A 46,108-nucleotide genomic window follows, 5' to 3' on the forward strand; every position below is an offset into this window, starting at 1 on the left:
CGGCGGGGGAGTGCGATCCCCTCCCGTCTTGTAGGGGCGACCCTTGTGGTCGCCCGCATCCATGCAGGCATTTTGACGTTTCCTGCAACACGTTCCACTTTTTCGACAGACTGACCGGCTCTCCAAAAGGGAGAGCCGGTTTTGCTGAAAGGAACCGAAAGAAACGAATCAGGCCACCAGGGTAAAGCCGGACAGCGTCACCAGGCCGCAGAAGATGGCGGCCGGAATGGTGCCAATCCAGATGTTGCCGTATTTGCGGTAGAGGTAGGTCACCACGCCGGTGGTGCCGCCCATCATGTAGCAGTAGCCAAAGGCAAAGTCCAAGGCGCCGCAGCTGGTGTTCTGGCCGGTGCCGTAGATGTCGATCTGGGGAATGAGGGTCTCGCCGGTGCCGATAATCATGCTGCCGCCATACTGGATGATGAGCAGAATGGCCAGGGCGGCGGCAGTCATCACGGTGTTGACCGCCACGGCAATCCACATATCCTTCCGCGCATTGCCGGTGGAGGGGAGCACACGCTGCCCCATATTGCCCAGGAACATGACGGTAAAGATGATGAGGATGTAGGGAATGGCCCGCACGATGCGCATGGGGCTGATCTTCAGATAGGTGGACAGGTTCCACACCTGGTAGTTGATGCCCAGGAAGCCCTCGGCGGCCCACAGCCAGCTGAAGAGGAACACCACGCAGATGAGACCGATCAGCAGGCCCTTGGCCGGCTTGGTCCAGTCAATCTTGGTCTCGCCGGGGCCGCCCAGCGCATAATCGGCCAGGGTCAGCGTCGTACCGGCGGCTTTGGCCTTGCGGGCCCGGAACACCATCCGCACCACGCCGATGGCGGCCAGACACAGCAGCCAGCCCATGATACCGTTGAGGTTGGTGGAGGTCAGGACCTTGGAAATGGGGGTGCCCGCACCAGTCCACAGCATCACATAGGCGGAGACATAGACAAAGATCAGCGCGGGAATGACAATGCTGAAGAGCACATCCAGCACCCAGGCCTTGGCGCCCTTCTGGGGCTTCTTCTGGGGCACGGCATTGGCGGCGGAGGCAAAGAAGCCGTTCTGCATCAGCAGGTTGATGAGTGCGGCCAGGAGGAACATCATGTCCACGCAGGCGATGCCGGAGAAGAGCTGCTGGGGCACCCACTGGGTCTCGTTGGCCGGGATGTCGATGGGGCTCTCATTGACGGCCTGCACGAAGGAGATGATCTCCTCGATGGTGGCGCCGCTGATGTTGCCGGTCTGATGGAGGGTTTCGTCAATCTCGGAGTAGCGGAAGAGATAGCCGTTCCGGTCATAATCCTGGCCGGGCTCAATGTCCACGCCCAGGCCGGCCATCTCACTGACGGCGTCGGTACAGGCGGCGGGATCGCCGATCATAAAGTAGTCGTACTGGTCAGCGGTGGATTTGATGATGCTGAAATTGGCGTTGACTTGCTCAAAGCCGCCGCCCATCTGCACCATGAAGGGGCCAAACACCTCACATACGCTGTGAATGATGTCTGGTTCCGCGTCGTAGACACGGAGGCAGGTCTCGGTACCGGCGGAATAGCCGATGAGGTTGACCTGGTCGGGGATCACATAGGACAGGCTGTTGGCATAGCGGGTCACGGTAACCGCCTGGCTGGCGCGGTCCACCGAGGGGTCCGATTCGCCGCCGCCCTGCAGGTCGGGAGACAGGACCACATAGCCGCGCCGGGCCAGCTCCATGCTCCAGGTGTCGTTGGAGTGGGCGTGGTTGGAGCGGCCGTGCATGATGACCGCCACCGGGGCGGGGGTCTCATCCGTGGCGTTATCGGGGATGTAGATCAAGGTGCTGATGGTGCTGCCGTCTTGTCCGGTGAGATAGAGGCGCTGGATGGACACCTGTCCCCAGTTGCTCTGGAACCCCCAAATAAACACGGTGCAGACAAGCAAGATCGCCAGTGATAGGGCAAAAAATCGTACCGCATGGTTGTTTTTTTCCTTCACGACTGTTCCTCTCCTTTTCACACAAATCTTCCGGGAAAATAACATGTTATTTTATGTACATAAGATATCATGTTATTTTATAGTGGTCAAGTAAAAATGAGCCGCCCGTGAAAATTGGTGAACTTCGTGCAGAAAAAAGTACAGCCTGCCTGTTTTGAGCATTTTTCTCAAACAGGCAGGCCGCTTTCTCTTTGATTTTTCAGTTTTTCAAATGTTTGTCAAACAAATCACAATCCGCTGCTCCGCGCTTTTCTCAAAGGCCGTTGGCCGTGAGAACCATGGACACCATTTCCGCTACCTTGGTGTGGAGATCGTAGCTGGCGCGATGGATGCACCAGTCGTACTCCACCCCCCGGGTCACCAGCATAAGGTCCTTGGCCAGCTCCTCCGCCGTACGTTCCGGCTTGCACCGGGCGGCGGCCATGGCCTCCTCCACAAAGGTGCACAGCAGGTCCATCAGCTCATCGCTCTCCCGCTTTTTGTAGTTTTTGGCAAACATGCGGTCCTCACTCAGGGCCCAGCCATCCTCCTCGATGACGTCGCAGAGATAACCGCCCAGCAGCCGGATGATCTTCTCTCTGGGCCGCAGCCCAGCCAGCATACCGGGCACCTCCTGGGAAAGCCAGAGCTCCTTTTCCCGGGCACGGTAATTGAGGATATCCGCCTTGCTTTTGAAGTGATAGTAAAAGGAGCCGGTGGTCAGTCCCAGTTCCCCCACGATCTCCCGTATTCCCACGTTTTCAAAGCCCTTTTCCCGAAACAGGCGGTTGGCCGTCTCAGCCAGCGCCCGCTTGGCCTCCTCTGCTTTGGGCATGGATGTAAGATGGACCAGCTTCGGCATGGTCATGTGCCTCCTGTCGCCGGACTGTCCGCCTGCGCGCACAGCTCCAGTATCATTACCTCCGGCGGATTGCGGAACCGGGGCAGCCGCTCCAGCTGTGTTCCTAAACCGCTTGTTATCGCCAGAGTGATAGTATCCTTTTTGTAAATTCCATGGATATATTGGGGAAAAAAGCCCTGGTCGCCGCCGTACAGTCCGCCCAGGAAGGGAAGCACCACCTGGCCCCCGTGGTTGTGGCCGCTGATAACCAGGTCCACATCCCAGGTCACCGACGCCGCGCCGAAGATAAAACTGTCCGGCCGGTGGGACAACAGGATCTTACAGGCGTCTGTGTCCTGAAACTCCGTCAGAAAGCCGTAGACCGCCGGGTCCATGCGGTCCGGGTCGCAGCTGTTTTTTGCATCCAGGGCAAAGGCATATTCATAGAGTCCACCCAGCCGGACATGGGTCTCTCCCACCGTCAGATCTACATATTCCTTTTCCAACACCACGGCCCCCGCCGCTTCCAACTCGGCCCGCAGCGCGGAGGTCCCAGCCTCCAGATACATCAGCTCATGATTGCCCCAGGCGTAGTACACCGGCGCCACAGCGGACAGCTCCTCCACCAGAGCGCAGACCCGCCCGCTGCCGTCTGAATAGCCGTTGAGCATATCTCCGTCCAGTAAAATGAGGTCGGGGGCCGCACCGGCCACCAGGTCGGTGAGCTGGCTGTTTGCCTCTCCGTACGTCATATCGTGGAGGTCGGACAGCACCGCCAGCCGGACCGGCGACGTCACACCGTCCAGAGCCACGGTGAACCGGTTGACCACGGGATTGTGGTAAGAGCGCCACACCTCCCAGGATCCCCGGACCGCCAGCAAAAGAAAGAGCAATGGTAATACAAACCGTATTTTTTTCATCCAATAACCCGATATTTTTTCAAAAGTTCCACGCGCCGCTCGCCGATTTCCACGCTCTCCTGAGAGGCGCCGGGCTGTCCCCTGTTCTCGGCGGTGTAGCGGGCGATGCGCTGTACCCAGGCGGCCGGCAGCAGCCATGGATTTTCCCGCAGATAGGGATAGGCGCCTTGCAGCTCTCTGGCGCTGGGAAAGACGGTATGGAGCAGCCGGGAGGAGCGATGGGACCCCTCCCCCTCCTCCACGGCGTGGAGGGTCATCAGGCTGCTGTGCTTGCGCTGTTCGGTGCTGCCGCCGTAAATACCGCCGTCCAGCAGATCCTCCAGCAAAGGCTGGCAGTCCAGCGTACCGTCAAAGCCCGCCATCCAGTCCGCCGCGCCCTGGGGATAGGGGCCGAGACCCAGATAGTTCCGGCCGATCTCCAGAAGATTGGCGGTAAAAAGGTCCGCCCGGGTCTCCTCCAGGGCGGCTATCAGCTCCGGCCAGCACAGCGCCTCCCCGTGGGCCATGGTAAAAAGGCAGATGTCGCACACCTGCCGCACCCCGAACCCGGAGTGGAGAAAATGCTTCAAGCTGTGGAGAATCAGGTAGAGCAAATGGTCCTGGTGGCAGAGGGTTCGGTATTCCATCCCCTCCGCCGTTACTTTCACGGCCCGTTGGGCGCTGGCGTCAAAGTAGCGGTTCCAGCCGCCGTAGGCGGCCGAAGCGGCGGAAAACAGGGTACGGTGGAGCTCCAGATAAAGTCCCGTCTCCCGGCTGAAGCAGGAGACCACCTGCTCCTCATCTGCCTTTCCGATGGTGAGCCCGCACTGCTCCAGCACCTGAAGGGCTCTGGGCATCTCCTCCGGCGGGAGGAGCAGGTCCTCGTCGGCGGACACCCGCAGATCCGGTTTGGGGTACAGCGCCCGGCAAATAAGTCCCTTGACCACCAGCGGATGTACATTTGCCTCCTCCAACCGGCGGTATACCGTCTGAAAGGCCTTGGTTTTGCGCACCTGGGCGCTTACCGTCTGGAACACCACGCCCCGCAGCCGGGAAAGCATTTCCGGGTCCCGCTGCCGCAGCGCCGGCGCCAGGGCGTCCATGGCCAGGGGAATCACCTTCTGCTCTCCCGCCAGCCGCCATAACGCCTGCCAATCCTCCGGACGCTCCAACGTCACCGGACAGGGCTGCCCGGTCAGCGCCCCCTTTATTCCCTCCAACAGTTGGAGCTGATATGCTTCCATGCTCTTCCCTCCCCGCCATTCCGTTTGGAATTTATTGTACCACGAAGGCCCCCGCCTGTCCACCGCTCCTCTTGACAACGGTTGACATTTGTACGAAAGATTGCTAAATTATAGAGGAAACCTGACGCTTGTTGGGCAATTTATTTTCGGAGGCGTTTATGGACCATTCCCCCAGGATCGTGGACAACCAGACCTTTCTGCCCGTCCTCATCGAACTCATCGACCAGGGCCACACCGTGGCCCTTACCATTACCGGCCACAGTATGACCCCCTTTCTGGTCCACGGTCGGGACCAGATCCGCTTTTGCCGGCCTGACCGTCCCCTCAGGCGGGGCGACATGGCCTTTTTCCGCCGAAAAAACGGCGCTTACGTCATGCACCGGGTTTGCCGGGTGGATGAAAACGGCTGCTACTATCTGGTGGGAGACGAGCAGATCCTGCTGGAGGGCCCCATCGCACCGGAGCAGGTGTTCGGCCTGGTGGTGCAGGTGTGCCGCAAGGGAACGTGGATCGGCCCGGGGGATTTCTGGTGGGATTTCTTTGCCGGTCCCTGGCTGAATTTGCTCCCCCTTCGTCCCGTCCTGCGGCGCGTCTATGCGTTGGCGTTCCGGCTCTGGAAAGGAGGGCGCGCCCATGAAACACAGGCATAAAAAAAGGACCGTGCTGGGCTCCGCCGCACTGGGCGCCCTGCTGGAGCGCATCCAGACAGGCACCTTTGGAGAATTGCTGGAGGACTGGCGGTGGATCTTCCACTATACGAAGCGCTATAAATGGGCGGTGCTTCTTTACGTAATTTTGGGCGTGCTCAGTTCCTCTTTGGGGCTGGTGTCTGCGGTGGCCAGCAAGTATACCATCGACATTATCACCGGCTATCAAACCTCCAGACTGGCCTTGATGCTGGTACTGATGATCGGTTCCGCTCTGTTCAGTCTGGCTTTGCGCAGCATCATCTCCCGGGTGTCCACCAAAATCAGCCTGGTGGTCAACAACGACATCCAGGCCGCTGTCTTTGAAACGGTGCTGGATGCCGACTGGCTGTCTCTCAGCCGCTACGCCAACGGCGACGTCCTCAACCGCTTCAACAGCGATGTGAGTACCGTGGCCTCCAACGCCGTCAGCTGGCTGCCCAATCTGCTCATTGCCTTCTATACCTTCCTGGCCACCTTCTGCGTCATCCTCCACTATGACGTGACCATGGGCTTTCTGGCCCTGGCCAGCGCGCCGGTGCTGCTCCTCTCCTCCCGCTTTCTGCTCAGGCGGATGCGCACCCATAACGAGGCCGTCAAGGAAATGAACAGCACTCTTATGACCTTTGAGTCGGAGACCTTTTACAATCTGGACACCATCAAGAGCTTTGGCCTGATGAAGCGCTATGGCATCCGGCTGCGGCGCTGGCAAAATAAATTCAAGCGGCTCAGCTTGGAGTATAACCTTTTTACCATTCAGACCGAGGCGCTCCTTTCCCTTTTGGGCTTGGGGGTACAGATGGCCGTCTTTGGCTACTGCCTCTATCTCCTCTGGTCGGGTCAGATCGTCTACGGCACCATGACCCTTTTTATCTCCCAGAGCGCCAGCCTCTCGGCTACCTTCAGCAGTCTGGTGGAGGTGGTGCCCTCCTTTTTGTCCAGCGCGGTGTCGGCCCGGCGCATCCGGGAGCTGACCCAGCTGGAGCCGGAGCCCCACATCTCCGCCAGCAGTCAGCTGGACCCCTTGGCGGTGGACGGCTTTCAGGTGTGTATGTCCGGGCTGACCTTTTCCTACGGTCAGGGACCGGTGATCCGGCAGTCGGACTTCATCGCCCGGCCGGGAGAGATCGTGGCCCTGGTGGGCCCCTCCGGCGAGGGTAAGACCACCATGATCCGCCTCATGCTGGGCCTGGTCCGCCCGCAGCAGGGCCGGGTGTATTTGAAAGCCCACCAGGGCTTCGAGGTGGAGATGAATGCCGAGACCCGGCACCTCTTCTCCTATGTACCCCAGGGAAACACCCTCCTTTCGGGCACGGTGGCGGAAAACCTGCGCATGGTGCGGGAGGACGCCACCGACGAGGAGCTGGAGGAAGTCCTGAAACTCTCCTGTGCCTGGGAGTTTGTCTCCCTGATGCCGGAGGGACTATACAGCCGCCTGGGCGAACGGGGTCGGGGCCTTTCGGAGGGCCAGGCCCAACGCCTGGCCATCGCCCGGGCCCTCCTCAAGGACGCCCCGGTCCTGCTGCTGGACGAGGCCACCTCCGCCCTGGACGTGACCACCGAGCGGCAGGTGCTGCGCAACATCATCCGCCAGCGGCCCAACAAAACCTGTATCGTCACCACCCACCGCCCCAGCGTACTCAATCTCTGCCAGCGGGTCTACCGGGTGATGGACGGCCAGGTCACCCAGCTGTCCGAGGCCCAGTCCAGCCAAATGGTTATGGATTTTTGATACATTCTATTTTGGGGATAAGGGAGGATATGCTATGTATTGTATTCGATGCGGTATAAAATTAAAGGACGATGCGAATTTTTGTCCGATCTGCGGGGCACGGGCAGAGCGGTCATCCGCTCCTCCGCCTTCCGAACCCGCTCCTGCGTCCACCGGCCAGCCCCCTTCCAAACCAAAACGGTGGATTCTCCCTGTTATCCTCACAGCGCTGGTTTTGAGCGCCGGTATCATTGCTGCGGTATTTTTTCTGGGCCGCGCTTCAGAAGAAACCGCAGATTCCACGGTTTCCCCGCCGTTCTCCTCTGATCCGTCCGGTGATGCTGTGACATTGGTCTTGCAGCAAGCCCAGTCAGCTGTAAATCTGGGGGATCTGGAAACCGCTTGGCAGCTGATCCAGGACGGCTACCGGCAGACCGGAGACAGTCGGCTGGAAACGGTTACCCTGTACGGCCAGCCCTCTCCATGGCTCTGGTATCTGCTGATTCATCAGGGGCCTGACAGCCTCAGCGGGCTGCGATATACTTTTTACCAGGACCGTATCCTGGCTGACTTAAGCGAAATTACCTCCACCTACATCTGCTTCCTTTTGGATGACCATGGACGCATTACCTCCCATCTCGTATTGGACTCCGACCTATCGCCCTTCTACTCCCTTCTCCCGGACTACGTCTATTTTTCCCTGGAAGAAGATGTGTTCAGCCAGAAGCTCTCCCTTTTTCAATATGAGCGGGATGAAAACGGTTTGGTCTCCGAGATGCGTTTTTCCGGCCAAATGGGGGAGGGGTGTCTTGTCCTTGCCTACGACGAAAGTGGCTGCTGCCAAACCATTGCCCTGAAGGAGTCCTACGCCGTCAGCGATGCCATGTCCCTCTTTTACGATGAAGCAGGCCGTGTGTCTCTTCTGAGCTGCAGCAGCGTGGAGGACGACTGGGTGTTCTCTTACTCGGACCATGGTCTTTCCATCGACATGGGAGAGACGACCTACCGCAGTATGCTGGATGACGCCTTCCGGCCTATGCAGGAGCGCATTTCCGGCGCCTCGGGAGACATCACCAAGCGAATGTTCACCTTTGAGGACGGCCTGCTGACCGGCCAGGAGTTTTCCCAATCTCCTTTTTCCACCAGCACCAGCTATACCTATACGGCAGACGGCATCCTGTCCGGCTGCGACCTTTTCCTCTTTTACGGTCCCAATTCGGGGGGAGACAGTATCAGCCTTTCGGCGATGTATGACGCCTCCGGACAGATGTCCTCCCTTTCGTACGAGGATGGGACGTACAGCCGGGAGATCACACTGATCTATACAGACGAAAAACCTCAACAGGCCTCTGTGCGCACTTATGGCGATTCTTCTATGACCAGTGGCGCCAACGTAAGCATTACCTATTTTTACGACGATCAAAACCGCTGCACCGGCTACTCCCGTCTATATTCCGATACCGGGGACTCCACTTCCTACACCTACCGGTACGACGCCGACGGACACATCATCGGCCAGGAGGCGGAGGGGACGCCGGCCGGCAGCGGTACGGCTGCGCCGGCAGAAGGTGAGATCTTCCGTGGCATTATGGGCGTCTCCTTTACCGTTCCGGACGGATTTGTGATCCTGGAAAATGAAGCCGCCGCCTTGGGCCTTCACAATTACAGCTTTTATAACGCCTCCCTCGATATGTCGTTCAGCGTGATGGAAGCCACCCAATTTGCCTTTGACGATTCGTTTTATGAGGATCAGTATGACATCTGGATGGCAGGGGAAAACGTCACCTATCACTATTATACCGATTCTTTCTTTGTTGTAAGTGGGTATTATGGCAATGGCAATATCTATTACAACAAATTGATCACCACCGGCGGCTTCTTTTATCAGGTCTATCTGACCTATCCCCAGGAAACCCGCACATCCTGCGACGCAGTACTGCAGCAGATTCTGGACAGCCTCTCCTACTAAAAAACCGCCGCCCCCCGTTCTCCCGCGCCGGGAGGACAGGGGGCGGTATTCTGTCTGCCGCCGGTAAAAGGGCGGCTATTTTCGTCAGGCAATCACATTTAATGCCCGCAGCTGATCCAAAAATTCCGCTACGTCGGCCTGGATGGTCTCCCGGGGGGCGTCGTACTCCTGGGCCAGCGTGTCCACGATCTCCTCCGCCGTCTCCGCCTGGGGCAGCAGCTCCCAGATGCGGGCCCCGGTCTCGCTCAACGAAAAGAGGCCGTTGTGCGCCAGCACCGACTCCCCCACAGGAATGAGGGCGTAATCTCCCGCGATCTCCCGCAGGACCAGTTCCGCTTTGATTTCCATTTTACCTCTCCTCCGGTCCGTACTTCCGCCACATCTGGTGGATCATGGACTTGGTCATGGTGCAAAGATACTCCGGCTTTTTGTCATAGGCGCCGGTCTCCGCGGCGCAGGAGGCCGCGCAGGAGGCGCACTGCTGGTGCATGGGACAGCCCGTACACTCCTTGGGCAAACGGATGGCCGCCGTCTCCGCCCGGATGGTCTCCCAGGCTTTTTGAAAACCCTCCTCCACCACGGAGACGCCCTGGGTGGTCATCATGCCGCAGGGCACCATACGGCCGTCCCAGGTCATCCAGAAGGAGCTGCGCCCCGCCCGGCAGAAAAGAGGCTCCCCTTCCGCGCCGCCGGTACATTCCAGCCCGTCCGGCGGAAGCCCGCCGTTGGCCACGGCCTCCCGCAGCTCCTGGGCCGTCATGGTCTCCTCCCGGCAGGCGATCTCATAATAGGCCGCGTCCTCCGCCGAAAAACGGTGCTCCGCCTCGCCGGCGTGGCCGCCGTTGATGCGCACCGGCGGGAACATGTAAGTCGTGGATTTCACATAAACCCCCAGCTCCCGGCTGACCTGGTAAATCGCCGGGATGTCATCCTTGTTGTAGGGGGTAATGGAGGCGTTGAGACGCACCGGAATGCCCGCCGCCCGCAGGGCCTTGATGTTGTCCACCACTTGCTGGAACATGGGCCGGCCGCACAGCCGCTCATAGGTGGCGTCGCTGCCGCCGTAGAGGGTGATATTAAAGCGCAGCGGCGGGTCTTGTTTCAAAAACTCCAGCATCTCGCCCCGGAGCAGAGAGCCGTTGGAGTTGATGGACACCAGCAGCCCCATTTTCTTCAGCTCATGGAGCAGCCGGGGAAAGTCCGGGTACACCAGCGGCTCCCCGCCGGTGAGGAGCAAAAAGACCATGCCGGCGTCCTTGGCCTGGCGGGCGATGTCCAGCCACTGGCCGGCGGTCAGCTCCTTCCGGCCGGATGCGGCGATCTGCTCGGGGGTCTGGTGGACGTAGCACATCTTGCAGTCAAAATTACACCGGGGGGTCAGCTCAAAGCTGCCGCTCACCGGCAGCCCCAGCCGGCTGCCTTTGTCATGGATATAGCTGGACCAGAGAGGCTCCACCTCCCGGCCCGGCTGCTTTGTATTCTCGCTCATAACAGATTCTCCAATGTCTCCACCGCGCCCTCGTCCGGCCGGCAATCCAGCCGGAACACCGGTACGCCGGACAACACGCGGGATAAAATTTCCGTCACGCCGGCCACGTCCCACTTATCCCAGGTGCGGTAGGCGCACTGCCCCAGCAAAAACCGGAAGGCCTCCAGCCCCCGCACCGGACGGATGCGGTTTTCCGGCGCCTGTCCCAGCAGGACCAGCGCCTTGAGGGGCGCACTGACGTTTTTCGAGATGTGAGAGGTGCCGCTGTAACAAATGCCGTGGACCGCCACCCCCGCCGCCGTGGGCCGGAGCAAACAGCGGTCCCCGTTGACCACCTCCGCGCCCCGGAATTGTTCCCACAGGGCCGCCTGGGTGGACTTGCCTGTCCCGCAGGGGGCGGAAAAGACGATGCCCGCCCCGTTGTGGACGATGTACGACCCGTGGAGCACCAGTCCGCCCTCCAGCAGCAGCAGATGGAACAAATCCACCCGTTCCAGAATCTGAAAAGCGGACAGCGTGTCCCGGTACTCCGGCCGCCAGGTCATGAAAATCTCTTTCCCCCGCCGCCTCCACAGGCAGTAAGGCCACGGCGGACCCTGCCGGTCACGCTGGCAGCGGTGCAGCCCGGCCTCCATTCCCGGCTCCCACCGCCACAGGGTCTCGTAGGGCGCTGTGTAGAGAGGCGGTTGGTCCGGACAAGCCAAATCTTCGGAAAAATCGCAGCTGACCGTAAAACCGTCCACCGGCGGGGCGGCAAAGGGGGCCAATTCCGCCTTTTCGCTCATATCCGCCGAGGCGCGGAGGGTCACCCCCACCCCGCCGAACATGTATCCCCGTTCCAAATCCGTCCCTCCTCTCCATTTTGGCAAAAGAAAGCCCCGCCCCGCAGGGGGGCAGGGCTTTCCTGTGTGTGCTATGGCAGATTACGAGGTGAAAATCGTACGGCTGTCGATGGGCACATGGTAGCAGATGCCGGACGCACCGTCCTGCCACTTGTAGACGCACGCGTTGGCATCCTGTACGAACACCTTAAAGCCGCCGGCGATGGTATAAGCGCAGGTATGTCTCCAGTGGTTGGTCGGGAACGCGCAGCCGGCGGCGATGTTGGCGCACAGCTCGAAGTTCTCGAACGCCACCTGGGGCTTGCAATATGTTTTCTTCATGATGCAGTCCCCCTTTCTCACTGTTTCACATCGAAGAACTTGAACATGGTCAGCGCAATCGTGGCAGAGCTGACGTTGGTAATTTTTACCTTACTGTTCACATTGTTACTGAGCTCGTAGTACATATCCACGGTGCTCTTGACCGTAACAGTCTGTCCACCAATGTCCAACTTAGCCGGACCGGCGCCGCTGATGATACGGGCGGCGATCTGGCCCTTGCCGGCCTTGTCCGCGTCCTTAAACTCCAGCGTCACGCTCTGGCCGGGCGCCAGGTAGACCTCGTTGTTGGGGCCGACCACCTTGAACTGATCCAAAGTCGCGTTCAGCAGACCGTCCACCAGGGTGCCAGTAGTGCCAAACCCGGTCACCCGCTCATGGACCGGTACAAAGATGGGATTGGCCTCGCCGTCCGTCGCATATACACTGCTGTTCTCCAGCGTGTTGTACACCCGGATGGCGTCCAGGTAGAAGTCGAAGCTGCCCTTGTTTGCCACATCAAAGAGGCTATCATAGGCCACGGTGATGGTGACGTTGTAGTTGCCGTGGTTCAGACCCCGGACGGCGATGACGGGCACCTGATAGATGCTGTCGATGCCGTTGCCGTTGGTGCCGGAAACCGTCCAGCCAGTCTCTTGGCTGTAAGTATAGCCGTAGTAGTTGTTGACAATGTACTGCTTGACGGGCTTATTGGAGCCGTCCTTCACATCCACCAGGATGGCGCCGGCCTTGACGTCGGTCTGGCTGATGATATCCACACCGGTGCCGGTGAAGCTGAAGCTGGCGGTGGGCCATGCGCTGTTGCTGTTGAAGGTTGCGGCGCTGACGGTCACCTTGTCGGCATTCCCGTTGCTCCAGCCATTGGCGTTGTTATCGTAGGCAGCGTCATAGCCGTAGTTGTTGGTCTCCGCACCCAGCTTGGTGGCCGCCTGCGTTCTGCTGCCGGAGGTGCCGGCCTCGCTCCAGGCCCCCTTGGTGCTCACAAAATCCTCGGCCTCATAGTACACGGTGGAGGCGGGGACAAAGTCCACTGCGACGCGCTGCTGCTGTCCATCGCCGAAGGTGATGGTAAGCTGAGCGGTGGCCGTGGTTTTCAGGATCGAATTGGGCGTATAGGTGATGGCTTGATTGGTCCCGCTAATGGCGCCGTAAGACGCGGTTCCGCGGACCGAAGTAACGCCCTGGGGATTGATGCCCAGCTCGGTCAGAGGCACCGTCACAGGCAGGCCGAAGTCCACCACATACTGATACTGGCTGGCGGCATTCTTCCTGTAAGTCAGGGTCAAAGTCTTGCCGTCGGCAGAGATGCTGGCCCCGGTGTAGGTAAAGAGGCCGCTGCCGTAGATGGTATTCACCAGCGCGGGCACCGTGGTCAGGTCCTTGTTGAATTTCTGCTGAACCCCGGAGCTGTTCACCACATAGGCGGCGTCATCCAGGGTGATAGAACCGACATTCACGGGATGGCCGCCATTGACCAGGCTGTTCAGGAAGGTCTTTTCCTCCTGGCCGGTGGTGTTGGTGACCTTGACGTCGAAGCTGTAGAAGGGCGTTCCGCTGTCTTCCACTTCATAGTTGACGGTCAGGTTGTCCTCGCTCTGGGTGGGCTCCAGATAGATGAGGATCAGGGTCGCCTGGTTCTTGGCGGTCCACTCATAGCCGTTGCCGTACACGGTGGGCACGCCGCCCTGGCTCTTCTCCCAGGCCACGGCCTCGTCATACCAGTAAGAACCGCTGTCCAGCTGCTTCTTCTCCCAAGTGATGGTGTCGTCGGGATACCACACATTTCTCCGAGTATTCTGGGTACGCTTACCGTCTGTGACGGTGATCTTGCTGACGTTATAGTCGGAGTTGTTCTGCACCGAGATGATACCGAAGTTACGGCCCCCCCAGTAGTTGAAGATGGTGGCCTTGTCGTAGATCAGATCCTCGGTGGCGGGGCTCAGGGTGCCGTCGGGGTAGACCACCGCGAAGGCCAGGGCCACCTGGCCCTGCCCACTGGAGGTATCAGGCGTAGTGCTGTCGGTGGAATAGCCCCAGTCCTTGGTGAGGGTGGTCACCTCGGTGGTGACGTCGGTCACCTGCAGGTAGTAGGCCACCACCTGATCGCCATAATAACCGCTGGTATTGATGGTCTGCCAGCTGTTGTTGTAGTAATACTGCCAGCTGTCGTCCCAGTAGCGGATCAGGGTGAAGTCGTCGCCGTCGGCGGTCTCGTCGTCGCCGGAATCACCGCTCTGATGGTTGTTGTAGTCCAGAACAGTGGTCTTCCACAGCACCACCTGCTGCTCACCCCACATGCCGGTCTGGTCCACCAGGGTGGAGAGGTCCACACCGTTCTCACCGTAGACGGCCTCCGCCTCGATCTGGATGGACTGGCTGTCGGTGCTGCTGCCGTTGACCCCCGCGTTGGTGATCCAGTACTCCACGGTGAGGGGCTCGGCGTTCAGCTCTCTGGTGACGGTGATGTTGTACTTCACATCGCCGATGATGACGGAGGTCTCACCCGCGCTCAGGCCGTTAAAGGTGATGACGCTCTCGTCCCGGGCCGCGGTGGACTCGGTGTTCCGCGTACCCACCTGGTTGGAGCCATCAGTGGAAGCCGTCCAGCGGCCGTTGGAGCAGGTGATGTAGTAGTTAGTCGTCCACCACCACACTTGCTCTGCATAGTGAAGTCCTTTCGATCCATCAAAGCTCCAACTGGTGGCATTACGGGAACTGGTAGTAGTAGTCAGACCGTCATTATACCGCAGATAGTAGCCGTTGGAATACAGATAACCGCCGCCGCTGCTGCCAGCCGTCCACAAAGCGGCCTCCTCCACGTTGGTGGTGGCGCCCAGGCTGCCGTTGTTCAGCGTCAGGTAGTAGCCCTTGCTCTTGATGACGTACTGCCCGTCGCGGGAAATGCTGCCGACAGGCGCAAAGGTATAGCTGGTACCGGCCTCCTGGTTGTAGTACTGCACGCTGACGGAGGCCACGTCGGGATCGTCCGCCGTATAGGTGCCGCTCAGATCCACATTGGGCACCTTGACCTCGGTGGAAGCGCCCTCCTTCACAGACACATTCTGCTCGGAGGTGTAGCCCAGGTCAACCTCGGCGTTGATGCCGTACTCCTTAAAGAGTTCATAGGTCAGGCCGGTGCCGGTTTCGCCGCCCTGCATCTGGTAGGCCATAGCCGCCAGAGGGGCCGAAATCTCATTCATGACCTGCTCCTGGGTGGTACCGTCGGGATAGTCGCACCAGATGCAGAACATGGAGCCGGCCGCTCCGGTTACGGTGTCCGTGCCATAGTTCGCAATAAAGCTCTCGTTGGTAAAATTGGCAAGGATATCATTTTCCGCAGGGATCGAGTTGCGATTATTGGGCTCCCGCAGCACATAGTAATAGGTGCTGTTGGTGTTGATGAGGGAGTAACCGGCGTCAGCCAGGTCACGGGCGGCGGCCAGGTCGTAGCCCGACCAGCCGCAGGACCAGTAGCAGACCTCAATGCCGCTGGGGATTTCACTGGTGTGAGAGCCGTAGTTCACGCTGTCGTTGAACATGCGGACGGTGTCGTAACCGATGTCCGTCAGCATGTTGTACAGATCGGTGATGTACGTGTCGAAGTTGGTCCACTCGCTGGGAGTCAACTTTGCAAACCCCATGCCATAATCGTTGGCGAACTCGTCGGCGCCGATGTTGAAGGTGGTGCAGCCCCGGTCATGGAACCACTTGGCGTACTTCTCCACCACGGCGAGGCCGAAGGCGGTGGCGTCGGGATTGGTGATGTCCAGGGAGCTGTTGCTGCCGGCATAACGGAAATCAACGGTCTCGCCGGTCTCCGCATCCTTCACGCCGGCCAGCACCGCGCCGAAGTGGCCGGGGCTGTTCAGCAGGGGGACGATCTCGATGCCGTTCTGGTTGGCATGCGCGATAATATCGGCCATCTCAGTCTCGGTGAGGTACTTGCCTTCCTCAAAGGCGCTGTCCAGGTTGACAGTCTTTTCCACCGTGATGTTCCGGGCCTCAAACTCCATCACATCGCTGCCGGTCACGCCGACGGTCTCGTTCTGGAGCGCGACCTCTTCCACCAGAGCCTTCACCTCGTCGGTGGGCTGCTCAGTGGCGTCAGCGGGCTGCTCGGTGGCGTCGGTGGGCTGCTCAGTGGCGTCAGCGGGCTGCTCGGTGGCGTCGGTGGGCTGCTCAGTGGCGTCAGCGGGCTGCTCGGTGGCGTCGGTGGGCTGCTCGGTGGTATCAGCAGGCTGCTCGATGGCGTCAGTGGGCTGCTCGGCGTCGGCGGGCTCCTCCAGCGTCTCCTGCTGCACGGGCATCATTTCGGTTACCGTGGCATTATAGGTGACGTCCATGTTGTCCAGCTTGAACCGGAGCTGACCGGCCCCACTGTTGCCGAAGTCCAGTTCCAGCTGGTTGTAACCATACAGGGCCATCTTGTCGATCAGGTCCATGATCCAGTCAGGGGTGAAATACTTCCGCCCCATGTCCAGATGGACGATCCGGGCCTGGGTGTCGCCGCTGCTGCCTGTATCCTCTGCCGCCGCCATGCTGGCCGGGACCATGCCCAGGAGCATTGTCAGGCAGAGGAGCAGAGAGAGCACGCGCGCGGCGCCCTTTTTCATGACAGTTCTCATCACGATTCCTCCTCTTCTTCGTTTGTGATGTGGGGTTTTTCTCTTGCGCGAGAAGCGTTTTCCTCACGCGGAGAGAAGAAACGCCGTCCGTGCAAATCGCTATTTTAGGATAGTATATCATGTCTTGCGCTTGAATTCAAGAATTATCCAACCACATTTCAGCTGAATTGGATATTTCTACGTTGTCAAGGGTTTATTTGGAAAAGTAGTTGCGCTTTTTGTATAACTTCTGTAACTCAAACTCTTTTTTTAAGAAACGTCCGCCGTCCCTCGGCAGATTACTTGGTAATCTGGAAGGACCGGGTGATGGGGGCGGGCAGGTAGTTGCCGCCCAGGGTAACCACGGTCACCACATAGCTGCCGGGCTCGGTGGGCGGCGTGGTGGTGCTGGAGTAGACCCGCCATTTGCTGGTCAGGCCGGAGTAGAGGTAGTGGACGCTGCTTTGGTCCACGCTGGGGTCGCCGTTATAGCTCAGAGTGACGCCGAAATCGAAGCTCTGGGCCTCCGCGGCGGTAAGCTTGCCGCCCTCGATCTCCTGGTTCCAGGTGAGCTGAGCGCCGGACAGGCGCATCTTGACCAGCAGGAAGCCCATGCCCACGCCGGTCTCATAGTTCTGGTTGTCGGTGACCGCCGCCACGGTGTAGAGCCCGGCCCGGTTGGTGGGCACGCCGAAGGAGACGCTCACGCTGTCCATAACGGAGGGCAGGTTGTTGATGACGGTCAGGACCTGGCCGAAGGTACCGGTGTCGATGTTCAGCTTATCCAGCAGGTCCAGCAGCTCCTGGGTGCTCAAAAGGGCCCGCAGCTCGCCCACGGTCATGCCGTCGTTGAGCATCTGGCGAAAGCTCTTTCCGTAAATGGCCTCCACCACCGGGTCCAGCAGCTTGAGGAAGGCGCTGTCGGTGTAGCGGTCGGGCAGGTCCAGATAGAGCGCGGTGGTCACGTTGCTGGTGACGCCGGCGTAGATGGTGTACACGTCGAAGGTATCGGCCGGGTCGGTGGTGATGAAGTCGGCGGGCAGGGTCTCATTCACATAGAGGTTGGTGGAGTGGACCTTGACGCTGACCTTGGCCTTCTCCACGGTGACGGCGCCCTCCGCGCTCTCGCTGGGGCGGTAGTCGGCGTTGCCGTTGAATTTGACGCGGATCTGCTGCTCACCCGCGCCCATCTGGGGATAGGCGCCCAGGTTCAGGCTGCCCAGGTCGTAGCGCTTGCCCTCCACGGGGGCCCAGTCCCAAATGCCGGAATCGACGCCGCCGTCAAAGAGGACGGCCTCGCCGTAGTACTCCATGACGAAGTTGTCGGGGGTAAGGGTCTCCTTGGCGGGCAGGTTGGAGTTCTCCCAGTCGATGACGCTGTCAAAGATGGCCTGCTCCATAACCCCGGCGTCCATGTCGTAGGTAAAGGACGCTCCCTCCTTGAGAACCACACCGCTGGCGGCGCGGCTGTCGGTAGTGGTCACGTCCACGGTGACGGACCAGCCCTTGTACTGGTCGTCGCCCGCCCAGGAGAGCCTAATTTTCCAGTCGCCGGTGCCGAAGGAGACGCCCATGTTCTTTTCGTCCAGGGGCTGATAGGAAATGCCGCTCTTGCTGAACTCCACCTTCACGTCGTCGGCAGTGAGGGCGGGCTCGGTGGAGGCCACCACGGCCTCATAGAGAGCGGCGGCGGTGGCGGTATAGTCGTAGCTGCCGTCGGCGGCGTAGACCATACCCACCTCGTAGGGATCATCCTTCAGGGTGTAGGAGGAGTCCAGCTTGTAGACCCGCTTCAGGGTAACTTCGGTGTCCGTACCGGCCAGGCGGACCGGATAGCTGTCCTCGCCGTTGTCCCCCAGGGAGGGGTGGTTGTAGGTAGCCGTCACAAACATGACCTTTTTCGTGCTGGTAAAGCCCCTGATGGAACCCCAGGACTCGTTGCCCCAGACCAGACCGGTGGAGAGCTCACCCTCGCACTTGTACTCCCACTCCAGGCTCTGGGCGTCCACCTGGTCGGCGTTGACCACCAGAGCCTCGCACAGGGCCTCCTTCACGGTGGCCAGGTCGGCGTTTTCAGGGATGATGGCGGTACCGTTTTGGAGCACCGGCTCCACCCGGACCTCCGCCTGCACGGCGGGGATTTCCGTATACGCGGCGGCAAAGGCCGTCAGGGAGGCGCTCTGGGTCAGCATCAGGGCAGCCAGCACGCCGGCGGCTGCTTTGCACACAAATCCGTTCTTTTTCACTACCGTTCCTCGCTTTCTTTCCCAAACCATCCGAACCGCTTGGAAGAGGCTTCCTGCCGGTTCGGATTACATGAGTATAGCAACCACTCGGCCTGCCGTCAAGCATTTTGGCAGATTATCTGAAAATCTTTTTCAGCAAACAGATTGTCATAGCTTTCTGTACAAAAAACGGGACGCTATCTGTGTTTTTTCCGCAGGCCGATGACCGCCATCGCCGCCGCGATACCCAAAAGCGCGCCGGCCAGGTCCACCCACAGATCAGAGATCTGGCCGGACCGGCCCTCCACGAAGAGCTGGATGGTCTCGTCGATCACCGCCGCCGCCAGGCAGCCGGAGAGGGCGCCCCACAGCCGCGCCGGCCAGACGGCCTTCCAGCCGCCGCAGGCGCCGGCCAGCAGCAGACCCAGCACGGCATATTCGATCCCGTGGGCCAGCTTGCGCACCAGGTGCATATCCAGCACGTCCGGCAGGTGGAGGGCGGAAAACAGAGCCGTCAGTTCCTCCAGCACCGCGCCGCTCTGCTGGGAGGACACCGACGCAGGCTGCAGGGAATGCCACCAGATAAAGCCCAGCCAGGCCGCCGCGGCAATGATCCAAAGCCAGGGTACTTTTTTCATTTCTGCTCCTTTCTTGACAAAAAGCGCCGGTCCCGGCAAGAAAACCACCGGTCCCGGCGCTGGATTCAGCTTTCTTCTTTCTTTCTCCGATAGCTGTACTTACCGTACCGGCTGCCGTAGCCGTAGCCCTGGCCGTAGCCGTAGCCCGACCAGGCCTCCTGCACCCCGTTGAGCACGCAGCCCATCATAGGGCAGCCGCTGGCGCCCAAAAATTGCAGGCTGTCCAGAATATGGGACACCTGTGCGCCGCCGGACCGCAGCACATACAGCGAGACGTCCGCCTTTCTGGCCACTATGGCGCTGTCCCCCACCAGACCGCAGGGCGGCGTATCCAAAATGATATAATCCGCCTCGCTTCGCAGGGCGTTGAACACCTTCTCCAGCCGCTGGGACTCGATCTGTCGTCTGGCGTTGGCGGCGGGGACGTCGCCGGCCAGCAGACACAGGTGCTCCACGTCCTTCAGGGGGGTGAGGTAGTCCTTGACCTGCTCTCCCTTCCCCTCCAGCAGCTCCGGCATCCCCTTGGAGGCCTCGGTCACGCCCAGGGCCTTTTTCACCGACGGCTTGCGCAGGTCCATATCCACCAAAATCACCCGCGACCCGTTCTGGGCCAGGCTCAGGGCCAGATTGACCGCCACGGTGGTCTTGCCCTCGCCGGGCATGGTGCTGGTGACCATGACCACCTGGCTCTTCCGCTGGGCGGCGGTACGCAGGAATTTGATGCGCAGACTGCGCACGCTCTCCTGAAAGGCGCTGGACACCAGCTGATTTTGGATGCTGACCGTCTTGTCAATGGCTTTTTCTCTCCGTTTGAAGCGGACCCGGGGCAGCGTGGCCAGACAGGTCTGGTTCAAGCGGCGGCGGACGTCCTCGCTGGTACGAACCGCCCGCCGGGTGGCGGCATAGGCCAGCACCAGCAGCAGACCCAGAAACGCGCCGGCCGCAGCGCCTTTTACGATGCTTCCCCGCAGGGACAGGGCGTTGTACGGCTCGGTGGCCAGGCTGGGCGGGGTCAGCATATTCATCTCGGTGGTGCCGATGACGTAGTCGGCCAGCTGGGGATAGACCTCAATGACCGTGTTGAGGATGTCGTAGGCCTCCTGCGCGCTGGTGCTGGTGACCCGAATAGAGAAAATATTGGTGTTGGGCACCGCCTGGGCGGTGATGCTCCCTCCCAGGTAGCTCACTCCCATCTCCTGCTGGAGCATGGAGCGCATCAGATCCGACTGGATCAGGTAAGGAAAGGTTTTGGCCAGCTGTTCGGCGGTGGCTTTGTCATAATAATTGCTGCTGCCGCTGATGTCGGACAGGCTGTCCGAAATGGTCTCGATGGTAAAGGTGGCCTCAGAGGCGTATTGGGGGGTATAGCTCAGCCAGGTCCGGGTGCCCCAGCCGGCCGCCAGCAGCACCGCCAGCAGCACAGGCGCCCAGAACATCCGGCGCAGCGCCTTGCCGAACTCCTGGAGCAGCTGGATCAGGTCGATTTTTTCCGGTTCCCTCCGGTCTTTTTTAACTTCTTCCATTGGTATCCTCCGCTTGCCGCTCGGTGGAACGGCTGTCCGTGCCGTAGCCGTAACCCTTTCCGTAGCCATAGCCGTAGCCCTCATAGCCGTAGCTGTAATGGTCGTTGGAGAAGGGCAGGCTGCGCACGTCGTTGAAAATGCAGCCCAGGAGCTTGGCCTTGCCCTGGTTGAGCCGGTCCACCGTGTCGTTGATGTGGCGGGCGGACACGCCGTCCTGACGCACCACCAGAAGGGTGGCGTCGGCCAGGTCGGTCAGCTGCTCCACCTCGGCGAACAGACCGGCGGGCGCCGCGTCGATGATGATGTAATCCATCTCTTTTCTGGCCCAGTCCAGCACCTTTTCCATCCCGTCGCCGTCCAGGAGACCGGCGGCGTCGCAGTCCTCTTGGGTGCCGAACATGGCGTAGAGATCCCAGGACGCCAGATACTCCGCCGCCACGGGCGCCTCGCCCTGTATGATGCGGCTGAGCTCCTGCTTGGGAGTGTGGCCAAAGAGCTTATACTGGGCGGGTTTGTGCAGATCGCCGTCGATCAAAAGCACTTTTTTCTTCCGTTCCGCCAAAGAAATGGCGATATTGGCCGCCACGGTGGATTTTCCCTCGTTTTCCGCCACACTGGTCACCAGAAAGACCTTTCGCCGGCCCTCGCTGGCGGCGTAGGCCACTTTGGTGCCCAGCTTGTAGATCTCCTCGGTAAAGTGGAAGCTGGCCACCGGCATGGTCACCAGAAGGCCCTTGTTGGCCCGTTTGAGCTTGGTGCGCAGGGTCTTGTTTTTCTCCTCGTGGTGGATGGTGGCGAACAGATGGGCGTCCACCTTGCGGCGCAGGCCGGAGGTGGTCTGGACGGTGTCGCTTCCCACCGCCACCAGAAGCAGGATTCCCACCATCACTGCCGCGCCGGCCAGAAAGGCCATTTTGAGGATTTTACTCTCATTCACCGGATTGGAGGGGCTTTGAGGGACCGAGGGGCTGTCCAGCTCCCGGAGGACAATGTTTTGGAACACATGCTCGGAGACGGTATCATAATTTTCCAGCATAATCTTGAGGGTGCGGAAAGCGTCCTCCGGGTCGTCGGCCGTCACCTGGAGCACCAGCAGGTTGGTGTCGGGCAGTACGCTGGCGGTGAGGGTGCCCGGCAGGCTGGACACCCCCAGCTGGTTGGCGGCGATAGCGCCGAACATATTGCTCTCGAAGAGCTGGGTAAAGGTATCGGCGATCTCGGAGGACATATTCAGGTTGGAGATCACCGAGGAGTAGCTGCTGCTTTTGACGCTGACAGCCAGGGTGGCGCTGGCGGTATACTGGGGCTGGTAGAGATTTTGAATCCCGATGAGGGCCGCCATGGCGGCGATGAGTCCGGCGGCCAGGATGAGCAGGAAATCCCGCCCCAGCCGCTGGAGCAGACAGAGCGGATTGAGGCCCGCCCATTCAAAGATACGCTGTTCTTCCATGCTTCCTCCTTATTCGGTCACCACATAGAGGGTGGCGGAGCCCTGGACGCCGCCCAGACCGGCGCAGGTATAGAGCACCCGCTGCACGCCCTGGGTAAAGGCGCCGTCAGGATAGCTCACCACCACGTCCTCCACATTTCCGCCGGAAACCGACTCCAGGTAGGACATGGGACTAAAGGGCTGATCGGCGGTACGGTAAATGAGATATTGGCTCAGGTAAATAACGGGCTCACCCACCGCATAGTTGCGCACCACCACGTCCAGGGTGATGGATGCGGTATCCCCCAGGCTGTTGGTGACCTCAAAGGTCATGGGATAGGTGCCCTCCACGCCCGCCACCATGGTGGAGTTGTTGGCCACCTTGATGCGGTCACTGATGTCCCCGTCCACCACGTCATAGGCGGTGAGCCGATCCTTGACCCGGATGAGGTTGCCCACCGAATAGCGCAGCTCGCTGTTGAGGGAAAAGCGGGGCGGGGTATAGTCGCTGTACCGCACCACCCGGCTGGCGGTGGCCACGTGGTCGTCGCTGTCCACCACGGCATAGGTGATGGTGGTCTCATTGCCCTGGATGGAGCCGGACATCCCCTGGATAAAGAGCTGTTCGGTGAGATCGCCGTCCTTATCGTCCCAGGCGGTGACGCCCTCCAGCAGTTTTTCGGTGCTGTTCTCCCCCACCGACAAAACCAGCGCCTCTTCCGGACACTCGATGACCGGGATGGTCTTGTCGTCGTTCCAGAGGTGATAGAGGGTGGAGAGACCCAGCCCCAGCGACACCAGGAGGAGCAGAACCAGCACCAGAATACGGAATACCTTCATATAATCTCCTTCTACATCTTAAAATTGGGCCAGCAGCGGCGGGACGGTCTCGTCGGCCAGCACCCGGGCGGGATTGTCCCGCAGCAGCAGGTCGGCCGTCTCGGGGCAGTCGTACTCGGCCACATAGCCCCACACGTCGGACAGGCGGGTGGTGCGGCGGTAGGGGCTGTGGGCGTCGCTGCCGATGAGATGGACGCAGCCCTCATCCAGGCACCAGTGGGCGGTCCGGCTGGCCGCCTGGCCGAACATACCGAAAAAGCTCCCCTTGTTCACCTGGAGGAGCCAGCCCTGCTCGGTCCACCGGCGCAGGCAGTCCCAGTCGTCCTGGACGCAGTAATAGCGCTCCGGATGGGCCACCACCGGCACGCAGCCCGCCTGGGTGATGTCCTCCAGCATCCGCTGAATGAACCGGGAGGACTCGTTAAAACCGAATTCCACCAGCAGATACCGGCTGCCGCCCAGGGTATGGATCTGGTTTTTGCGCACCAGCCGGGGCGTCCGGGAGGTAACAAAGACCTCCATGCCGGCGTAAAGGGTCAGGGGGATGTTCTGGCGCTCCAGCTCCCGGGCCAGCTCCAGCCGCTGTTCCTCCAAAAAGGCCAGGCTCCCCTCCCCCAGACCGCCGGGAATATTATAATGGGGGGTGACGGCTATGGCGGTAATTCCGCTCTCCACGGCCATTTGGGCCATCATGCAGCTCTCCGAGAGGGAGGCGGAGCCGTCATCCACGCCAGGCAAAATATGACAATGCAAATCGATCAAATCGTTTCCTCCTTTCCCTGCCTGGTTTCCTCTTTTTGTTATTATATAGTGATATGAAAAAAAGTCAATTTTTTCAGAAAAAAAGCCGGGACCTCCGCGGTCCCGGCTCCAAGGCGAGGGTTCAGGCCGGCTCCAGGTCCACAAGGACCAGCTCCGGCCGGTTGAAAAGACGGGGCACCCGGGTGGACTCCCGGGCCAACCCCCGGCTGACGATCATATGGGTGGTGTCGTCCAGCTGGTAGCAGCCCCCGGTATAGGCGGGGAACAGTCCCTGATTGGGGGCCAAAAGGCCGTTGACCAGCCCGGGCAGCCGCCACTGTCCGCCGTGGGCGTGACCGGCCAGCACCAGGTCAAAGCCCAGCCCGGTATATGCGGACACCCGCTCCGGCCGGTGGGAGAGCAGCAGGGAGACGTGGGTCTCATCCGCCGCCGCGGCGCAGGCCGAGAGCTGCTCCTGCCAGACTCCCTCCCCCGCCTCCGGGTCGTCCACCCCGGCGATCAGGAAAAATTGTCCGTCCAGCACCAGGGGCATGGCCTCCCCTTCCAGCACGATGACTCCCAGCCGGGCCATCTTCTCCTTGATCTCTTCCACCTGTCCGCTCCAGAATTCATGGTTGCCCGTCACGTAGCAGGTGACATACCGCCGGGCGGCGGCCTCCAAAAAGGTCCAGGCCGGCTCCTCCGGCAGCTGGTCGTCCACGATGTCGCCCCCCAGCAGCACCACGTCGGGCGCCGCCTGGTCCAGGGCGGTCAGCAGCTCCTCCTGCCCCTGACCATACCGGCAGCTGTGCAGGTCGGTGACCAGCGCCAAGCGCACCGGCGCCGACAGCTTATGAGTGGATACGGTATAGGTCCGCACCGTGAGACGGGGGTCCAGCGCGCAAAGGGCGGTAACCGACAGTCCCACCACCGCCGCGGCCAACAGGCCCTTGGTCCTCCGTTTCATCTGCGGTTTTCCTTCAACAGGCTCTGCTTGATGTCCCACAGCTTCTGGGACAGGTCCACATAATAATTGTGGGGGTTCTCAAATCGCTTGACCTCGTCCCACTGGAGGTCGATCTGGGCGGCGCAGTAGGCCCGCATCTCCTCAATATTGGGGGATTCATAGACCTTTTTGCCCCCCCGGAAGATGGGCACCAAAAGCTCCTTGGCGGTATAATCGGTGACCGTCTTGCGCTTCCAGGTGGCCTCCGGATCGAAGAGCTCCAGGGGCTGGGCCGGGTCCACCACCTCGTCGTGGACGCAGATCAAATCGGCGATGGCCTTGCCGCTCTCATTTTCAAAGATGCGGTATACCTTCTTAAAATGAGGGTTGGTGATCTTGGCCGGGTTCTCGCTGATCTTGATTTTGGGGATGATATTGCCCTGGCCGTCCTCGATGGCGGCCAGCTTGTACACGCCGCCAAAGACCGGCTCGCTCTTGGAGGTGATGAGCCGCTCGCCCACACCGAAGGAGTCGATCTTGGCCCCCTGCAGGAGCAGGTCCCGGATGATATACTCGTCCAGGGAGTTGGAGGCCACGATCTTGCATTGGGTCAGCCCCGCCTTGTCCAGCATCTGCCGGGCCTTGCGGGAGAGGTAGGTCAGATCGCCTGAGTCCAGCCGGATGGCGCAGCTGGTGATCCCCTGGGGCAGGAGGACCTCCTGGAAGGCCCGGATGGCGTTGGGGACGCCGGATTTCAGCACGTCATAGGTGTCCACCAACAGGGTGGCGGCGTGGGGATAGAGCTGGCAGTAGGTTTTGAAGGCGGTATACTCGTCGGGGAACATCTGCACCCAGGAGTGGGCCATGGTGCCGCCGGCGGGAGAGCCGTACATCTGGTCGGCCAGGGTGCAGGCGGTGCCGGCGCAGCCGGCGATATAGGACGCCCGGGCGCCCAGGACGGCGCCGTCGGACCCCTGGGCCCGGCGGGAACCGAACTCGGAGACCGGCCGTCCCTCCGCCGCCCGGACGATGCGGTTGGACTTGGTGGCGATGAGGGACTGGTGGTTGATGGTGAGCAGGATGTAGGTCTCGATGAACTGGGCCTCGATGGCGGGCGCCCGGACGGTGAGGATGGGCTCGCCGGGGAAAATGGGGGTGCCCTCCGGCACGGCCCAGATGTCGCCGGTAAAGCGGAACTCCCGCAGATAGTTCAAAAATTCCTCGCCAAAAACCCCCTTGGACCGGAGGTATTCCAGGTCATCCTGGTCAAAGCGGAGGTTCTGGATGTAGTCGATGACCTGCTCCAGGCCGGCGGCGATGGCAAAACCGCCTCCGTCGGGCACGTTGCGGAAAAATACGTCAAAGTAGCAGATCTGCTGGTCCATTCCGGTCTGAAAATAGCCGTTGGCCATGGTCAGCTCGTAGAAATCGCACAGCAGGGTATAATTCATGGGATTTTTCTTCATGTGAAAGCTTCCCCTTTCCGTTCAAGTGGCGTCCGTCCGGCCCGGGACGTTGATCTGGAGCCCCTCCAGCACATCCAGCGCCTTTTCGTGGAGGACCGGGTCATAGCTGGCGGTGAGGGCGGCGTCCACGGTGATCTCCGCCTCCGGCAGCGCCGCCTTGACCATCACGGCGTTGGACAGCACGCAGATATGGGAGACCAGCCCGCACAGCTCCACCGCGTCATAGCCCTGCTGTTTGAGCCAGTTCCCCAGCCAGAGGGAGGGAAAGGTGGGCTTGCAGATGACCATATCGGTCTCTCTGCGCAGGGCCTGGCCGGTCTGACCGTAGAGCTGCCAGCCGTCGGAGTTGAGGATGCAGTGGGAGACGGGGAGCTTTCGTCCCTCCTGCGTGTCCAGGTAATTGTCGTTGTGGGTGTCCAGGGTGAAGGCCACGTCCCAGCCCTCGTCTCTGGCCCGGGCGATGCGCCGGGCAATGGGGCCGTCCAGCGCTTCCGCTCCGGCAAAGCCCAGCGCCCCGTCCACAAAATCCCGCTGGTAATCCACCACCAGCAGCAGTTGCTTCATTCCTTTTCCCTCCTTATCAGGAGCTTTTCATAGCACGGATAGGGCAGCGGACGGCCATGGAGGTGAATTTCCCCCCGGCGGCAGTAGCCCCGGCCCTCCAACAGCGCCCGCATCCGCAGATTTTGGGTATAGGTATCCAGGTGAAGGGCGCCCCGGCCCTGATAGACGGCCCATTTTTCGGCCCCGTCCAGCAGGGCGGTGGCCACGCCCCGGCGCTGGACGGCGGGGTCCACCACCAGCCGGTGGACCGACAGCGCCTCGCCCCGCCACACCCAATCCACCGCCGCGTATTCCGGCGCCTCCTTGCTGTTGATGCAGGCGGCCCCCAGCAGCCGGCCCCACCGGTCCACCGCGGCCAGCAGCTCGCCCCGCTCAATGTCTCCGGCGTACAGCGCCCGGGTGGGATAGTCGGGGCCCCATTGGGGGTTGCCCTGCACGTTCATATGGGCCACTGCCCGCTCCACCAGCGGCCAGAGCAGATCCAGATCATCCGGACAGGCCGGACGCAGCAGCAGTTCCTCTTTCACGCCAGCGCCACAGGTCCCATGGCGTTGTGGAGCTCGTCGGTAATGGCGCCGTGGAAGAGCTGACCGGCGTACTTGTGCAGCGTCTCCAGCTGTTCGGCCACCTGACCCACGGGGAGAGCGCCGGTGTGGGAGAGATCCTGGTCCAGGATAAAGCGGGGCTCCGGGTCCTGCTTGCCCCGGGCGCCCAGGAGGCCGGGTCCGGCGTGGACCTTCAGGTGGCAGTTGTCGGGCAGCTTCTTTTCAATGTCCACCGAGCACTTGGTCACCTGGGTCTCGTCCACGTCCGGCTCCCCCAGGATGCCCAGATAGGGGGTCTGGATCAGGTCGTCCCACAGCAGGTCGCTCAGACCCAGGGCCTTGCGGGAGACGGCGTTGACGTAGCGCAGCCCCACCCGGGTGAAGGAATCGGGCTGATAAATCTGAATAAAGGACGCCAGGGCCTTGTCCAGCTGGCTGGCGAAGTCCTCCCAGCTGGTGTAGCGCAGGGTGGAGAGGGAGATAAAGTCCTTGGTCAGGTTCATCTTCCAAAAGCCGTCCTCCGAAATAAAGGTGTAGTTATTGATGGGGGGCAGCTGCTCCACCTTGGCCTGAGGGGTGCCCAGGCCCGTGATCCGGGGCGCGGGCTGCTCCTTTTTCACGGCGTAGCGGGGGAAGGTGTGGCGGATGACCTCCTGAAAATCCGCCGGCTCCTTGGCGTCGATGGCCAGGATGGTGGGGAAACGGAGCTGGCAGATGACCTCCACCAGGGGGCTCCGGGTATAGTGACAGCGGGGATGTTCAACAAAAAGCATGGGGATAAACCTCCTAAAACATTTCTTCATGCGCAAAAGGAGCGCGAGGCCCTCAATAGGTTTTATTATAATGCCGAAAAGCGGGCGATACAAGAGCAAAGGGGGACAAGGCACCATTTTTTTGCGCCGGAATAGGATAGAGCAGCGGAAGGGAGGAACGGTCCATGAGACATACATACAGCGTCTGGGTGGTGGGCGGCGATCAGCGGCAGGCCCGGCTGGCCGAGCTGCTGGCCGCCGCCGGCCACACGGTGTACACCTTTGCCCTGGAGGGCGCGGGCCCTCTGGACGGCGTGGAGGCCCGGACGGAGCTGGAGCAGGCCGGCCAGGGGGACTGCGTGATCCTCCCGCTGCCGGCTCTGGGGGAGGGCGGAACCCTCAACGCCCCTCTGTCCCCAAGCACCTATGCCATTTGCGACATTTTGTCCGCCATGGGGTCCGGCCCGGTGGTGTGCGCCGGGCGGGTGGAACCGGCGCTCTTTGCCCTGGCCGATGGGCTGGGAGTCACCCTCCACGACTACGCCGCCCGGGAGGAGTTCGCCGTGGCCAACGCGGTGCCCACCGCCGAGGGGGCCCTCCAGCTGGCCATGGAGGAGCTGCCCGTCACCCTGCACGGGTCCAGGGCGCTGGTCATCGGCTACGGACGTCTGGGCCGGGCGCTGGCTCCCCGGCTGTCCGCCCTGGGCGCGCGGGTGACGGTGGCGGCCCGCAAATGGAGCGACCTGGCCTGGGTCCGGGCCCACGGCTGGGAGGCGGAGCACAGCGGTCAGCTGCGGGGCTGGCTGTGCGCCTATGACCTCATCATCAACACCGTCCCCGCCCCCATTCTGGACGAAGGCTGTCTTTCCGACCTCAAGGAGGGCTGTCTGGTGCTGGATCTGGCCTCCAAGCCCGGCGGCGTGGACTTTGAGGCGGCCCGGCGGCTGGGGGTGTCGGCAATCTGGGCCCTCTCGCTGCCCGGTAAGGTAGCCCCCGTCACCGCCGGCGTCATCGTGCGGGACACGGTGTATCATATCCTGGATGAATTGGGAGTGTGAGTATGGAACGTCTACCTGTACATGTGGGGTTTGCCCTGTGCGGCTCCTTCTGCACCCACGCCAAGGCGGTGGCCGCCCTGGAGCGGGTGGCCGCCCGGTATGAGGCGGTCTATCCCATCGTCTCCGAGCGCTGCGCCGATACCGACACCCGCTTCGGCACGGCCCACGACCTGATGCGGGAGGTGGAGCGCATCTGCGACCGGCGGGTCATCCGTTCGGTGGCCCAGGCCGAACCCATCGGCCCCAAAAAGCTGCTGGATGTGCTGGTCATCTGCCCCTGTACCGGCAATACCCTGGCCAAACTGGCCGCCGGCGTCACTGATTCCGCCGTCACCATGGCGGCCAAGGCCCACCTGCGCAACGGCCGGCCCATGGTCATCGCCCCGGCCACCAACGACGGTCTGGCCGCCTCGGCCAAAAACATCGGCCTTTTGCTGGACAAAAAGCAGGTCTTTTTCGTCCCCTTTGGTCAGGACGATCCCGCCGCCAAGCCCACCTCGCTGGTGGCCGATTTTGGGCTGGTATGCGCCGCCATCGACAGCGCGCTGGAGGGCAGGCAGCTCCAGCCCCTCCTGCTGGGGTCCCCTTGAGGACGTGACCGCCCGATTGACAGAGAAAATTTGCACGAATTCCCGCCGCTTTTGGGGAAGCTGCGTTATAATGTAAAAATAGCGCGCGGCAGGGTGATATCCGCTCTCCGCCTCCGTTTTATCTGAAAGAGAAAGGATGGGAGCCATGGATTACGCCATTGCCGTGGGATACCCCCTGTGCCTGGACGGCCGGGGCGAATCTCCCGCCGCCCTGCTGGAGACCGGCGGCCGGGAGGTCACCCTCTCCCCCCAGCAGCTGACGGTGTGGAGCAGCCTCTTTTCCCTGCGTCCGCTAACGCCGCCGGAGGAGGCGTTAGCCCATGAGTTGGCGGCGCTGGAGCTGGCTGTGCTGGGGGAGTGCCCCTCCGCCCTGCTGGAGGCCCTCTCCCCCTACCGTCCGGTGCGTCAGGGCTTCTGCGAGGACGGACCGGCGGGCCCCCGTGCCGTTCTGGGCGGGCAGCGCTGGCAGCTCACCCCCATGCAGCTCCGGCTGTGGCGGGCCGCCGACGGACGGCATACGGTGGAGCAGCTGCGGGCAGGGCTTCTGCCCGCTCCGGTGTCGGAAGAGGACGCCGCACTCTGTCTGGAAAATCTGCTGGGCCTGCTGGCGGCCGAGCTCTGTTATCTGCACTGAGGAGGATCGTGGCTATGGGACGTATTTTTCAGCAAGCCGTCAACGCCTTTCTGTCCGGCTGGGCGCAGGAGCACTGGGCCCAGCCCGCTTTGCCCCCCTCTCAGGCCCTGCCGCGGATGCTGGACCCTGCCAGCACGGCAGAGGGGCGCTTTTCTTTTGCACCGGGCGTCTCCTTTCGGATTGACGGCGTTTTCTGTGCCGTAACGGAGGACGGCTCCCTTCACTGGCGTCCTGACGGCGGCTCGCCCATCCCGAGGCCGGAAGTGCCGGAAACAAAGGAGCTTTTCTCTCAATCCCACCTCATTCCCCCGCTCCGCCCGGAAAAAACGGTCTTTGGCGAGGACCTGCGCCGGGCGGATAACCTCTGGGTGGACATGCCGGAGCACCCCCCGGAGCACAACGACGCCGGGCAAAAGCAGCAAACAAACCGTCTGCACGCCGCTCCGCCCATCGTTGCTCCGCCCATCGTTGCTCCGCCGGCGTCCGTTCCGGCGCCCGCACCCCAGCCGTTTCCCGAACCGGAACCGCCGGCGCCCCAGCCTGCGCCCCAGCCGTTTCCCGAACCGGAGCCGCCGGCGCCGCAGCCTGTGCCTCAAACGCTTCCCAAACCGGAGCCGCCCATTACACCGGCCTGGATGCGCCGTCCGCCTTCGGAATCCCTCTCCGCCGCTGCGCCGGCCACTGGCGCCTGGAAAAAACCGGACCGTCTCCACGCAAATCCTGAGGAGGAATGTTCATGAACCGGAACTCCTATATCTATGAAGGAAACCAGCTGGGCGACCATCCCCCGGCGTCCACTGTGTCCGCGCCCCGCTGCGCCCTCTGCGGCCGGGATGGGGACGGGCAGCGCCTCTATGTCCCCCTGGACGCGCCTCTCCTCCGCCGCCATATCCTGCTTACCGGACAGGCCGGCGGACGGCGGGACGCCCTCTATCAACTGGTCAGTCAGCTGAACAAAACCATGGAGGCCGACGACGTCATGGTCCTGTTTGACGGAACCGGCGACCTGACCGCCTCCTTTCTCCAGCCGGAGGACCCCCTTTTTGACGCCGCCGCCCAGACCCCTGCCTCCCCCTGGAACCTGTTCCGGGAGCTGGACCCCGGGCGGGAGGACCGGATTGACGGCGCGGCCCGGCTGCTGCTGGGTCCCTGTCCGCCGGAAGAGGACAAGTCCCTCTGGACGGAGGCCCAGGACCTCCTGGGGGCTGTGATGCTCCTGTTCCTTCGGAATCAGGAGGCTTTTTACTGCGATAACCTGGGGCTTCGCCAGTTTATGGACCAGATCTCCGGTGAAGAGCTGGCCCAGCTGCTGGAACAGCAGGCCGACCTCCGGCCCAGAGCCGCCGTGCTCCGCACCGCTCAGGCCGACGGCGTCCTCCTGCTGCTGCGCCGCCTCATCCGCACCCGGCTCTCCGGCGCGTTCCAGGGCCGGGGGACCGCCTCCGTCACCGAGCTGGTGGCCGCGCGGGGCGGAAAACGGATCTTTCTCCGCCGGGACCCCGTGGCCGGTCCCGACCTGACGGGTGTCTACGCTCTGATACTGGATCTGGTCCTCACCCAGAGCCTTGCGCCGGGGAAGGGCAGCGTGTACCTGATTATAGACGGACTTCAGTACTTACCCCTCCCCCATCTGGAGGACGCCCTCACCCTGGAAAGTCCCCTCCAGGTGACGGCCTCCCTGCCCGGCGTCACTTCCCTGCTGGGCCGCTGGTCTCGTCCCGCCCTTCTGCGCACCCTGGACGCCTTCGGCATCTCCGTCTCCTTTGCCACCCAGGACCCCGGCTCCATCCACTACCTGCGCCGGCGTTATGGAGAAAACCGTAAGGTCTTTCCTGGCCTGGGGCCGGAAAACGGCGATCTGCTCCGGGACGCCAATGTGGTGGAGGACTGGGACCTGCGTGGGCTGAAGGATGGACAGGCCATTGTGGGCCTGCCCGGTGAAGCTCCCTTCCGCTTCCAATTCCTTCATACAAGAAAAGAGGGATCATGATGGATCAAAAGCCAAAGGGACGCGTGTTGTTGACCGTCCTGAATATCATCATTGCCGTGCTGGCCCTGGTGCTGGTGGGGCTCATCGTCACTGCCGTGCTGCGCATCACCCTGACGCCGGTCCCCGGACGGCCGGACATTTCCGCCGCGCCGGTATCCAGCTCCACCCCCCCGGTCCAGACCTCCCAGCTTCCGGTCACGGACGCCAATGTACGCTCCGACCGCACCGACGCTTTAAGCGCCGACCAAAAAAGCTTGCTGGACGCCCTGGAGCAGGCCCTGTCCGGCACGCGGGAGGACCGCGTCCAGGCCATGGAAGCCTGGTCCAACGCCGTTATGGATCACAGCGCTTTTGACAGCTGGACCGATATCTGGATGCTGACCTATCAAGACGGCCAGCTTTGGCGTGATTTTACCGGTTCCGGCGTGCTGATCAACGGAAGCAGCGTCTATTTTGGCACAATTGACCACCAAACCCCCGATGGGGAAGGGATGGCCATTGTGGTGGACGGCAAGGCCTCCGGCAGCGCGGTTATGTATTTTCTCCAGGAAGGGACCTGGGACCAGGGCGTTTTGACCGGCGAGGCCCAGCTCATCCGGGGCAGCTCTCAGACCGACCCGGCAGCGGGGGGCTGTGTGATCCAATGCACCCTTGACGGCAGCGCCGATGAGATCATGACGCAGGCACAGCTGACCGTCAGCCAGACGCAAAACGGCGTCACCCATCAATTTACCCTTCAGGCGGAAAACGGCGCCTATTCCTCCGACGGAACGGACCTCATTTCCTGTGCCCTCCACAGCGACTGCGGCGTATCTCTTCTGGTGGATGGCAGCGTCACCGACCTGACCTATCAAAATCCCTATCCCTGGGGCAAGCAGCCCAGGCAGATGGGATTGCCCTTCTCTTCCTATGCCTACGGCTACGGCGGCCGCTGAAAGGAGTGTTGAAAATGCAATGTCACGCTTGTCAGCGGGAATTGCCTGAAAATTGCAAATTTTGTCCCTATTGCGGCAGTGAAGTATCTGAATCAGCGCCGCCGACGGAGGATGTCTTTGATCTGGACCGGGTCTTTGCTGATCTGAAGGCCATGGGGCAGCCCGCTCCCCAGGTCCAGGCAGAGCCCGTGCAGGAGGAAAAACCGCAACAGAAAGACGAACCTCCGCAACCCAACTGGGACGCTCCCCTCTCCTTCGGCGGTGGTTTCCAGAACCCCCAGCCCGCGCAGGAGGAAGAACCCCCGCAGGAACCCGAACCCCCACAGCCCAACTGGGACGCCCCACTCTCCTTCGGCGGTGGTTTCCAGAATCCACAGCCCGTGCACGAGGAGGAACCGCAGCAGGAACCCGAACCCTCACAGCCCAACTGGGACGCTCCTCTCTCCTTCGGCGGTTTTCAGAACCCTCAGCCCGTTCAGGAGGAAGAACCCCCGCAGGAACCCGAACCCTCACAGCCCAACTGGGACGCCCCACTCTCCTTCGGCGGTAGTTTCCAGAATCCACAGCCCGTTCAGGAGGAGGAACCTACACAAAAAGATGAGCCTCCGCAGCCCGCCTGGGACGCCCCTCCTTCCTTCGGCGGTTTTCAGAACCCTCAGCCCGTTCAGGAGGAAGAACCCCCGCAGGAGGACGAGCCCACTCAGATGTGGACTCCCTCTTTCCAGGGGACGGAACCGCCCAGCCCGCCGGACAACCAGGATGACCCGCCTGCTGATGATGGTTTTATCGGAGACCCCCGTGGCGTGGCCCAGAATTTTGCCCCTTACGCGCCGGTACAAGGTCCCGGCGTGCTGTCCATTCTGTGGCGGGCGGCAGTGATTGTCGGCGAGTTGGCCGGGATCGGTATTCTTGTCTTTCGCCTTTTCCTAAGTTGACCGCCCGGCATTGCCACAAAAAAGCCCCGGACTGCACTTCATTCACGCAGTCCGGGGTTCTTTCTTCCTCTGAATTTCTCAAAAAGGGGGGTTATACTTCTCCCTGGGCGCCGAACGTCTCCATGACCTTGGCGTCGGCGGCGCGCTTCTCCTCAATGGCTTCCTTGAGGAGCATATCCTTCACCTTCATCAGGCGAATGGTGGAGGAGCGCTCGTTTTCGTCCAGCTTCATGGAGATATACTTGATGGCTTCCTCCATCTGGGGAATTTTGACGTACTCCAGGGCGTTGACCCGGCGGCGGGTCTTTTCGATCTCGGAGGCCAGCAGCTGGCTGGTCTTTTCGATCTCCGCCAGGCGGAGCATATCAATAAACACCCCGGACAGATGCTCCACCGCGTCGTCCAGTTCGCCGGAGGTGGCCGCCAGGCCGTAGGGGCAGGCGTTGGCCTCTCCCTCGGTGCCGGCGGTGCGGAACTGATAGCGGGGCACCTCCACCGACATGATGTTCTGGAAGGTCATCCCCACCTCCACGCGGCGCTTGGGGTACATGAGGGACTGCTCCAGCATCTCGGGGGACATGATGGCCGCCGCCACGGTAAAGGAGCCGTAAGCCTGATTGAGCCGTTCCTCCACCCGCTTGCGCAGGGCGCGGTTTTCCCGCACCACGTCGAGAAACTGCTTCATCAGCTCGTCCCGCTTATCCTTCAGGAGCTTGTGGCCCCGGACCGCCGTGCGCAGCCGTCCCTTGAGCCGGGTCAGCTCCATGCGGGTGGGATTCACATTGATGGCCGGCATACGTTACCCCTCCTTTTTCGGGAGGTATTTCTCAATAAACTCCGGCTTGATGCGCTTGAGCTCCGCCTTGGGCAGAATGGACAGCAGATCCCAGCCCAGATCCAGGGTCTCCTCAATGGAGCGGTTTTCGTCCACTCCCTGGGAGACATAGCGCTTTTCAAACTCGTCGGCGAATTTGGCGTACAGCAGATCGGTGGGAGAGAGGGCGGCCTCGCCCAGGATGCTCATGAGCTCCTTGTTCTCCTTACCGGTGGAGTAGGCGGCGAACAGCTGGTTCATGGTGCCGGCGTGATCCTCGCGGGTCTTGCCGGGGCCCACGCCCTTATCCTTCAGACGGGACAGGGAGGGCAGCACGTCCACCGGCGGGTTGACGCCCCGGCGGAAGAGCTCACGGGACAGGATGATCTGACCCTCGGTGATATAGCCGGTCAGGTCGGGGATGGGGTGGGTCTTGTCGTCCTCGGGCATGGTCAGAATGGGGATCATAGTAATGGAGCCGCTCTTGCCCAGCTGACGGCCGGCCCGCTCGTACATGGTGGCAAGGTCGGTGTACAGATAGCCGGGGTAGCCGCGGCGTCCGGGGACTTCCTTCTTGGCGGCGGACACCTCACGCAGCGCCTCGGCGTAGTTGGTGATGTCGGTGAGGATAACCAGCACGTGCATGTTCTTCTCAAAGGCCAGGTACTCGGCGGCGGTCAGCGCCATACGGGGGGTGGCGATACGCTCGACGGCGGGGTCGTTGGCCAGGTTGGTGAAGAGCACGGTACGGTCGATGGCGCCGGTGCGCTTGAATTCCTCAATAAAGAAGTTGGACTCCTCAAAGGTGATGCCGATGGCGGCAAACACCACGGCGAAGTTGCCCGCGTCGTCCCCCAGCACTCTGGCCTGACGGGCGATCTGGGCGGCCAGGGCGGCGTGGGGCAGACCAGAACCGGAGAAAATGGGCAACTTCTGTCCGCGGACCAGGGTATTCAGACCGTCAATGGAGGAAATACCGGTCTGAATGAACTCGTTGGGGTAGTCCCGGGCGGCGGGGTTCATGGGCAGGCCGTTGATGTCCCGATACTCGGCGGCCAGGATCTCCGGTCCGCCGTCGATGGGGTGGCCCATGCCGTTGAACACGCGGCCCAGCATGTCGTCGGAAACCGCCAGCTCCAGGGGGTGGCCCAGAAAACGGACCTTGGAGTTGGCCAGGTTGATGCCGGCGGAGGCCTCGAAGAGCTGCACCACGGCGTTGTCGCCGTTGACCTCCAGCACCTTACAGCGGCGGACGGAGCCGTCGGCCAGCTCAATCTCGGCCAGCTCGTCATAGGTGACGCCCTGCACCCGGCGCACCACCATCAGAGGACCGTTGATCTCCTGAATGGTACGGTATTCACGAATCATTCTTCCGCACCTCCCTTGTCCACGATGGCGGCGATCTGCTCGTTCATATCCTTGGCCATTTTGGCGTAGGCTTCCACATACTGGTCATCCGGCACGCTCTTAGCCCGGCCCATGGCCTCCCGGAAGGGAATGACGAAGAGCTCGGACACCGGTGCGCCCTTGGCGATGGCGGCCCGGCAGAGCTTGTCGTAGTCCAGAATCATCTGGATCATCTTGTCCTGGCGCTCATAGCTGGAGTACCAGTCCACTTCCATAAAGCCGTTCTGCTGCAAAAAGTCCTCGCGGAGCATCTTGGCGGTCTCCAGGGTCAGCTGGTCGCCGGCGGACAGGGAGTCCTTGCCTACCAGCTGGACGATCTCGTTGAGGCTGGCCTCCTCCTGAAGGATGGACATGGCCTTGTCCCGGTTGGCCATGAACTGGGGGCCCAGATGCTCGTCATACCAGGGCTTCAGGGAGTCCAGATAGAGGGAGTAGGAGTTCAGCCAGTTGATGGCGGGGAAGTGACGGCGGTAGGCCAGGGAGGCGTCCAGGGCCCAGAACACCTTGACAATGCGCATGGTGGCCTGGGAGACGGGCTCGGACAGGTCGCCGCCGGGCGGGGAGACGGCGCCCACGGCGGTGAGGGAGCCCATGCGGCTATCATCGGAGCCGATGCACTCCACCATGCCGGCGCGCTCGTAGAACTGGGCCAGACGGGAGGACAGGTAAGCGGGGTAGCCTTCTTCGCCGGGCATCTCTTCCAGACGGCCGGACATCTCGCGCAGGGCCTCGGCCCAGCGGGAGGTGGAGTCGGCGATGACGGCCACATGGTAGCCCATGTCGCGGAAGTACTCGGCGATGGTAATGCCGGTGTAGATGGACGCCTCACGGGCGGCCACGGGCATATCGGAGGTGTTGGCGATGAGGACGGTACGCTTCATGAGGGACTCGCCGGTGCGGGGGTCCACCAGCTCGGGGAACTCTCTCAAAACGTCGGTCATCTCGTTGCCGCGCTCGCCGCAGCCGATGTAGACCACGATGTCCACGTCGGACCATTTGGCCAGCTGGTGCTGCATGACGGTCTTACCGGAGCCGAAGGGTCCGGGGATGGCGGCAGTGCCGCCCTTGGCCACGGGGAACATGGCGTCCACGATGCGCTGACCGGAGAGCAGCGGGGTTTTCGGGGGGTATTTGTGCTTATAGGGACGGCCCACACGGACGGGCCACTTCTGCACCATGGTGAGGTCGTGCTTCTCGCCCTTGTCGTCCACCAGGACGGCCACGGTGTCCAGGACGGTGAATTCACCCGACCGGATGGACTCGATGGTGCCGCTCATCTTGGGGGGGATCATGATCTTGTGGAGCACCACGCTGGTCTCCTGGACGGTGCCGATGACGTCGCCGCCGGTGACCTTGGCGCCGGGCTTGACGGTGGCGTTGAACTGCCACTTTTTCTCCCGGTCCAGGGCGGGCACCTCAATGCCGCGGGGCAGGTTGTTGCTCCCCGCCTTTTTCATGATGCCCTCCAGGGGGCGCTGGATGCCGTCGTAGATATTCTCAATGATGCCGGGGCCCAGCTCCACGGACATGGGAGCGCCGGTGGTCTCCACCGCCGCGCCGGGGCCCAGGCCGGAAGTCTCCTCATAGACCTGGATGGAGGCGGCGTCCCCGTTCATGGTGAGGATCTCACCGATGAGGCGCCGCTCGCCCACACGGACCACGTCGGCCATGTTGGCGTCGGCCAGGCCGGTGGCCACCACCAGGGGGCCGGAGACTTTGACGATTTTTCCGCTCAATGCAATACAACCTTCTTTCAGGTTTGAATTTCGGATCTGTAAGGGAGGCCGGTGGGGGTCACAGGATATCCGCGCCCACGGCCCGCTCCACGGCGCTCTTGACGTTGGCCATGCCGATGCCCAGGGACCCCTCCTTGCCGGGAATGAGGATAATGGCCGGGGTCAGCTCGTCCTTATACCGGGCCACGTCGGCGGCCATGCCGGCGGCATACTGCTCGGTCAGGTAGACAATGGCGTAGTTTTCCTTGGCCAGGTTGTGGAGGATGCGCCGGGCCTCCTCCACCGTCTCGGCGGGGAACGCCTCCAGCCCCAGGGCGCGGAAGCCCAGCACGCTGTCCCGGTCTCCCAGCACGGCGATCTTATACTCAGACATAGAGATCACGCAGCCTTTCCCGGATGGTATCGGCGCTCAGGCCGGCGGCCCGTCCGGACAAAATGGTCCGGATGGCGGTGCGCTCGGTCTCCCGGGCGTACAGGTAGCCCGCCACCGGCGCTTCGCCGAAGGGCACCCCCTTGGCCTTGGCCAGATAGGCGGTCACGGCGTCGTCGCAGGCCTTCTCAAAGGCGGTGACGCTGCCGCTGCCCGGCTCGGCCCGCTCGGCGCCCAGCGCGGCGGCCTGGGCCAGCGGGGTATTTTTGAGAGCCTGGTCCAGCTCGGCGGCCTTGGTGGTGCGGAATACCTCCTCCTTCACCGTGCCGCCGGGCACCAGGGCCTTGCCCACAAAGGTCTCGTCCAACCCCATCCGGGCGGCACGCACCGCCGTGCGCAGGTTGGCCGCGTCGGCCATAAGGGCCACATAGCCCTGCAAATAAGCGCTGCGGCTCTCCTTGGCGGTGGCGGTCATCTCCTCAAACCAGGCCCGGTCCAGCCGGATGTCGGCCTTCTGGGGGTCGCCGGTCTCCTTGAGCACCTCGGCGGCCTCGGCTACCGCGGCGCGGAAGGTGGGGGTATAGTCCTCCATGGTCCCAGCCGCCACGTTTTCCGCCAGCTTCTTGGGGTCATACCGTCCGCCGCCGGTGAGGAGACGGTCGGCCTTTGCGCCGGTGGCCGCCCCTTTGAGCAGCACCTTGGCGTTATGGTAGTCGTATTTGATCTGGAAGAGCTCCACCAGCCGCCGGTCAGGCACGGCCTGTTCCAGGTCGCGGCACAGGGCGTCCCGGGCGCGGACCATGGCCGCGTCCACCGCCGTGGGGCTGAGGTCGGTCAGCTCTCCGTATCCGCACTCGGAGAGGACCTTGGCGGTCTCCTCGTCGGTGCGGGCCTCCAGCATCCGCTCCATCCGGTTTTTGGTGAGCAGACGGTTCTCCATCACCCGGATGCGGGCCGAAATGCTGAGATAATCGGTATCTTTCCGCTTTTTGGGCAAGCTCCTTCCTCCTTTCTTCCACAAAGCCGTCAGCGGCTCTGGAAGAGGACGCGGGCCACCTCCTGCTCCACCGTGCGGCGCTGCAGGCGTACCAGGGTCTCAAAGGTACAGTTGACCTCCACGTCTCCGTCGCTGAGGACGAAGCCGCCCTGGATGGGGCGGGTCTGGGTGGAGAGGGTCAAACGGCCCTTGTCCCCCAAAAGCTCGTTGGCCCGGGTAACGGCGGCCTTGCCGTAGCGGGGACGGTCCTTCTGGGAAAAGATCACCGTCTCCTTGCCGGTCTGGCTGGCCTCGGCGATGAGGGAGGCCACCAGGGCCACATATTCCTTTTCCGGCAGGTTGAGCAGCTGATCCAGAGCCTGCTGGAAGGCTTGGTCCATCAGCGCCTGCTGCTGGGCCAGCATGGCCTTGCGGGCCTCCAGCCGGGCGGCGCTCACCAGCCGCTCCTCCCGGACGGCGGCGGCCTGCTGCCCCTTGTCCAGGATCTCCTTAGCCGCCTGGCCTGCCTTGGCCTCATACTGGGCGGCCAGCTCCTGGACCTGGGCGTTGGTCTGGGCCAGCAGGGCGTCGGTCTCCTGCTGGGCGTCGGCGCGGATGCGCGCCGTAATTTTCTCGATTCCGTTCATCATGTCCGCCTTTCTCTGGGCCTTGCGGCTTACAGGGCGTTCATCAGCAGCAGCACGGAGGCCAGCAGGGACAAAATGGCGTAGAATTCCACCACGCCGCAGAGGATGATGCCCTTGGCCCAGTCGTCGGGGCGCTTGGCCACCACGTTGATAGAGGCGGCGGCCACGCGGCCCTGATAGATGGCGGACAGCCAGCCGCCGAAAGCCATGGGCAGGCAGGAGACGAAGATGGTCAGGCCCTGGGTAACGCTCAGGTCAACGATGCCGCCGCTGAAAGCGCCCATGGTGAAGAGGGCGAAGAACCACACCACCAGACCGTACAGGCCCTGGGTGCCGGGGAGCACCTGGAGAATGAGGCACTTGGAGAAGTGCTCGGGGGCTTCCGTCAGAACGCCGGTGGCCGCCTCGCCCACCATGCCGGTACCTTTCGCCGAAGCGATACAACAAAGAGCCACTGACAGCGCGGCGCCCAGGAACGCCAGTCCGATGCCGCCAAACATTTCAAAGAACTCCACCATTTTAAGGTTCCTCCTTCACAATATCCACATATTTTGTGTCGTACAGCAGGGGTTTGAAGGGCTTTCCGCCCTCCTTGTAGAAACGTCCGAAATACTCAAGGCACTGCAGGCGCATGTCGTGGACATAGCAGCCCAGCAGGTTGAGCGCGAAGTTGAGCAGGTTGCCCACCATGGCGATGAGAATGAAGGCCACCACATTGCCGGTGACGGTGCCCAGGGTGTTGAACACCGTGGCGATGACGCTGCCGGCCAGCATCAGGGCCATCAGGCGGGCATAGGAGAGGATGTCGCTGAAAAAGCCGGTGACGCCGTTATAGAGGGCGCCGATCAGGCTGGTGATCTTGCCGAAGCCCTTGGCCTCCCGGGTGGAGCCCCAAATCAGGACCAGGAAGCCAACCACCAGCACCACCGGCACGCCGGCCACAGTACCGATGCCGAAAATGGCCAGGGGGATGCCGGCCAGAATGATCCACCAGGCCACCTCATTGCCGATGGCGTCGGCCGCCTCGCCGGCCTGGCACTTGCGCACCACGCTGACCGCCATACCGGTGACCACCTGCAAAAGGCCCAGCGCCAGGGCGCCCACCAGAATGGCCAGGGTATCGGTCAGGGGGGTAAAGAGGGCGGGCAGGGCGGTCAGGGTGGTATTGGGGTTGATGAGCTTTGCCAATTGAGGGATAAAGTCGCCAAAGAATCCGCCGGTGACGGCCCCCATAATAAAGGTGCTGATGCCGCACAGCATGAGCAGTCCGGCCATGTCCTTCATGGTACCCTTGACGTGCATCTTGCGGGTCATCACCAGAGAGAGAATCACCATCAAAATGCCGTAGCCCATATCCGCCATCATCATACCGAAAAAGAAGATGAAGAAGGGGGCCATCAGGGGGTTGGGGTCCACGCCGTCGTAGGCGGGGAGGACGTACATATTGGTAATCATGTTGAGGGGCGCGGTGAGGGGGTTGTTTTTGAGGAGAATGGGGACCTTGGGATAGTCCTCCTCCGCCGGCTCCTGGGTCTCCCAGGCGCAGGTAAAGGGCTCCAGCGCCTCTTCCAGGGCCTTTTCCTGGTCGGCGGGCAGCCAGCCCTCCAAAAAGACGGCGCTGCCCGAGGCCATCAGCCGGGACTTGCAGATCTCCCGGCGGCGCTCCTGCTCGGTCTGGTCAATGGCCAGCCGCAGGGCCTCCCGGTGGCCGGTCTGTCCGGCCAGATTCTTTTCCTCCTCCTGTCCCTCCCGGGCCAGCTGGTCCAGCTCGCCCTCCAGCCGGCGGATGTTGTCCGCCGCCGTACCCGTCCAGCCCCGCAGAGCCACCCGGGCAAAGCCAAAGGGTTTTAAGGCGTTGAGCCCGTCCTCCAGGCCGCTTCTGTGGCAGAAGAGCACCGCGTACTGGAATTCCCGATCCGCGCCGGCGGCCTGAAGCTCCGAGAGCTCGGTGGCCTCCTCCAGGGCCTTGGAAACCTGTTCCAGATCGGTATTGGCGGGAAACGAGAGGAACAAAACCGCCATATCCCGGGTACCGGCGGTCTCCAGCGGCAAGTCCAGCTCCTTCCAGGGGGTTAGGCTTTGGAGCTGGCTTTTCTTCCGGGCCATCTCGCTTTGGAGCTGCGCCAGATGCTTTTCCCCGGCGGAGATGGCGCTGGCAGCCTTCCGGGCCTCGGCCCGGACCTGTCCGTCAAAGAGCTGCTGCTCGGTGACGCGGGGCTTCGGCTGAAAGGCCCCTTCCTTTTCCTTGGGGTAACGGTCCAAAACGGTCAGCGCGGACTGCAGCGAGGCGTTTTCCGCCTCCCGTTCAGCCAAGGCGGTGTCGCTGACCCGTGCGAGTCCGTTCCAATCCGGGTCGGACCCTTGGTCTTCCGGCTCGTCGATCTCCACGCAGCCGACGCGCTGGAGCTGCCGGAGCAGCTCGTCCCGTTCGGCGGCCATGCCAATGAGCCGGAGCCGTTTCATTTTGACGATGGCCATTCAGCGCTTCACGATCCTTCCCACAATCACTGCGGCGGCCTGGGCCATCCGGCCCTCCGCCTGGCTTCGCAGGGCAGCCCGCTCTGCGGCGTCCGCCGCTGCCTGGGTCTCGTTGCGCTGCGCCGCCCGTGCCTCGGCCTGCGCGAGCATCTCAGCCGCCTGGGTTTTGGCTTGGGACACCGCCTCGGCTACACGTGCCTCGCCGGCCTGTCGGGCTTCTTCCAGCTTCTGTCTGGCTTGCGCCGCCACGGCCGCCTTCTGGTCCCGTGCCTCCTGTTCGGCCTGGGTCACTTGCACCATCGCGTCCAGCGTCATGTCTTTGTCACCGCCTTTCCTCGATTCTGACCGGAATTTTGCTTCCGAATACTTGCATGATACTTGAAAATGCCGCGAATTGCAAGGACTAAATTTTTTCTCCAAAAAACTTTCAACGCGTTTTTGTGCCGTTTTTTCTACATTTTTTCGCTCTATACGTTATTTATAAAACTAAACTGTCAATTTTACTAACTTTGTGCGGTTCTTTTCTGCTCCCGCGGCCTCTCCGGCCCCTCCTTTGGCCGGACGATCTCCTATTTGACGAAATCGGGCCGGTATGGTACACTCCACGGGAAGAAAGGAGCGTATCCATGAAAAAAACGGTCTTTGGTTTCTTCCTTTATTATGTACTATTCGCTGTTGGCTCCGTCACCGGCACAATGCTGGGCCTTTCCCTCCAGGTCCCCATGGCCATTGCCTTTCTGCTCCTCCTCTACTGTTCCACCGTGGGGCGGATGTGGATGGAGGAGTCCAAAACCCAGGCCGGGCAGACCGCCCTCCAGCGCAAAAAGCCCGCCGGCCGGCGGCAAATGCCCCGGGCGCTTTTTGTCGTACTGCTGGTGCTGCCCCCGCTGCTCTATTTGATTCTCTACGCGGTGGTGTGGTCGCTGCTGTAACCCCTCCGCCCAGTCAAAAAAGACCGCTGCAGGTTCCCGTACAGAACCGCAGCGGCCTTTTCCTTTTATCAATGCTTTTTCTCGGCGGGCGGCCACAAGGGCCGCCCCTACTTTCCAGTCCGCACCGCTTACCCGGCAAGCGCTCTATGAAAGCTTTCTTTGCCTACTTCCCAGTCCGCACTACTTACCCGGCAAGCGCTCTATGGAAGCTTTCTTTGCCTACTTCCCAGTCCGCACTACTTACCCGGCAAGCGCTCTATGGAAGCTTTCTTTGCCTACTTTCTTTCTCGAAAGAAAGTAGGTCAGTCGGGGATGTAGGCCCGGACCCGCAGGGCAGCCCCCAGGGACTGAGCCAGCGTGCGGCACTTTTCGATCTCTTCCGGTGTCTTATCCTTGTCCACCACCGTCATCATCACCGTGGGCACATAGGCCGCCGCCTTGCGGGTGAAGTCCAGCATGGCCTCCCACGCCCGTTCGCCGTCCCTGGGCTGGGTGACGGCGCAGTACTCCGCCGCGTCGGAGCCGTTGAGGGAAATGGACAGCACGTCGATCCGCCCCGCCAGCCCAGGGGTTACATCCCGGCCGTGGATGAGGTTGGCGTGTCCGTTGGTGTTGATGCGCACCGGCGGCAGATTGGGAACCCGCTCCTTCAGCCGGTCCACCAGCCACAGAATGTCATCCACCCGGAACATGGGCTCCCCAAAGCCGCAGAACACCAGCTCCCGGTAGGCGGGCAGATCCCGGCCCAGCAGGTCGGCCAGCGCCTCCTCCCGGGTGGGCTCCCGGTCCAGCCACAGGTCGTCGGCATAGATACTCCCCTTGTGGCCGTTGTGCCGCAGGCAGAACACACAGGCGCAGTCGCACCGGTTGGTGAGGTTCACATAGAGCGCCCCGCCGTATTCATAGGTAATGGTCATCATTTGGTATGCGCTTCCTTTCCCGTAATGCGGAAGAGCCGGCGTCCGTTCTCATTGGTGCGGCGCACCACCTCTTCCACCGGCAGCCCCTTTACCTGGGCAATGGTCTCCGCCACCCGGTAGACATAGCCCGAGTCGTTGCGCACCCCCCTGCCCCGGAAGGGCTCGGGTACCATATAGGGGGAGTCGGTCTCCACCATGATCTGCTCCATGGGAGTGCCGGCAATGACCTCCAGCGCCCGGCGGGCGTTTTTGTAGGTGATGTTCCCCGTAAAAGAGACCATCCACCCCCGGTCGGTGACCTTTTTCGCGTCCTCGGCGCTGAGGGCGCAGCAGTGAAACACCCCGTTGGCCCAGGGAAGGCCCAGCACCATCTCCAGACAGTCCTTGTGGGCGTCCCGGTCGTGGATGATGACCGGCAGGTCCAGGGTCCGGGCCAGATCCAGCTGGGCGGCGAAAAAGTCCCGCTCCTTCCGCCGTCCCTCCTCGTCCTTCACCCAGTAGTAATCCAGCCCGATCTCTCCGATGGCCTTCACCTTGGGGTGCGCCGCCAGGGCCCGGATCTCCTCCAGCACGGAGCGCTCCGCCCCGTCCAGGTCCTCTGGGTGAAAGCCCACCGCCGCGTACACCCCCGGGTGACGCTCCGCCAGCTCCACCGCCATCCGGGAGCTGGTCAGATCGCAGCCCGGGTTGAGCACCAGCTCCACCCCCTTGTCCGACAGGCCGGCCAGCACCTGGTCCCGGTCGCCGTCAAAGGCGGAGGCGTCATAATGAGCATGGGTATCAAACAGCATGTTCTCGCGCTCCTTCCGATTTTCCTCATCATACAATGATTCCCTCTGAAATGCAACTTCTTTTGTCAAACCAGCCGGTCAGCCCGTCATGGCACACTTTATGGGGGCCTTTTTTGTGCTTTTTCACCATTGACATTTGCTGGTAATCTGATAAAATGTGTCTCAATGAATTTAATTAAATTTTTTTAATTAAAATTCTTGAAGTCCAATCAACAACTGTGACAGGCGGCCGGCCTGCCGAAAGGAGTATTCCCATGTTTGAGAAGGTCCGTGAGATCATTATCAGTAACCTCAGCTGTGACGCCGGGCGCGTCACCATGGACGCCGACCTGGTGGAAGATGTGGGGTTAGACTCCCTGGACGCGGTGGACCTGAACGTCGCCCTGGAGGAAACGCTGGGTTTCGCCATGACCGATGAGGAGCTCAAGGAAATCAAGACCGTGGGCGACATCGTCCGCTGTCTGGAAGCCCACAAGAAAGCCTAAACGTTAATAAAGGAAAGGGAAAGCTGACATGGAACTGAGTGATATCTTCGCCCTGCTGGAGCGCTTTGAATCCAGCTCGATCCAGCGCATGGAGCTGCGGATGGAGGATTTCCGTCTGGAGCTGGACAAAAACGCCCCTGTGACCGTGGCCGCCATGGCCGCCGCCCCGGTGGCTGCCCCCGCGC

General features: G+C 61.8%; 43 protein-coding genes and 1 pseudogene. 13 read left to right on the forward strand and 31 right to left on the reverse strand.

Going from position 1 to position 46,108, the window contains the following annotated elements; translation table 11 throughout:
* Positions 1–168: 168 nt before the first annotated feature.
* The 4 genes from H7U37_RS05430 to H7U37_RS05445 form a co-directional block, all read right to left on the reverse strand.
* Positions 169–1,974 (reverse strand): alpha/beta fold hydrolase, encoded by a 1,806-nt coding sequence (locus H7U37_RS05430; RefSeq protein WP_204874243.1) that lies wholly within the window; start codon positions 1,972–1,974, stop codon positions 169–171.
* A 253-nt stretch (positions 1,975–2,227) separates the two neighbouring features.
* Complete coding sequence (locus H7U37_RS05435; protein WP_204874245.1) at positions 2,228–2,815, reverse strand: TetR/AcrR family transcriptional regulator; 588 nt, start codon at positions 2,813–2,815, stop codon at positions 2,228–2,230.
* A gap of 2 nt (positions 2,816–2,817) precedes the next feature.
* The gene (locus tag H7U37_RS05440) at positions 2,818–3,687 is read right to left on the reverse strand and encodes a metallophosphoesterase (RefSeq protein ID WP_243414247.1); all 870 of its coding nucleotides are present in this window, start codon (positions 3,685–3,687) and stop codon (positions 2,818–2,820) included.
* A 23-nt stretch (positions 3,688–3,710) separates the two neighbouring features.
* A complete protein-coding gene (locus tag H7U37_RS05445) occupies positions 3,711–4,937 on the reverse strand; it encodes a nucleotidyltransferase domain-containing protein (protein ID WP_204874249.1) in 1,227 nt (408 codons plus the stop codon).
* A 158-nt stretch (positions 4,938–5,095) separates the two neighbouring features.
* On the opposite strand from H7U37_RS05445, the gene H7U37_RS05450 reads away from it, so the two are divergent.
* The 4 genes and pseudogenes from H7U37_RS05450 (at position 5,096) to H7U37_RS05460 (ending at position 9,303) form a co-directional block, all read left to right on the forward strand.
* Positions 5,096–5,587, forward strand: a complete 492-nt coding sequence (locus tag H7U37_RS05450; RefSeq protein ID WP_204874250.1) for a S24/S26 family peptidase — start codon at positions 5,096–5,098, stop codon at positions 5,585–5,587.
* The gene (locus H7U37_RS05455; protein ID WP_204874251.1) at positions 5,571–7,355 is read left to right on the forward strand and encodes an ABC transporter ATP-binding protein; all 1,785 of its coding nucleotides are present in this window, start codon (positions 5,571–5,573) and stop codon (positions 7,353–7,355) included. The genes H7U37_RS05450 and H7U37_RS05455 overlap by 17 nt, the downstream gene beginning before the upstream one ends.
* Positions 7,356–7,389: 34 nt before the next feature.
* Positions 7,390–7,452, forward strand: a pseudogene (locus H7U37_RS16440) (zinc-ribbon domain-containing protein); the annotation flags it as partial.
* Between the two features lie 231 nt (positions 7,453–7,683).
* Positions 7,684–9,303 carry a hypothetical protein gene (locus H7U37_RS05460; protein ID WP_243413603.1) on the forward strand — a complete coding sequence of 540 codons (1,620 nt, stop codon included), beginning with the start codon at positions 7,684–7,686 and terminating at the stop codon, positions 9,301–9,303.
* Between the two features lie 84 nt (positions 9,304–9,387).
* Here H7U37_RS05460 and H7U37_RS05465 read toward each other — a convergent pair whose 3' ends face one another.
* The 16 genes from H7U37_RS05465 to H7U37_RS05540 form a co-directional block, all read right to left on the reverse strand.
* Positions 9,388–9,651 (reverse strand): PqqD family protein, encoded by a 264-nt coding sequence (locus tag H7U37_RS05465; protein WP_204874253.1) that lies wholly within the window; start codon positions 9,649–9,651, stop codon positions 9,388–9,390.
* Position 9,652: 1 nt separating this feature from the next.
* Complete coding sequence (locus H7U37_RS05470; protein ID WP_204874254.1) at positions 9,653–10,792, reverse strand: radical SAM protein; 1,140 nt, start codon at positions 10,790–10,792, stop codon at positions 9,653–9,655.
* On the reverse strand, positions 10,789–11,634 hold the full coding sequence (locus H7U37_RS05475; RefSeq protein WP_204874255.1) for a hypothetical protein: 846 nt from the start codon (positions 11,632–11,634) through the stop codon (positions 10,789–10,791). The genes H7U37_RS05470 and H7U37_RS05475 overlap by 4 nt, the downstream gene beginning before the upstream one ends.
* A gap of 81 nt (positions 11,635–11,715) precedes the next feature.
* Entirely contained in the window at positions 11,716–11,955 is a 240-nt protein-coding gene (locus H7U37_RS05480) for a hypothetical protein (protein WP_204874256.1), read from the reverse strand.
* Between the two features lie 17 nt (positions 11,956–11,972).
* Positions 11,973–16,577 (reverse strand): family 20 glycosylhydrolase, encoded by a 4,605-nt coding sequence (locus H7U37_RS05485; protein WP_204874258.1) that lies wholly within the window; start codon positions 16,575–16,577, stop codon positions 11,973–11,975.
* Between the two features lie 278 nt (positions 16,578–16,855).
* Complete coding sequence (locus H7U37_RS05490) at positions 16,856–18,802, reverse strand: hypothetical protein (RefSeq protein WP_338049785.1); 1,947 nt, start codon at positions 18,800–18,802, stop codon at positions 16,856–16,858.
* A gap of 176 nt (positions 18,803–18,978) precedes the next feature.
* Complete coding sequence (locus H7U37_RS05495; protein WP_204874260.1) at positions 18,979–19,419, reverse strand: VanZ family protein; 441 nt, start codon at positions 19,417–19,419, stop codon at positions 18,979–18,981.
* Between the two features lie 65 nt (positions 19,420–19,484).
* On the reverse strand, positions 19,485–20,942 hold the full coding sequence (locus H7U37_RS05500) for a tyrosine-protein kinase domain-containing protein (RefSeq protein ID WP_204874262.1): 1,458 nt from the start codon (positions 20,940–20,942) through the stop codon (positions 19,485–19,487).
* On the reverse strand, positions 20,929–22,392 hold the full coding sequence (locus H7U37_RS05505) for a tyrosine-protein kinase domain-containing protein (RefSeq protein ID WP_204874263.1): 1,464 nt from the start codon (positions 22,390–22,392) through the stop codon (positions 20,929–20,931). Before H7U37_RS05505 ends, H7U37_RS05500 begins: the two co-directional genes overlap by 14 nt.
* 9 nt (positions 22,393–22,401) lie before the next feature.
* On the reverse strand, positions 22,402–23,211 hold the full coding sequence (locus H7U37_RS05510; protein WP_204874264.1) for a DUF5011/hyalin repeat domain-containing protein: 810 nt from the start codon (positions 23,209–23,211) through the stop codon (positions 22,402–22,404).
* Positions 23,212–23,229: 18 nt separating this feature from the next.
* A complete protein-coding gene (locus H7U37_RS05515; protein WP_204874265.1) occupies positions 23,230–23,973 on the reverse strand; it encodes a tyrosine-protein phosphatase in 744 nt (247 codons plus the stop codon).
* A 121-nt stretch (positions 23,974–24,094) separates the two neighbouring features.
* Entirely contained in the window at positions 24,095–24,919 is an 825-nt protein-coding gene (locus H7U37_RS05520; RefSeq protein WP_204874266.1) for a metallophosphoesterase, read from the reverse strand.
* Positions 24,916–26,364 carry a nicotinate phosphoribosyltransferase gene (locus H7U37_RS05525; RefSeq protein ID WP_204874267.1) on the reverse strand — a complete coding sequence of 483 codons (1,449 nt, stop codon included), beginning with the start codon at positions 26,362–26,364 and terminating at the stop codon, positions 24,916–24,918. Before H7U37_RS05525 ends, H7U37_RS05520 begins: the two co-directional genes overlap by 4 nt.
* Before the next feature lie 21 nt (positions 26,365–26,385).
* Complete coding sequence (locus H7U37_RS05530) at positions 26,386–26,928, reverse strand: cysteine hydrolase family protein (RefSeq protein WP_204874268.1); 543 nt, start codon at positions 26,926–26,928, stop codon at positions 26,386–26,388.
* Positions 26,925–27,455, reverse strand: coding sequence for a GNAT family N-acetyltransferase (locus tag H7U37_RS05535; protein ID WP_204874269.1), 531 nt, complete (start codon positions 27,453–27,455; stop codon positions 26,925–26,927). Before H7U37_RS05535 ends, H7U37_RS05530 begins: the two co-directional genes overlap by 4 nt.
* Positions 27,452–28,246: a TIGR04255 family protein gene (locus H7U37_RS05540; protein ID WP_204874270.1), complete on the reverse strand. Its 795-nt coding sequence runs from the start codon at positions 28,244–28,246 to the stop codon at positions 27,452–27,454. Before H7U37_RS05540 ends, H7U37_RS05535 begins: the two co-directional genes overlap by 4 nt.
* Positions 28,247–28,410: 164 nt before the next feature.
* On the opposite strand from H7U37_RS05540, the gene dpsA reads away from it, so the two are divergent.
* From dpsA to H7U37_RS05575, 7 genes are all read left to right on the forward strand, one after another.
* Positions 28,411–29,283, forward strand: a complete 873-nt coding sequence (dpsA, locus tag H7U37_RS05545) for a dipicolinate synthase subunit DpsA (protein WP_204874271.1) — start codon at positions 28,411–28,413, stop codon at positions 29,281–29,283.
* A gap of 2 nt (positions 29,284–29,285) precedes the next feature.
* Positions 29,286–29,873 carry a dipicolinate synthase subunit B gene (locus H7U37_RS05550; protein ID WP_204874273.1) on the forward strand — a complete coding sequence of 196 codons (588 nt, stop codon included), beginning with the start codon at positions 29,286–29,288 and terminating at the stop codon, positions 29,871–29,873.
* Positions 29,874–30,018: 145 nt separating this feature from the next.
* Positions 30,019–30,507: a hypothetical protein gene (locus tag H7U37_RS05555; protein WP_204874275.1), complete on the forward strand. Its 489-nt coding sequence runs from the start codon at positions 30,019–30,021 to the stop codon at positions 30,505–30,507.
* A 14-nt stretch (positions 30,508–30,521) separates the two neighbouring features.
* Positions 30,522–31,247 carry a hypothetical protein gene (locus H7U37_RS05560; RefSeq protein ID WP_204874277.1) on the forward strand — a complete coding sequence of 242 codons (726 nt, stop codon included), beginning with the start codon at positions 30,522–30,524 and terminating at the stop codon, positions 31,245–31,247.
* Positions 31,244–32,497, forward strand: a complete 1,254-nt coding sequence (locus tag H7U37_RS05565; protein ID WP_204874279.1) for a type IV secretion system DNA-binding domain-containing protein — start codon at positions 31,244–31,246, stop codon at positions 32,495–32,497. Before H7U37_RS05560 ends, H7U37_RS05565 begins: the two co-directional genes overlap by 4 nt.
* Positions 32,497–33,432, forward strand: a complete 936-nt coding sequence (locus H7U37_RS05570) for a hypothetical protein (RefSeq protein WP_204874280.1) — start codon at positions 32,497–32,499, stop codon at positions 33,430–33,432. Before H7U37_RS05565 ends, H7U37_RS05570 begins: the two co-directional genes overlap by 1 nt.
* Positions 33,433–33,446: 14 nt before the next feature.
* Positions 33,447–34,367 (forward strand): hypothetical protein, encoded by a 921-nt coding sequence (locus H7U37_RS05575; protein WP_204874281.1) that lies wholly within the window; start codon positions 33,447–33,449, stop codon positions 34,365–34,367.
* A 91-nt stretch (positions 34,368–34,458) separates the two neighbouring features.
* Here H7U37_RS05575 and H7U37_RS05580 read toward each other — a convergent pair whose 3' ends face one another.
* The 9 genes from H7U37_RS05580 to H7U37_RS05620 are packed head-to-tail and all read right to left on the reverse strand — an operon-like array spanning position 34,459 to position 43,215.
* The gene (locus tag H7U37_RS05580; protein WP_204874282.1) at positions 34,459–35,163 is read right to left on the reverse strand and encodes a V-type ATP synthase subunit D; all 705 of its coding nucleotides are present in this window, start codon (positions 35,161–35,163) and stop codon (positions 34,459–34,461) included.
* A gap of 3 nt (positions 35,164–35,166) precedes the next feature.
* A complete protein-coding gene (locus H7U37_RS05585; RefSeq protein WP_204874283.1) occupies positions 35,167–36,549 on the reverse strand; it encodes a V-type ATP synthase subunit B in 1,383 nt (460 codons plus the stop codon).
* Entirely contained in the window at positions 36,546–38,324 is a 1,779-nt protein-coding gene (locus tag H7U37_RS05590; RefSeq protein WP_204874284.1) for a V-type ATP synthase subunit A, read from the reverse strand. The genes H7U37_RS05585 and H7U37_RS05590 overlap by 4 nt, the downstream gene beginning before the upstream one ends.
* Positions 38,325–38,382: 58 nt before the next feature.
* On the reverse strand, positions 38,383–38,697 hold the full coding sequence (locus tag H7U37_RS05595) for a V-type ATP synthase subunit F (protein WP_204874285.1): 315 nt from the start codon (positions 38,695–38,697) through the stop codon (positions 38,383–38,385).
* Positions 38,690–39,691 (reverse strand): V-type ATPase subunit, encoded by a 1,002-nt coding sequence (locus tag H7U37_RS05600; RefSeq protein WP_243414248.1) that lies wholly within the window; start codon positions 39,689–39,691, stop codon positions 38,690–38,692. Before H7U37_RS05600 ends, H7U37_RS05595 begins: the two co-directional genes overlap by 8 nt.
* A gap of 29 nt (positions 39,692–39,720) precedes the next feature.
* A complete protein-coding gene (locus tag H7U37_RS05605; RefSeq protein WP_243413605.1) occupies positions 39,721–40,320 on the reverse strand; it encodes a V-type ATP synthase subunit E in 600 nt (199 codons plus the stop codon).
* Positions 40,321–40,346: 26 nt separating this feature from the next.
* Positions 40,347–40,835 (reverse strand): V-type ATP synthase subunit K, encoded by a 489-nt coding sequence (locus H7U37_RS05610; protein WP_204874286.1) that lies wholly within the window; start codon positions 40,833–40,835, stop codon positions 40,347–40,349.
* Between the two features lies 1 nt (position 40,836).
* Entirely contained in the window at positions 40,837–42,795 is a 1,959-nt protein-coding gene (locus tag H7U37_RS05615; RefSeq protein ID WP_204874288.1) for a V-type ATP synthase subunit I, read from the reverse strand.
* The gene (locus H7U37_RS05620; RefSeq protein WP_204874290.1) at positions 42,796–43,215 is read right to left on the reverse strand and encodes a hypothetical protein; all 420 of its coding nucleotides are present in this window, start codon (positions 43,213–43,215) and stop codon (positions 42,796–42,798) included.
* Positions 43,216–43,421: 206 nt separating this feature from the next.
* Between H7U37_RS05620 and H7U37_RS05625 the strand changes: the two genes are divergently transcribed.
* Positions 43,422–43,727: a hypothetical protein gene (locus H7U37_RS05625; RefSeq protein WP_204874292.1), complete on the forward strand. Its 306-nt coding sequence runs from the start codon at positions 43,422–43,424 to the stop codon at positions 43,725–43,727.
* Between the two features lie 302 nt (positions 43,728–44,029).
* On the opposite strand, the gene H7U37_RS05630 is transcribed toward H7U37_RS05625, so the two are convergent.
* Both H7U37_RS05630 and H7U37_RS05635 read right to left on the reverse strand, forming a co-directional pair.
* Positions 44,030–44,647, reverse strand: coding sequence for a TatD family nuclease-associated radical SAM protein (locus H7U37_RS05630; RefSeq protein WP_204874294.1), 618 nt, complete (start codon positions 44,645–44,647; stop codon positions 44,030–44,032).
* Complete coding sequence (locus H7U37_RS05635) at positions 44,644–45,438, reverse strand: TatD family hydrolase (RefSeq protein WP_204874296.1); 795 nt, start codon at positions 45,436–45,438, stop codon at positions 44,644–44,646. Before H7U37_RS05635 ends, H7U37_RS05630 begins: the two co-directional genes overlap by 4 nt.
* Before the next feature lie 254 nt (positions 45,439–45,692).
* Between H7U37_RS05635 and H7U37_RS05640 the strand changes: the two genes are divergently transcribed.
* Positions 45,693–45,923, forward strand: coding sequence for an acyl carrier protein (locus H7U37_RS05640; protein ID WP_204874298.1), 231 nt, complete (start codon positions 45,693–45,695; stop codon positions 45,921–45,923).
* Positions 45,924–46,108: the final 185 nt, after the last annotated feature.

This window comes from Pseudoflavonifractor phocaeensis (assembly GCF_016901735.1).
Classification (GTDB): Bacteria; Bacillota; Clostridia; order Oscillospirales; family Oscillospiraceae; genus Pseudoflavonifractor_A.

Excerpts from the sequence above, each read along its gene's own strand:
- H7U37_RS05510 (WP_204874264.1), bottom strand. The coding sequence starts at position 23,211 with ATGAAGGTATTCCGTATTCTGGTGCTGGTTCTGCTCCTCCTGGTGTCG.
- H7U37_RS05505 (WP_204874263.1), bottom strand. The coding sequence starts at position 22,392 with ATGGAAGAACAGCGTATCTTTGAATGGGCGGGCCTCAATCCGCTCTGT.
- H7U37_RS05605 (WP_243413605.1), bottom strand. The coding sequence starts at position 40,320 with ATGATGAACGGAATCGAGAAAATTACGGCGCGCATCCGCGCCGACGCC.
- H7U37_RS05525 (WP_204874267.1), bottom strand. The coding sequence starts at position 26,364 with ATGAAGAAAAATCCCATGAATTATACCCTGCTGTGCGATTTCTACGAG.
- H7U37_RS05470 (WP_204874254.1), bottom strand. The coding sequence starts at position 10,792 with ATGAGCGAGAATACAAAGCAGCCGGGCCGGGAGGTGGAGCCTCTCTGG.
- H7U37_RS05575 (WP_204874281.1), top strand. The coding sequence starts at position 33,447 with ATGCAATGTCACGCTTGTCAGCGGGAATTGCCTGAAAATTGCAAATTT.
- dpsA (WP_204874271.1), top strand. The coding sequence starts at position 28,411 with ATGAGACATACATACAGCGTCTGGGTGGTGGGCGGCGATCAGCGGCAG.
- H7U37_RS05520 (WP_204874266.1), bottom strand. The coding sequence starts at position 24,919 with ATGAAACGGAGGACCAAGGGCCTGTTGGCCGCGGCGGTGGTGGGACTG.
- H7U37_RS05455 (WP_204874251.1), top strand. The coding sequence starts at position 5,571 with ATGAAACACAGGCATAAAAAAAGGACCGTGCTGGGCTCCGCCGCACTG.
- H7U37_RS05615 (WP_204874288.1), bottom strand. The coding sequence starts at position 42,795 with ATGGCCATCGTCAAAATGAAACGGCTCCGGCTCATTGGCATGGCCGCC.
- H7U37_RS05595 (WP_204874285.1), bottom strand. The coding sequence starts at position 38,697 with ATGTCTGAGTATAAGATCGCCGTGCTGGGAGACCGGGACAGCGTGCTG.
- H7U37_RS05550 (WP_204874273.1), top strand. The coding sequence starts at position 29,286 with ATGGAACGTCTACCTGTACATGTGGGGTTTGCCCTGTGCGGCTCCTTC.
- H7U37_RS05495 (WP_204874260.1), bottom strand. The coding sequence starts at position 19,419 with ATGAAAAAAGTACCCTGGCTTTGGATCATTGCCGCGGCGGCCTGGCTG.
- H7U37_RS05465 (WP_204874253.1), bottom strand. The coding sequence starts at position 9,651 with ATGGAAATCAAAGCGGAACTGGTCCTGCGGGAGATCGCGGGAGATTAC.
- H7U37_RS05635 (WP_204874296.1), bottom strand. The coding sequence starts at position 45,438 with ATGCTGTTTGATACCCATGCTCATTATGACGCCTCCGCCTTTGACGGC.
- H7U37_RS05580 (WP_204874282.1), bottom strand. The coding sequence starts at position 35,163 with ATGCCGGCCATCAATGTGAATCCCACCCGCATGGAGCTGACCCGGCTC.
- H7U37_RS05480 (WP_204874256.1), bottom strand. The coding sequence starts at position 11,955 with ATGAAGAAAACATATTGCAAGCCCCAGGTGGCGTTCGAGAACTTCGAG.
- H7U37_RS05625 (WP_204874292.1), top strand. The coding sequence starts at position 43,422 with ATGAAAAAAACGGTCTTTGGTTTCTTCCTTTATTATGTACTATTCGCT.
- H7U37_RS05630 (WP_204874294.1), bottom strand. The coding sequence starts at position 44,647 with ATGATGACCATTACCTATGAATACGGCGGGGCGCTCTATGTGAACCTC.
- H7U37_RS05485 (WP_204874258.1), bottom strand. The coding sequence starts at position 16,577 with ATGAGAACTGTCATGAAAAAGGGCGCCGCGCGCGTGCTCTCTCTGCTC.
- H7U37_RS05500 (WP_204874262.1), bottom strand. The coding sequence starts at position 20,942 with ATGGAAGAAGTTAAAAAAGACCGGAGGGAACCGGAAAAAATCGACCTG.
- H7U37_RS05610 (WP_204874286.1), bottom strand. The coding sequence starts at position 40,835 with ATGGTGGAGTTCTTTGAAATGTTTGGCGGCATCGGACTGGCGTTCCTG.
- H7U37_RS05585 (WP_204874283.1), bottom strand. The coding sequence starts at position 36,549 with ATGATTCGTGAATACCGTACCATTCAGGAGATCAACGGTCCTCTGATG.
- H7U37_RS05640 (WP_204874298.1), top strand. The coding sequence starts at position 45,693 with ATGTTTGAGAAGGTCCGTGAGATCATTATCAGTAACCTCAGCTGTGAC.
- H7U37_RS05445 (WP_204874249.1), bottom strand. The coding sequence starts at position 4,937 with ATGGAAGCATATCAGCTCCAACTGTTGGAGGGAATAAAGGGGGCGCTG.
- H7U37_RS05555 (WP_204874275.1), top strand. The coding sequence starts at position 30,019 with ATGGATTACGCCATTGCCGTGGGATACCCCCTGTGCCTGGACGGCCGG.
- H7U37_RS05435 (WP_204874245.1), bottom strand. The coding sequence starts at position 2,815 with ATGCCGAAGCTGGTCCATCTTACATCCATGCCCAAAGCAGAGGAGGCC.
- H7U37_RS05540 (WP_204874270.1), bottom strand. The coding sequence starts at position 28,246 with ATGCTTTTTGTTGAACATCCCCGCTGTCACTATACCCGGAGCCCCCTG.
- H7U37_RS05530 (WP_204874268.1), bottom strand. The coding sequence starts at position 26,928 with ATGAAGCAACTGCTGCTGGTGGTGGATTACCAGCGGGATTTTGTGGAC.
- H7U37_RS05570 (WP_204874280.1), top strand. The coding sequence starts at position 32,497 with ATGGATCAAAAGCCAAAGGGACGCGTGTTGTTGACCGTCCTGAATATC.
- H7U37_RS05560 (WP_204874277.1), top strand. The coding sequence starts at position 30,522 with ATGGGACGTATTTTTCAGCAAGCCGTCAACGCCTTTCTGTCCGGCTGG.
- H7U37_RS05450 (WP_204874250.1), top strand. The coding sequence starts at position 5,096 with ATGGACCATTCCCCCAGGATCGTGGACAACCAGACCTTTCTGCCCGTC.
- H7U37_RS05565 (WP_204874279.1), top strand. The coding sequence starts at position 31,244 with ATGAACCGGAACTCCTATATCTATGAAGGAAACCAGCTGGGCGACCAT.